The sequence below is a fragment of the Streptomyces sp. NPDC029151 genome (genome assembly GCF_055564315.1).
Map to the genome: position 1 here is coordinate 275645 of NZ_JBVHWQ010000009.1, position 57671 is coordinate 333315.

At 73.0% G+C, this 57671-nt stretch carries 47 protein-coding genes and 1 pseudogene (1 of these 48 cut by a window edge); 23 read left to right on the forward strand and 25 right to left on the reverse strand.

Features of this window, described 5'->3' with window-relative positions; translation table 11 throughout:
* Window positions 1-333: 333 nt before the first annotated feature.
* The gene (locus ACZ4VF_RS30330) at window positions 334-1398 is read right to left on the reverse strand and encodes a LacI family DNA-binding transcriptional regulator (RefSeq protein ID WP_467929965.1); all 1065 of its coding nucleotides are present in this window, start codon (window positions 1396-1398) and stop codon (window positions 334-336) included.
* 219 nt (window positions 1399-1617) lie between these two features.
* On the opposite strand from ACZ4VF_RS30330, the gene ACZ4VF_RS30335 reads away from it, so the two are divergent.
* From ACZ4VF_RS30335 to ACZ4VF_RS30345, 3 genes are read left to right on the forward strand one after another with little or no spacing between them, the layout of a single operon-like run.
* A complete protein-coding gene (locus tag ACZ4VF_RS30335; protein ID WP_467929967.1) occupies window positions 1618-2769 on the forward strand; it encodes a Gfo/Idh/MocA family protein in 1152 nt (383 codons plus the stop codon).
* Window positions 2766-3917: a dihydrodipicolinate synthase family protein gene (locus ACZ4VF_RS30340; RefSeq protein WP_467929968.1), complete on the forward strand. Its 1152-nt coding sequence runs from the start codon at window positions 2766-2768 to the stop codon at window positions 3915-3917. Before ACZ4VF_RS30335 ends, ACZ4VF_RS30340 begins: the two co-directional genes overlap by 4 nt.
* Before the next feature lie 29 nt (window positions 3918-3946).
* Window positions 3947-4747 (forward strand): sugar phosphate isomerase/epimerase family protein, encoded by an 801-nt coding sequence (locus ACZ4VF_RS30345; RefSeq protein WP_467930058.1) that lies wholly within the window; start codon window positions 3947-3949, stop codon window positions 4745-4747.
* Between the two features lie 191 nt (window positions 4748-4938).
* On the opposite strand, the gene rbsD is transcribed toward ACZ4VF_RS30345, so the two are convergent.
* The 11 genes from rbsD to ACZ4VF_RS30400 form a co-directional block, all read right to left on the reverse strand.
* Window positions 4939-5328 (reverse strand): D-ribose pyranase, encoded by a 390-nt coding sequence (gene rbsD, locus ACZ4VF_RS30350; protein ID WP_467929969.1) that lies wholly within the window; start codon window positions 5326-5328, stop codon window positions 4939-4941.
* Window positions 5325-6314, reverse strand: a complete 990-nt coding sequence (locus ACZ4VF_RS30355; protein WP_467929971.1) for a ribokinase — start codon at window positions 6312-6314, stop codon at window positions 5325-5327. Before ACZ4VF_RS30355 ends, rbsD begins: the two co-directional genes overlap by 4 nt.
* Window positions 6315-6395: 81 nt before the next feature.
* Window positions 6396-8345, reverse strand: a complete 1950-nt coding sequence (locus ACZ4VF_RS30360) for an ABC transporter permease/substrate-binding protein (protein ID WP_467929972.1) — start codon at window positions 8343-8345, stop codon at window positions 6396-6398.
* The gene (locus ACZ4VF_RS30365) at window positions 8335-9867 is read right to left on the reverse strand and encodes a sugar ABC transporter ATP-binding protein (RefSeq protein ID WP_467929973.1); all 1533 of its coding nucleotides are present in this window, start codon (window positions 9865-9867) and stop codon (window positions 8335-8337) included. The genes ACZ4VF_RS30360 and ACZ4VF_RS30365 overlap by 11 nt, the downstream gene beginning before the upstream one ends.
* On the reverse strand, window positions 9864-10913 hold the full coding sequence (locus ACZ4VF_RS30370; protein WP_467929975.1) for a LacI family DNA-binding transcriptional regulator: 1050 nt from the start codon (window positions 10911-10913) through the stop codon (window positions 9864-9866). Before ACZ4VF_RS30370 ends, ACZ4VF_RS30365 begins: the two co-directional genes overlap by 4 nt.
* A gap of 174 nt (window positions 10914-11087) precedes the next feature.
* Window positions 11088-11693, reverse strand: a complete 606-nt coding sequence (locus ACZ4VF_RS30375) for a hypothetical protein (protein WP_467929977.1) — start codon at window positions 11691-11693, stop codon at window positions 11088-11090.
* A gap of 11 nt (window positions 11694-11704) precedes the next feature.
* Window positions 11705-13540, reverse strand: coding sequence for an alpha/beta hydrolase (locus ACZ4VF_RS30380; protein ID WP_467929978.1), 1836 nt, complete (start codon window positions 13538-13540; stop codon window positions 11705-11707).
* Between the two features lie 8 nt (window positions 13541-13548).
* Entirely contained in the window at window positions 13549-13995 is a 447-nt protein-coding gene (locus ACZ4VF_RS30385; RefSeq protein ID WP_467929979.1) for a hypothetical protein, read from the reverse strand.
* Window positions 13996-14572: 577 nt separating this feature from the next.
* Window positions 14573-15001 (reverse strand): DUF5959 family protein, encoded by a 429-nt coding sequence (locus ACZ4VF_RS30390; protein ID WP_467929980.1) that lies wholly within the window; start codon window positions 14999-15001, stop codon window positions 14573-14575.
* Between the two features lie 322 nt (window positions 15002-15323).
* Window positions 15324-16208 carry an RpnC/YadD family protein gene (locus ACZ4VF_RS30395; RefSeq protein ID WP_467929982.1) on the reverse strand — a complete coding sequence of 295 codons (885 nt, stop codon included), beginning with the start codon at window positions 16206-16208 and terminating at the stop codon, window positions 15324-15326.
* Window positions 16208-16630, reverse strand: coding sequence for an ATP-binding protein (locus tag ACZ4VF_RS30400; protein ID WP_467929984.1), 423 nt, complete (start codon window positions 16628-16630; stop codon window positions 16208-16210). Before ACZ4VF_RS30400 ends, ACZ4VF_RS30395 begins: the two co-directional genes overlap by 1 nt.
* Window positions 16631-16834: 204 nt before the next feature.
* Between ACZ4VF_RS30400 and ACZ4VF_RS30405 the strand changes: the two genes are divergently transcribed.
* The 4 genes from ACZ4VF_RS30405 (at window position 16835) to ACZ4VF_RS30420 (ending at window position 21735) form a co-directional block, all read left to right on the forward strand.
* On the forward strand, window positions 16835-17668 hold the full coding sequence (locus ACZ4VF_RS30405; protein WP_467929985.1) for a helix-turn-helix domain-containing protein: 834 nt from the start codon (window positions 16835-16837) through the stop codon (window positions 17666-17668).
* 8 nt (window positions 17669-17676) lie between these two features.
* Window positions 17677-17862 (forward strand): DUF397 domain-containing protein, encoded by a 186-nt coding sequence (locus ACZ4VF_RS30410; protein WP_467929987.1) that lies wholly within the window; start codon window positions 17677-17679, stop codon window positions 17860-17862.
* 41 nt (window positions 17863-17903) lie between these two features.
* Window positions 17904-20159: an SF1B family DNA helicase RecD2 gene (recD2, locus tag ACZ4VF_RS30415; protein ID WP_467929989.1), complete on the forward strand. Its 2256-nt coding sequence runs from the start codon at window positions 17904-17906 to the stop codon at window positions 20157-20159.
* A 286-nt stretch (window positions 20160-20445) separates the two neighbouring features.
* A complete protein-coding gene (locus ACZ4VF_RS30420; protein WP_467929990.1) occupies window positions 20446-21735 on the forward strand; it encodes a citrate synthase in 1290 nt (429 codons plus the stop codon).
* 667 nt (window positions 21736-22402) lie between these two features.
* On the opposite strand, the gene ACZ4VF_RS30425 is transcribed toward ACZ4VF_RS30420, so the two are convergent.
* The 3 genes from ACZ4VF_RS30425 to ACZ4VF_RS30435 form a co-directional block, all read right to left on the reverse strand.
* The gene (locus ACZ4VF_RS30425; RefSeq protein ID WP_467929991.1) at window positions 22403-24655 is read right to left on the reverse strand and encodes a heavy metal translocating P-type ATPase; all 2253 of its coding nucleotides are present in this window, start codon (window positions 24653-24655) and stop codon (window positions 22403-22405) included.
* 268 nt (window positions 24656-24923) lie between these two features.
* Entirely contained in the window at window positions 24924-25163 is a 240-nt protein-coding gene (locus tag ACZ4VF_RS30430) for a heavy-metal-associated domain-containing protein (protein ID WP_467929992.1), read from the reverse strand.
* 96 nt (window positions 25164-25259) lie between these two features.
* A complete protein-coding gene (locus ACZ4VF_RS30435; RefSeq protein WP_467929994.1) occupies window positions 25260-25910 on the reverse strand; it encodes a TetR/AcrR family transcriptional regulator in 651 nt (216 codons plus the stop codon).
* A 165-nt stretch (window positions 25911-26075) separates the two neighbouring features.
* On the opposite strand from ACZ4VF_RS30435, the gene ACZ4VF_RS30440 reads away from it, so the two are divergent.
* On the forward strand, window positions 26076-28343 hold the full coding sequence (locus ACZ4VF_RS30440; RefSeq protein ID WP_467929995.1) for an MMPL family transporter: 2268 nt from the start codon (window positions 26076-26078) through the stop codon (window positions 28341-28343).
* Between the two features lie 40 nt (window positions 28344-28383).
* Complete coding sequence (locus ACZ4VF_RS30445; protein ID WP_467929996.1) at window positions 28384-29427, forward strand: zinc-dependent alcohol dehydrogenase family protein; 1044 nt, start codon at window positions 28384-28386, stop codon at window positions 29425-29427.
* A 209-nt stretch (window positions 29428-29636) separates the two neighbouring features.
* Here ACZ4VF_RS30445 and ACZ4VF_RS30450 read toward each other — a convergent pair whose 3' ends face one another.
* Window positions 29637-29837 carry a helix-turn-helix transcriptional regulator gene (locus ACZ4VF_RS30450; RefSeq protein ID WP_467929997.1) on the reverse strand — a complete coding sequence of 67 codons (201 nt, stop codon included), beginning with the start codon at window positions 29835-29837 and terminating at the stop codon, window positions 29637-29639.
* Window positions 29838-30177: 340 nt separating this feature from the next.
* Between ACZ4VF_RS30450 and iolC the strand changes: the two genes are divergently transcribed.
* From iolC to ACZ4VF_RS30490, 8 genes are all read left to right on the forward strand, one after another.
* Entirely contained in the window at window positions 30178-31128 is a 951-nt protein-coding gene (iolC, locus tag ACZ4VF_RS30455) for a 5-dehydro-2-deoxygluconokinase (protein WP_467929999.1), read from the forward strand.
* A gap of 59 nt (window positions 31129-31187) precedes the next feature.
* Window positions 31188-32072 carry a Cgl0159 family (beta/alpha)8-fold protein gene (locus tag ACZ4VF_RS30460; protein ID WP_467930059.1) on the forward strand — a complete coding sequence of 295 codons (885 nt, stop codon included), beginning with the start codon at window positions 31188-31190 and terminating at the stop codon, window positions 32070-32072.
* 7 nt (window positions 32073-32079) lie between these two features.
* Window positions 32080-32919, forward strand: coding sequence for a 5-deoxy-glucuronate isomerase (gene iolB / locus ACZ4VF_RS30465; RefSeq protein ID WP_467930000.1), 840 nt, complete (start codon window positions 32080-32082; stop codon window positions 32917-32919).
* Window positions 32916-34793 carry a 3D-(3,5/4)-trihydroxycyclohexane-1,2-dione acylhydrolase (decyclizing) gene (gene iolD / locus ACZ4VF_RS30470; protein ID WP_467930001.1) on the forward strand — a complete coding sequence of 626 codons (1878 nt, stop codon included), beginning with the start codon at window positions 32916-32918 and terminating at the stop codon, window positions 34791-34793. Before iolB ends, iolD begins: the two co-directional genes overlap by 4 nt.
* Before the next feature lie 15 nt (window positions 34794-34808).
* Complete coding sequence (gene mmsA / locus ACZ4VF_RS30475) at window positions 34809-36311, forward strand: CoA-acylating methylmalonate-semialdehyde dehydrogenase (protein WP_467930003.1); 1503 nt, start codon at window positions 34809-34811, stop codon at window positions 36309-36311.
* Window positions 36312-36791: 480 nt separating this feature from the next.
* Window positions 36792-38255, forward strand: a complete 1464-nt coding sequence (locus ACZ4VF_RS30480) for an APC family permease (RefSeq protein ID WP_467930004.1) — start codon at window positions 36792-36794, stop codon at window positions 38253-38255.
* Window positions 38256-38799: 544 nt separating this feature from the next.
* Window positions 38800-41454, forward strand: coding sequence for a CocE/NonD family hydrolase (locus tag ACZ4VF_RS30485; protein WP_467930005.1), 2655 nt, complete (start codon window positions 38800-38802; stop codon window positions 41452-41454).
* The gene (locus ACZ4VF_RS30490) at window positions 41451-42305 is read left to right on the forward strand and encodes an ABC transporter permease (protein ID WP_467930007.1); all 855 of its coding nucleotides are present in this window, start codon (window positions 41451-41453) and stop codon (window positions 42303-42305) included. Before ACZ4VF_RS30485 ends, ACZ4VF_RS30490 begins: the two co-directional genes overlap by 4 nt.
* Window positions 42306-42377: 72 nt before the next feature.
* On the opposite strand, the gene ACZ4VF_RS30495 is transcribed toward ACZ4VF_RS30490, so the two are convergent.
* The gene (locus tag ACZ4VF_RS30495) at window positions 42378-42776 is read right to left on the reverse strand and encodes a rodlin (protein WP_467930008.1); all 399 of its coding nucleotides are present in this window, start codon (window positions 42774-42776) and stop codon (window positions 42378-42380) included.
* 246 nt (window positions 42777-43022) lie between these two features.
* Between ACZ4VF_RS30495 and ACZ4VF_RS30500 the strand changes: the two genes are divergently transcribed.
* The 4 genes and pseudogenes from ACZ4VF_RS30500 to ACZ4VF_RS30515 form a co-directional block, all read left to right on the forward strand.
* Window positions 43023-43421 (forward strand): rodlin, encoded by a 399-nt coding sequence (locus ACZ4VF_RS30500; protein ID WP_467930009.1) that lies wholly within the window; start codon window positions 43023-43025, stop codon window positions 43419-43421.
* A 240-nt stretch (window positions 43422-43661) separates the two neighbouring features.
* On the forward strand, window positions 43662-43889 hold the full coding sequence (locus ACZ4VF_RS30505) for a chaplin (protein WP_467930011.1): 228 nt from the start codon (window positions 43662-43664) through the stop codon (window positions 43887-43889).
* Between the two features lie 114 nt (window positions 43890-44003).
* A complete protein-coding gene (locus tag ACZ4VF_RS30510) occupies window positions 44004-45041 on the forward strand; it encodes a chaplin family protein (protein ID WP_467930012.1) in 1038 nt (345 codons plus the stop codon).
* Window positions 45042-45121: 80 nt separating this feature from the next.
* A pseudogene (locus ACZ4VF_RS30515) lies at window positions 45122-46144 on the forward strand (glycoside hydrolase family 26 protein); the annotation flags it as partial.
* Here ACZ4VF_RS30515 and ACZ4VF_RS30520 read toward each other — a convergent pair.
* From ACZ4VF_RS30520 to ACZ4VF_RS30555, 8 genes are read right to left on the reverse strand one after another with little or no spacing between them, the layout of a single operon-like run.
* A complete protein-coding gene (locus ACZ4VF_RS30520) occupies window positions 46087-47292 on the reverse strand; it encodes a GNAT family N-acetyltransferase (protein ID WP_467930013.1) in 1206 nt (401 codons plus the stop codon). The pseudogene ACZ4VF_RS30515 and the gene ACZ4VF_RS30520 overlap by 58 nt on opposite strands.
* Window positions 47289-47933 (reverse strand): YveK family protein, encoded by a 645-nt coding sequence (locus ACZ4VF_RS30525; protein WP_467930015.1) that lies wholly within the window; start codon window positions 47931-47933, stop codon window positions 47289-47291. Before ACZ4VF_RS30525 ends, ACZ4VF_RS30520 begins: the two co-directional genes overlap by 4 nt.
* The gene (locus tag ACZ4VF_RS30530) at window positions 47930-49087 is read right to left on the reverse strand and encodes a glycosyltransferase (protein ID WP_467930016.1); all 1158 of its coding nucleotides are present in this window, start codon (window positions 49085-49087) and stop codon (window positions 47930-47932) included. Before ACZ4VF_RS30530 ends, ACZ4VF_RS30525 begins: the two co-directional genes overlap by 4 nt.
* A complete protein-coding gene (locus tag ACZ4VF_RS30535) occupies window positions 49084-49845 on the reverse strand; it encodes a polysaccharide deacetylase family protein (RefSeq protein ID WP_467930017.1) in 762 nt (253 codons plus the stop codon). Before ACZ4VF_RS30535 ends, ACZ4VF_RS30530 begins: the two co-directional genes overlap by 4 nt.
* Before the next feature lie 58 nt (window positions 49846-49903).
* On the reverse strand, window positions 49904-51814 hold the full coding sequence (murJ, locus tag ACZ4VF_RS30540) for a murein biosynthesis integral membrane protein MurJ (protein ID WP_467930018.1): 1911 nt from the start codon (window positions 51812-51814) through the stop codon (window positions 49904-49906).
* Window positions 51811-53163, reverse strand: coding sequence for an O-antigen ligase family protein (locus ACZ4VF_RS30545; protein ID WP_467930061.1), 1353 nt, complete (start codon window positions 53161-53163; stop codon window positions 51811-51813). The genes murJ and ACZ4VF_RS30545 overlap by 4 nt, the downstream gene beginning before the upstream one ends.
* A gap of 48 nt (window positions 53164-53211) precedes the next feature.
* On the reverse strand, window positions 53212-54681 hold the full coding sequence (locus ACZ4VF_RS30550) for an exopolysaccharide biosynthesis polyprenyl glycosylphosphotransferase (protein ID WP_467930020.1): 1470 nt from the start codon (window positions 54679-54681) through the stop codon (window positions 53212-53214).
* Window positions 54678-55979, reverse strand: coding sequence for a glycosyltransferase family 4 protein (locus ACZ4VF_RS30555; RefSeq protein WP_467930021.1), 1302 nt, complete (start codon window positions 55977-55979; stop codon window positions 54678-54680). Before ACZ4VF_RS30555 ends, ACZ4VF_RS30550 begins: the two co-directional genes overlap by 4 nt.
* A 534-nt stretch (window positions 55980-56513) precedes the next feature.
* On the opposite strand from ACZ4VF_RS30555, the gene ACZ4VF_RS30560 reads away from it, so the two are divergent.
* Together ACZ4VF_RS30560 and ACZ4VF_RS30565 are read left to right on the forward strand one after the other, a co-directional pair.
* Window positions 56514-56753 carry a chaplin gene (locus ACZ4VF_RS30560; protein WP_467930022.1) on the forward strand — a complete coding sequence of 80 codons (240 nt, stop codon included), beginning with the start codon at window positions 56514-56516 and terminating at the stop codon, window positions 56751-56753.
* Window positions 56754-56923: 170 nt separating this feature from the next.
* Window positions 56924-57671, forward strand: partial view of a hypothetical protein gene (locus ACZ4VF_RS30565; protein ID WP_467930024.1) — the 5' portion only. 191 nt of this gene lie beyond the right edge of the window; only the first 748 of its 939 coding nucleotides appear in the window; its start codon is at window positions 56924-56926; its stop codon lies off the right edge, out of view.

The window sequence follows — 57671 nt, forward strand, 5'->3', positions numbered from 1 at the left end:
CCGCGCGAGCAGCCCGGTCCCTGGCGGCGTCCCGTCGTACCCCTGCTCCGGTACGGCCCGGACCTCCCCGACGCCCAGCCCCGGGTCGGGCCGCAGCATCCGCGTCACGGCCCCCCGCGGCCGGCCGGCGGGCCCGGCCGCGGTTCCGCGCGCTCGTGCCCGGCGGGCAGCCGCTCCGGCGTCCCGTGGGGCACCTCGGTACCGCACACCACCGTCGCGGACCCGCGCCCCCGGCACACCGCGCCGGTGTCCCACCGCGGCGAGCCGTCGTCCGACGGCACCCGGGCGCCGGGCCATGCGGCCGGGGCGCCGCGGTCCGGGCAGGGAACCGCGTCACTCGGCGGCGCGGACGGACCCACGCGGCACCCCCGTGGACCCCCGCACCATCAACTCCCCCCGCACCGAGGCGATCCCCCCGGGCGGGGGCTCCTCGCGGCCCATCGCTATGCGGCCGGCGCGGGCGCCCGCCTCGGCCAGCGGCAGGCGGACCGTCGTCAGGGACGGCACCGCGTCCACGCTGAACGGCAGGTCGTCGAAGCCGGCTACCGAGACGTCCCCGGGGATGCGCAGGCCCGACTCGCGCAGGGCGGCGCAGGCGCCGAGGGCGACGGAGTCGTTCGCGGCCACGATCGCCGTCAGGGACGGATCACGGCGCAGCAGCTCCAGCGTGGCCTCGTAGCCGGACCGGCGGTCGTAGCGGCCGTGGACCGTCCAGCGCCGGTCCTCCTCGATGCCCGCCGCCGAGAGCGCGGCCCGGTGGCCCTCCAGACGGTGCCGGGTGGTCGTCCGTTCCTCGGGGCCGGCGATGTAGCCGAGCCGGCGGTGGCCGAGGCCGATCAGATGGTCGGTCAGCGCGCGTGCACCGCCCCGGTTGTCGAAGGTGAGCGCGATCGCCTGGGTGTCCGGCGCCGGCGGGCGTCCGCACAGCACCACCCGGGTCCCCGCCTCCGCGAGCTTGCGCAGCTTCGCCGCGACCGCCGTCGCGTGCGGCTCCTCCTCCACCGCCCCGCCGGTCAGCACCACGGCCGCGGCGCGCTGCCGCTGCAGCAGCGTGAGGTACGTCAGCTCGCGCTCCGGCGAGCCGCCCGTGTTGCAGACGACGGCCAGCCGCTCGCCGCCCGCGCGCCCGCCCGGCCCGCCGATCTCGGACTGGATCGCGCCGGCCATGATCCCGAAGAACGGGTCGGCGATGTCGTTGACGAGGATGCCGACCAGATCGGAGGTGGCGGCGGCGAGCGCGCTCGCCGGGCCGTTGAGGACGTAGTCGAGCTCGTCCACCGCCCGCAGCACCCGCTCGCGCGTGGACGCGGCGACCGGGTAGTTGCCGTTCAGCACGCGCGACACCGTCGCGGGGGAGACCTGGGCGCGGGCCGCCACGTCCGCCAGGGTCACGGTCATCTCGTCCTCCGGTCACGCGTCATGTCGTACGCCCTGGTAGACAACCGGGCACACGTCCTGGTTCCGAGCAGACCTTAAGGCCACGACCCCCCGTTGTTCGCCCCCTCGAACAACTCGAAGCAGACACGGTCTTGTACGGGCCACGTCCAGGGGCTAGTTTCTCCTCGTCCAGAAAGCGCTTGCTAGGGAGTGCCACACCGGCCCACGAAGGGAACACACGTGACACGCAAGACGGTGCGTATCGCTATGAACGGCGTCACCGGGCGCATGGGCTACCGCCAGCACCTCGTCCGGTCCATCCTCGCCCTGCGCGAACAGGGCGGCCTCGACCTCGGCGACGGCACCGTGCTCTGGCCCGAACCGGTCCTGCTCGGCCGCCGCGAGCACGCCCTGCGCGAGATCGCCGAGCGGCACGGCCTGGACCAGGTCTCCACCGACGTGGACGCCGTCCTCGCCGACCCGTCCGTCGACATCTACTTCGACTCCCAGGTCACCTCCGCCCGCGAGGAGGCCCTCAGGAAGGCGATCGCGGCCGGCAAGCACGTCTACACCGAGAAGCCCACCGCCACCGGCCTCGACGGCGCCCTCGCCCTCGCCCGGCTCGCCCACGACAGGGGCGTCAGGCACGGCGTCGTCCAGGACAAGATCTTCCTGCCGGGCCTGCTGAAGCTGAAGCGGCTCGTCGACGGCGGCTTCTTCGGCCGGATCCTCTCCGTGCGCGGCGAGTTCGGCTACTGGGTCTTCGAGGGCGACTGGCAGCCCGCCCAGCGCCCCTCCTGGAACTACCGCGCGGAGGACGGCGGCGGCATCGTCGTCGACATGTTCCCGCACTGGGAGTACGTCCTGCACGAGCTGTTCGGCCGCGTGAGGTCCGTCCAGGCCCTCGCCACCACCCACATCCCGCAGCGCTGGGACGAGAGCGGCAAGCCCTACGACGCCACCGCCGACGACGCCGCCTACGGCATCTTCGAGCTGGAGGGCGGCGCCGTCGCCCAGATCAACTCCTCCTGGGCCGTGCGCGTCCACCGCGACGAACTGGTCGAGTTCCAGGTCGACGGCACCGAGGGCTCCGCCGTCGCCGGCCTGCGCACCTGCCGCGCCCAGCACCGCGGCGCCACCCCCAAACCCGTCTGGAACCCGGACGTCCCCGCCACCGAGGCCTTCCGCGACCAGTGGCAGGAGGTGCCCGACAACGCCGAGTTCGACAACGGCTTCAAGGCCCAGTGGGAGCTGTTCCTCCGGCACGTCTACGCCGACGCCCCCTACCACTGGGACCTGCTGGCCGGCGCCCGCGGCGTCCAGCTCGCCGAACTGGGCCTGAGATCCTCCGCCGAGGGCCGCCGCATCGACGTACCGGAGATCTCCCTGTGACGATCCGACTCCCCGACGCCCGGGGCGGGCTGCGGGCCTACGAGCCGCGTGCCGAGCCCCTCGCCCTCACCCCGGGCGCCCCCTTCACCTCCCGTACGGTCTTCGCCGCGGCCCACGTCGTCGCCGACCCGCACGCCGACACGAGCCCCGACGCGCCCCCCGCCGTCGACTGGGACGCCACCCTCGCCTTCCGCCGCCACCTGTGGTCCCACGGCCTCGGCGTCGCCGAGGCGATGGACACCGCCCAGCGCGGGATGGGCCTGGACTGGGCGGGCGCGGCCGAGCTGATCCGGCGCAGCGCCGCCGAGGCGCGCGGCGTGGGCGGCCGGATCGCCTGCGGCGTCGGCACCGACCAGCTCACCGCGGGCACCCTCACGGAGATCCGGGCCGCGTACGAGGAACAGCTCGCCGTCGCAGAGGAGGCGGGCGCCCAGGCCGTCCTGATGGCCTCCCGCGCGCTCGCCGCGGCGGCCCGGGGACCCGAGGACTACCTGGAGACCTACGGCCACCTCCTGCGCCAGGCCGCCCAGCCGGTCGTCCTGCACTGGCTGGGCCCCGTGTTCGACCCCGCCCTGCACGGCTACTGGGGCTCGGCCGACCTGGACGTGGCCACCGGCACCCTCCTCCAGGTGATCGCCGCTCACCCCGACAAGGTCGACGGCGTCAAGGTCTCCCTCCTCGACGCCCGGCGCGAGGTCGACCTCAGGCGGCGGCTGCCGCGGGGCGTGCGCTGCTACACCGGGGACGACTTCCACTACCCGGAGCTGATCGCGGGCGACGACCAGGGCTTCAGCCACGCCCTGCTCGGGATCTTCGACCCGCTGGGCCCGCTCGCGGCGCAGGCCGTACGCGTCCTGGACACCGGTGACGTCCAGGGCTTCCGGCACCTCCTCGACCCCACCGTCGAGCTGTCCCGCCACCTCTTCCAGGCCCCCACCCGCTTCTACAAGACCGGCGTGGTGTTCCTCGCCTGGCTGGCCGGCCACCAGGACCACTTCACGATGGTCGGCGGTCTCCAGTCGGCCCGCTCCCTGCCGCACCTCACCCGCGCCTACGAACTCGCCGACCGCCTGGGGCTGTTCCCGGACCCCCGGCTCGCCGAGGAACGCATGCGGACCCTGCTGTCCCTGTACGGGGTGGACCAGTGACCGGCCTCGCGCGTCTGTCGATCAACCAGATGACGGTCAGGCAGCTGTCGCTGCCCGAACTGGCCGACGCCTGCGAGCGGTCGGGCATCACCCACGTCGGCCTGTGGCGGGAGCCCGTCCAGGCGTACGGCCTGGAGGCGACGGCGCAACTGGTCCGCGACGCGGGCCTCACCGTCACCACGCTCTGCCGGGGCGGCTTCCTCACCGCCGCCGACCCCGCGGAACGGGCCGAGGCGCTCGGCGACAACCACGCGGCCATCGAGGAGGCGGCCACGCTCGGCACGGACACCCTGGTCCTGGTCTCCGGCGGGCTCCCCCGCGGCAGCAAGGACCTGCACGGAGCCCGGGAGCGCGTCGCCGACGCCCTCGCCGTCCTCGCCCCCCACGCGGCCGACCGCGGGGTCCGCCTCGCCGTCGAGCCCCTGCACCCCATGTACGCCGCCGACCGCTGCGTGGTCTCCACCCTGGCCCAGGCTCTCGACCTCGCCGAACGCTTCCCCGCCGAGCAGGTCGGGGTGGCCGTGGACACGTACCACGTCTGGTGGGACGACCAGGCCCCCGCCCAGATCGCCCGTGCCGGCGCGGGCGGCCGCATCCACTCCTTCCAGCTGGCCGACTGGACCACCCCCCTGCCCGCGGGCGTCCTTGACGGCCGCGGCCAGATCGGCGACGGTTCGATCGACATGCGGGAGTGGAAGGGCCACGTGGAGGCCGCCGGCTACACCGGCCCCATCGAGGTCGAGCTGTTCAACGAGGCCCTGTGGGCCCGGGACGGACGGGAGGTGCTGGCGGAGACGGCGGAACGGTTCGTGGAGTACGTGATCCGCTAGCCGGGACGTCCGCCGGCGCGGAAAAAAACCGGAACGGGCGCAACCGATCGCCCGCCCCCGGTGTCGTAACTGTCGTCGGAACCACGGGGGACCCGGGGGGATCGGGGTTCCGGCAGGGGAGGGAAGCAGGGGGGCGTACCCAGGCCGTCGGGCCGGGAACGCCCCCCGAAGCGTCCCGGGTGCCGGGCCCGCTAGAAGAACACCCCGCACCGCAGCAGCACGTTCGCGTACGGCCGGGCCTCCCCGGTCCGCACGACCAGCCGGGCCTCCGCCGACAGCTCCTTCAGCCGCTCGTGCGGGACGAGGGCCAGCTCCGGGAACCGGTCCGCCAACAGCCCGGCCGCCACCGGATTGGCCGCCCGCACCTCCTCCGCCGCCGTCGCGCCCTCCACCACCAGTTCGGCCAGCAGCCCGTCCAGCACCTCGGCGAAGGACGGCACCCCGGCGCGGAACGCCAGGTCCACGACCCGCGGACCGTCGGGTACCGGCATGCCCGCGTCGCACACCAGCACCCCGTGCCCGTGCCCCAGTTCGGCCAGCGCACCGGACAACCCGCGGTGGAGGATCCCCGCCTTCTTCACCGTGCGTCCCCCCGCCCGTCGGTTCCGGGTGCCGTGTCCGGCCCCCGGCCGGGGGTCCGGGGGCCGTCCCCCGGGTGGGCCCGGCACAGCGCCTCGACCTCCGCCGCCGTCGGGTACGACTCCTGCGCGCCCCGCTTCGTCACGGCCGCCGCGCCGACCCGGGCCGCGTACGCCGCCGCGTCCGCCGGATCCGCTCCCGCGCCCAGCCGCCAGGCCAGGGCCGCCGTGAACGCGTCCCCGGCGCCCGTGGTGTCCACCGCGTCCACCCGCACCGACGGCACCCGGGTCACACCCGAGCCGTCGGCCACGAGCGCGCCCTCCGCGCCCAGCGTCACCACCACCGACCGCGGTCCCTTGGCCAGCAGCAACCGGGCCCAGTCCGCCGGCTCCTCGCTCACGCACGCGTCACCGAGGACCACCCGCGCCTCGTGCTCGTTCACGATCAGCGGGTCACAGGCCGCCAGCACCTCGGCGGGCAGCTCCCGCGGCGGGGACGGGTTCAGCACGAACCGGCTGCCCGGCGCCAGGTTCCGTACGACCTCCACCACCGTCTCCAACGGGATCTCCAGCTGCGCCGACACCACCCGGGAGGCGTGGAACAGGCTCACCGCCGCCCGCACGTCCCGCGGCAGCAGACGGGAGTTGGCGCCCGGCGACACCACGATGCTGTTGTCGCCGGAGGGGTCCACGGTGATCAGCGCCACGCCCGTCGGCGCCCCGCCCACCAGCACACCCACCGTGTCGACCCCGGCCGCGCGCAGGGAGTCCAGCAGCAGCCGGCCGTGGCCGTCGTCACCGACCCGCGCCAGCAGAGCCGTACCGGCGCCCAGCCGGGCGGCGGCGACCGCCTGGTTGGCGCCCTTGCCGCCCGGGTGCACGGCCAGGTCGCCGCCGAGCACCGTCTCGCCGGCGGCCGGCCGCCGCTCCACACCGATCACCAGGTCGGCGTTGGCCGATCCCACGACCAGGAGGTCGTAGTCGTACATCAGTTGACTCCCCTGAGAGATGACGTCAGGCGGGCCGGCCCCGGAAGTGCTCCCGGGGCCGCCCGCCCGACTCGCCCGTCGTCAGCCGCTGAAGCCGGCCACGTTGTCCTTCGTGACCACCTTCACCGGCACCTTCACCATCGGCTCCACCTTCTCGCCGCGGACCGCCTTCAGGGCGTTGTCCACGGCGATCCGCCCCAGCCGGCTCGGCTGCTGGGCGACGGACGCGTACAGCGTGCCGTCCTTCACCGCCGTCAGCCCGTCCGGGGTGCCGTCGAAGCCGACGACCTGCACCGACTTGCCGGCCCTGGAACCGAGTGCCTTGATCGCGCCCAGGGCCATCTCGTCGTTGGCGGCGATGACGCCCTGCACGTCGGGGTGGGCCTGGAGCAGGTTCGACATCACGTCGAGGCCCTTGGTGCGGTCGAAGTCGGCGGGCTGCTGGGCCAGCACCCGGATCCCCGGGTAGGCCTTCAGACCCTTGGCGAACCCGGCCGCCCGCTCCCGCGCCGCCGACGTGCCCGCCTGCCCCTGCAGGATGACGATCCGGCCCTTGCCGCCCAGCTTCTCGGCGACGGTCTTCGCGGCCAGCTCCCCGCCGGCGACGTTGTCCGAGGCCACCAGCGTGTCCACGGACGCGTGGTTGACACCCCGGTCGACGGCGACGACCGGGATCCCCGCCTTGCCGGCGGCCTTCACGGAGTTGCCCGCCGCGTCCGAGTCCACCGGGTTGACGATGACCGCGCCCAGGCCGGAACCGGTGAAGTTCTGCAACTGGTTGGCCTGCTGGGAGGCGTCGTTCTGCGCGTCGGTCACCGTCAGGTCCACCCCCAGCTTCTCCGCCTCCGCCTGGGCACCGGCCCGGATCTGCACGAAGAAGGGGTTGTTGAGGGTGGACAGGGACAGACCCATCCGCGGGGTCGTGGACGACGGGGAGCCGCTGTGCAGGAAGGAGGTCGCGCCGACGATCGCCACGGTGACCACGGCGGCCAGCGCGTACGTCGCCGCCTGCCGCCCCTTCGGCCCGCCCGCACCGGCGGCCACCGGGGTCGCCCCGGCCTTGCGGCGCACGGTGTCCAGCAGCACCGCCAGCGCGATCACGACACCGATCACGACCTGCTGCCAGAACGCCGAGACGGACAGGAGGTTGAGGCCGTTCCTGAGCACCGCCAGGATCAGCGCGCCGATCAGCGTGCCGGACGCCTTGCCGGTGCCGCCCGCCAGCGAGGCACCGCCGATGACGACCGCGGCGATCGCGTCCAGCTCGTAGCCGTCGGCCGCCTGCGGCTGCGCCGAGGACAGCCGGGCGGCGAGCACGATGCCCGCGACGGCGGCGAACAGACCGGACAGGGCGTAGACCGCGAGCTTCTGCTGCGGCACGCGCAGGCCCGACAGCCGCGCCGCCTCCTCGTTGCCGCCGATCGCGTACATGGACCGGCCGATGTACGTCCGCCCCAGCACCAGCGCCGCGACCAGCCCCATCACCACCATGACCAGCACCGGCACCGGCAGCCAGCCGCCCAGGGTGTCCCCGAGCCGGGAGACCGGGTCCGGGAAGGCGATGGGGGAGCCCTGCGAGATCACCAGGGCGAGGCCGCGGCCCACCGACAGCATGGCCAGCGTCGCGATGAACGGCGGCAGCTTGCCGTAGGCGACGAGGAAACCGTTCACCAGACCGGCGACGACACCCGTGGCCATCGCCAGCAGAACCGCGAGCACCACCGGCACCCCGTGCCGCGTGGCGCTCCAGGCCAGCATCGTCGCCGACAGCGCGGCCACCGAGCCGACCGACAGATCGATGCCCGCGGAGACGATCACGAACGTCACACCGAAGGCGAGGATCGCCGTCACGGCCGCCTGGACACCGATGTTCAGCAGGTTGTCGGTCGTCAGGAAGTCCCCGGACAGCGCCGACAGGGCGATGACCAGGACGATCAGCGCGGTGAGCGCGCCGTTGTCGAGGAGCAGGCGGCGGACGGCCCCCGGGGCGCCACTCGCGCCCGCCCGGCTCTTGAGCGTGTCAGTGGCCACGGACGGCCTCCTTCTCGGTGTCCTTCTCGGTGGTGGGGAGGGAGACGGCGAGGGACATCACCGCGTCCTGCGTGGCCTCGTCGGCGGAGAGTTCACCGGCGATCCGGCCCTGGGCCATCACCAGCACCCGGTCGCTCATGCCGAGCACTTCCGGCAGATCGCTGGAGATCATCAGGACGGCGGCACCGGCGGCCGTCAGCTCGTTGATCAGCTGGTAGATCTCGACCTTCGCGCCGACGTCGATACCGCGCGTCGGCTCGTCCAGGATCAGCACCTTGGTGTCGGCCAGCAGCCACTTGCCGATGACGACCTTCTGCTGGTTGCCGCCCGACAGGGTCCGCACCTGCTGCCCGAGGCCCGTCATGCGCACCCCCAGCTGCCCGGCGATCCGCTCGGCGGCCGCGTACTGCCCCCTGCGGTCGACGAGCCCCGCCCGGGTGGCCGCGCGCAGGGTCACCAGCCCCAGGTTCTCCGCGACGGAGGCGTCCAGCACCAGCCCCTGGCCCTTGCGGTCCTCCGGTACGAGTCCGATCCCGGCCGCCAGCGCGGCGTTCACGTCGTGCCGCCGGACCGCCTCCCCCGAGACCCGCACGACCCCGCGGTCGTACGGGTCGGCCCCGAACACGGCCCGCGCGACCTCCGTCCGACCGGCTCCGACGAGGCCCGCGACACCGACGACCTCACCGGCGTGCACCTCAAAGGTGACGTCGTGGAAGACCCCGTCCCGTCCGAGCCCCTCGACGGACAGCAGGGCGGGCCCCTTCTCCGGCCGCTCCCGCGGGTACTGCTGCTCGACGGGCCGCCCGACCATCAGCCGGACCAGCTCGTCCTCGTCGGTGGAGGCAGGCACCTGCCCGACGCTCCGCCCGTCCCGGATGACGGTGACCCGGTCCCCGAGGGCGGCGATCTCCTCCAGGTGATGGGTGATGAAGACGATCCCCACCCCGTCCCGGCGCAGCGCCCGCACGATGGAGAAGAGCTTCTCCACCTCCTCCGAGGTGAGCACGGCGGTCGGCTCGTCCATGATGAGCACGCGCGCGTCCAGGCTGAGCGCCTTGGCGATCTCGACCATCTGCAGCCGCGCGATCCCGAGCTCCCGCACGCGCGCGCGTGGCGACACGTCGACCCCGACCCGCCGCAGCAGCGCCCCGGCCTCCGCCTCCATCCGCTTCCGGTCGATCAGGCCGAACCGGCGCGGCTGCCGCCCCAGGAAGATGTTCTCGGCGACCGTCAGATCGGGAACGAGGTTGAACTCCTGGTAGATGGTGGCGATCCCCAGGCGCTCGGAGTCCTGCGCCCCGTGGATGCGCACCTCCTCACCGCCTACGAGGATCCGGCCGGCGTCGGGGGTGTAGGCCCCGGAGAGCATCTTGATGAGCGTGCTCTTGCCGGCGCCGTTCTCACCGAGCAGCACATGGACCTCACCCCGGCGCAGATCGAAGTCGACGCCGTCGAGCGCGACCACGCCGGGGAAGGTCTTGCGTATGCCCTCGATGCGCAGCAACTCGGCCGGGTTGCTCACGACGTGCTCCTTTGCACTGGGGAGGGGGACTGCGTGGGGGAGGGGGTTCCGGGTGCGGCTTCTCCGCAGGAGCGGCGTACGACGAGCCGGGCGGGCAGGGTGACGGAGCGCGGGGTACGCCCCTCGATCCGGTCGACCAGGGCCCGTACGGCGGCCCGCCCCAGCTCACCGGTCGGCTGGGCGATCGCGGTGACCGGCGGGTCGGTGTGCACGAACCAGCGGATGTCGTCGAACGCGGCCAGCGCGAGGTCGTCCGGCACCCGCAGCCCACGCGCGCGTACGGCGTCCAGCGCGCCCAGCGCCATCAGGTTGTCGGCCGCGAAGACCACCTCGGGCGGCTCCGGCAGATCGAGGAACCCCTCGGTGACCCGCCGCCCGCTCTCGGCCTGGAAGTCACCCTGCCCGATATAGGCGTCCGGCAGCGGAAGCCCGTACTCGGCGAGCGCGGCCCGGAAGGCCTCGACCCGCTCGCTGCCGGTGGTGGTGGCGGCGGGCCCGGCGATGATGGCGAGCCGCCGGTGCCCGAGCCGGTGCAGATGACCGACGAGGTCCCGCACGGCACCCCGCCCGTCGGCCCGCACGACAGGCACCTCCACCCCGGGGATCCACCGGTCGACGAACACCATGGGAGTCCCGGCCCGGACCGCGTCGAGCATGAGGGGCGACCCGCCGTCGGTGGGCGAGACGAGCAAGCCGTCGATCCGCCGGTCGAGCAGATTCCGCACGTGGTGGTCCTGCAGCTCGGGCCGCTCGTCGGCGTTCCCGATGATCACGCTGTACCCGAGCGCCCGGGCCTCCTCCTCGACGGAACGGGCCAGCTCGGTGAAGTAGGGGTTCAGCACGTCGCTGATCACGAGCCCGAGCGTGTGGGTCTGATCGGTCCGCAGCGACCGGGCGACGGCGTTGGGCCGGTACCCCAGCTCCGCCACGGCCCCCCGCACCCGCTCCCGCGCCTCGGCGCTGACGGACGGATGCCCGTTCAGCACCCGCGACACGGTGGCCACGGACACCCCCGCCGCAGCGGCGACATCCTTGATGCTCGCCATCGCCGGCGCCACCTCCTCGTGACTCGTGGAATCGATTACATCCCTCGGCTAGGAAGGATTGGAATCGATTACACGGGGTGCGGCAAGAGGCGGCGGGTGGCCGAGACCCAATCGTGACCGGCGCGCCGGCCACCACCAGGGGGCGCCCGGTGCGGGGTCCCCCCCGCCGCCGGGCTACGCGGAGGGGGAGGAGGACGGAACCGGCGCCTTGCGCGACCAGAAGTCGGAGTGGACGTACGGAAGCCCCTCGGACTTGAACGCCTCCGGGTCGACGGGCTTGCGCGAGGGCTCGGTGACCTTGGATTCGGTGACGCACGGAGAAACTACGACGAAGTTGGCTTGACCCGCGTACCCGAATTCGAGGGCGACTCGAAAACCGTTCGGGGCGGTGGCGTAGATCGCCGGCATCTCCTTGTTGTCCACCACAGAGGTGATCTTGTAGCCGTGCTGCTTCCAGTAGCGTTCCACGACACCGAGGAAATTGCCCCGCCGCTCGCTCGAGATGATCGTCACCACGGCACGCCGGCGGGTCACCGATCCGGTGCCGGTGCTGTCGTTCTTGAAGTCGGAACACATGGATGCGCTGGACGCTCCGGGGATCACCTCCACGGACGGATGGACCGCACCAAGGAACGCGTCCAGCATGTCCTCTGCCCGGTCACCGGCCTCCTGCATGTTCATGTGGTTCTCCTTCGCTGTCTCCCCCTGCCGCCCTTCGTCGGCGCCGTCGCCGACGAAACCACAACCGGAAACGAGAAGTGCTGCGGCCAGCAGGGTCACGACGCGCTTCTTCATCGGTGTTCGTCCCACTTCACGAGCTCGGGCCGGTTGGCAACCAGTGCCGCGATGTTGGCGGCGGACCTCGGATCCTCCTCCGGGTTGAAGTAGTTGGAGTGGGCTGGTGTCGGGCCCTGCCCGTCGATCAGCGGCCTGGGCCCGTCGGCGACCTCGAAGCGCCTGGCCCCGAACGCCTCGCTGGCCGGATCTTTCCCGAACCAGAGGTCGTCGTCCCCCTGGTCCGCTATGTCGCCGAAGAGGTACGCGCCCAGCGGACCGCCGCCGAAGAAACCCATGGTTCCCGCGACGGCCTCCTTCTTCGACGGCAGGTGGCTGACCGGGTCGTTCTCGGCGGCGCCCACGAATACGTGGTCCCTACCGACTCCGAGATCCTCTGCCTTGTCCACACCCGTTCCCGGGCTGCCCAGAAGAATGATGTCGTCCGCCCCCGGAATGCCTCCTGGTTCCTGCGTGGCCGCGCCGACCAGGCGGGAACCGTACGAGTGTCCGATGGCCACGAGGTGAGGATCCTCGTGGTCGTTGGTCGCGGCGAGCCCGGCCATGAACGAGTTGTAGGCCGGTGCGCCCTCCGTCGCCTTGTCAGCCGACATGACGTCCGTGTCGGAAGCCAGTGTAGGGAGATCGCCCGGCATGGAAAGCTGCGGGGCGTCGTAGCCCAGCCACACGATGGACGCAGAGGAAGGGTCCTTGCTCCGCGCACCGGCCGCTGTGTCGTACGCACGCCTCAGGTCGCTCGTGGCGAAATGCGTGTCCAGGGCTGTGCTGAGACCGGGCACGTACGCGGACACATTCTTGGACGTGTCGGGGTTGCCGTACGAGACGATGGCCCGTCCCAGACCCTCATCGCCGATTCCGAGCAAGTACATGGGTGGAACCTTCGGAGTCGTCAGCCGGCTCGCAGCGTTTTCCTGGAGCTGCTGCCGAATGCTTGTGAGCGCGTCCAGCTGCGTTTTCGCCTTCTCCCCGTCCTCACCCGAGAGCTTGCCGATGAGGATGTCGAGGTTCTCCCGGTTCACCTCGTCGCGCACGGTGGACGGGATACCGTCCAGGTTGCCGATGAACTCGGGGAACGCCCTCTTGTACTCGTCGCGTTCCTCCTCGCTGAGGCCGTCCCACCACTCCTTGCGCTCGGCGGGCGACTTGTCCAAGGGGATGTGGTCCTGGATGTAGTCCAGCGCGGCCGTGCCTACGGTGTCCGCGTCCGCGGCCACATCCGTCCATGTCTTGGCGTCGACCGTCAGCCCCGGAGCCGCCTTCAGCTTCCCCAGCGCGGTGCTGTACCGCTCGTCGATCCCCGCTGCGTCGCGCAGGGCACGGGCGATCCTGTTGGCGATGTCCTGGGCCTTGGCCTGGTGCGGATTGGGATGGATGAAACGGGAGGTGTCCGGCCCCAGTCCGGGTCCGTGGTACATGCCGTCATTCCCGATGGCCGTTCCGCCGGGGATGTCCTCGCCGGTCAGCTCGTTCTTCCCGTCGGCGGGGAACGAGACGCTGCCATCTGAATGGACGGTGTACGACAGTGCCTTGGCGTCGTCCAGTGCCTGCAGCAGTTGACGTCGTGGGGCGGTGATCTCGGCGAAAAAACCGTTGAGGGCACCGCTGATCAGCCCGCATTCGAGCTGCGCGTAGTGGAAGTTGTCGGAGAGTTGACGCAGCTTCTGCTGCGCGGCGTCCGCCGCTTCTCCTTCGTTGGCTTCGCGGATGGCCTTGGTGATCTCCTTGTCGACACGCTCTCTGGCGGCATCGGCTGTGTCACTGATCGCACGGTAACCGTCCGCTGCTTCCGCGTACTCCGACGGCTTGATCGACTGCAGGGTCTTGAGGTCCACGCTCGCTGTCACCGACCCTTGCCCGTGCCGTCGCCGGCGCTTTCGGAGCGGACCTTGAGCGCCGAGATTTCGGCTCTGATGGCCTCATCGGTCCTCAACTGGTCGTGCCCTGTCTTGTTCAGCACCTCAGCCAGCCCCCGGCACAGCTCGCTGACGTCGGTGACGCGGCGCTCCCAGGACTCGTACACACCCTTCTGGGTAGCCGCGGTGAGACACACGGACTCTTTGTCGAGGCCGGTCTGCCCCTGCTGCAACTTCGTCAGCGCCTTGCCAAGAGCGTCCCCCAGCGAGCCGACCCCCTCGCCCGCCGCGGACCACGCCGCCTTGTCGGACCGGAGCCGGCCCTGGGCCCCGCCCCCACCGCCCGGGCCCATGGGTAATTGGTTGAGCTGCATGCGCGCGCAATGTCGATCGGCAGCGGCGGCCTTGAGCTGCTCCCACTCGTCCCACGCCACGTGCAGACCCCCCAGGTCGTCAAGAGAGACGCCGTGCCCATGGGCTCGACGGCGGTGATCCACTCCCCAAAGGAGGCTACTTCGCCGGTGGGCGGAGCCCATCCGTAACGAGCACCAGCAGTCCCTGAGTACCTGTACTCAGACGGTATCCAGCCACCCGTCTCACCCTCACCCCCGAACCGGTCGGGATCCTAGGCCGCTGATTGGTCATCAGCTACGGAGATCGCCACGGTGCCAGTCGACCACGACCACCTTCCACCAATCACCGCCGGGAACCCCGGCTGCGGCTCCCTTTTGGCCCCTCACGTCGCACTCCAGCGGCGATGGCGCATTCGGGCCACCTCGGCCGGCCGGCCCACCCCCGATACCCAGTTCACCTCGGCCGCGCTCTTGGCCCAAGTCCGCCTTCCCTCCGGGTGCGAGCCGGGGGAGGCAGCCCCATCAGCGGTGCGGGGTAGGTGCAGGGCGCACGGCCGATGACCGGCGCGCCGCGAGCCGCCCGTGACCCAGCCGGCCGGATCCTCCGAGGCGGTTGGATCGGGGCCGCGCGTCCGTCTGCCGGCGGCGGCTTGCCTCCCTACCCCGACAGCTTCGGAAGCCAGTGATCCCTCACTTGGCGGAGGCGGTGCCGGTGGTCGGCGATCCAGTCGTCCGGCGGGACGAGCGGCACCCGCACGGTGACCATGGACCCGGACTCGTCCTCCACGACCACCTCCGGGCAGCCGCGCTCGCCGCTAAGCCGGACGAAGAGGGAAGGCCCTCTGTCCATCTCCATCCAGGCCATGTCCTCGCCGGCGTCGAGCCTGTCCAACGCGGTGGCCCAGCTTTCCAGCTTCGAGGCCGACAGAGCCAGGTCGATACGACCGGACACGAACGGCGTCTTGACGACGATCTCGGCGGCGAGCCCGGCGCTCCATCCGGGGGCGAGCCCCAGAACGTCGACGGTGACGCTGTTCCCCTCGTCGTCGGCCAGGGAGACGAGTTCCCTCGAAGCGGTACCGCCCATAACTGCCCCTTCATCGGCGAGTGCCGGGAGATCGTCCCCCCGCCGGCGGTACGACCGCCACTCCATTCCGCCAGGGGGGTCTGCGGCTTGCGGCTCGCGACCCGTCGGGGGCGGGGGCGGGAGATCCGGGGCGAGAGCCACCCGTCCGGCGCTCCGTGCCGGCGAGGTGCTCCCGGACCCGCCCACCACCCGCAGCCGCCGACGCGCGCGACGCGCCCGGCGCGCCCGCGAGATGAGAGTGCGCCCCCGCCCACGCCACGAACGCGGGCGGCCTCGGTGCCCGAGGCCGCCCGGGGCCACCGCCTTGCTCACTCGCCCTTGTTCACTCGTCGGTGAACAACTCCGTCGCCTCGGTGGCGTGGACGGCTCGCTGGGCCCAGGTCTCCAGCCGGTCCAGGTCCGCGCAGCCTTCGACGCGCTCGCGGACATCCTCCGGGACGGGGACACCGCGCCACTCCAGGATGCGGAGGATCATCTCGGCCTTGGCCTCCGCCCGGCCTTGCTCCCGGCCCTCCTCGCGCACCTGCTCGGCCAGCGGGTGTCGCCAGAAGTACTGGATGGCCGTCATCGAGTCCCTCCACATCTGCTCCGCCTGGGGATCGGCCAGGCACGAGTCGACGAACTGCACGAAGACCGCGGCACTGTCGGGGTCGATGGTCCGCAGGGCGGATGCCGGGGATTCCCGTATGGCCGGAGCCTGCGGCCCACGCCCGTGTGTCATCGCCGACAGCACCGCAAGGGGGACGTCCCGCTCGGCCTGCCGCTCGTCCGCGATCACCGGCACGTTGTCCGGGCTCAGCACCAGCGGACGTACCGTCAGCGAGTCCCAGCCCGGGAGGCCGAGCCGGATCGGACGCGAGGCCCACTTCGCCGTGGCACTGCTCTGCGTGATCACGATCAGCACCGGCTCGCACCGGTACTTCTCGTACAGGTACGACAGGTAGTGCGGCCGACTGCCCCGCTTGCGGTCGTCCACCTTCCCCTGCGACTCCACCACCAGCAGGTACGTGCCCTCGTCCGTCTCAGCCCGCAACAACGTGTCCACCCGGCGCTCGACCGGCTCGATCTCGGTGAGGTCCACGTTCAGCGCCGCGATCTCCCTGGGCTCCGGGAACGGCACGCGCAGCACCTTCTGGAACGCCTTCGTCAGCAGCGTCGGATCCTTCTGGAAGATCCGGTGCAGCGCCTCGTGCGACGAGCCCACCATCACGCCACTCCCAGCTCACACCACACGTACTTCCCCCGGTCCCCGAACCGGGCCGACGGCTGCCACCCCCAGTACTCCGCGCAGGCCGTCACCAGTCCCAGCCCCCGTCCCTCCTCCGACTCCAGCACCTGCTCCAACGGCACGGGCGGCTCGGGCGGCGCCGGGTCCGTGTCCCACGCCCCGATCCACACCAGCCCCTCCTCCGACCTGCGCACCCGCAACGCCGCCGGCCCCTTGGTGTGCCGCACCGCGTTCGACACCAGCTCCGTCGCCAGCAGCTCCGCCGTGTCCGCCAGCCCCGTCAACCCGTGCAGGGCCAGAATCGCGCGCAGGGTCTGGCGGCAGACCGTCACCGCTCTCGGGTCGTTGGGGACGTAGAGCGTGTAGTCCCAGGTGTCCCCGGTTTCAGGGTTTTCGGGCATGCCTCGTCAACTCCGGTCAGTGAGGGAGGGAATGGGGCGTGCGGTGGCATTGCCGCGGCCGTCATGGCAGGACGACGCGGTGCGCTTCCGCTGCGTGTGCGTTGCGTCACCGACCGTAGGGCTAACTGTTTAACCGTCGCAAGCCGATCCCGTAGGGTGACGCCCGAACGAGTAACGCGGGCCGACGCGTTGGAAGGACCGCCGATGGCGTTGAGAAGCGAGCCGACAGCGCGTCAGCTGCGTCTGGCGGTCGAATTGCGGAGACTCCGCGACGCGGCAGGGCTCACCGCCCGGCAGGCGGCTGCCCTGTTGGGGGTGACCGCCCCGGTCATCAGTCAGATCGAGTCCGGCATCGCAGGTGTCAGCGAGAATCGGTTGCGTCGCCTCGCCTCCCACTACGCCTGCACGGACGACGAGTTCATCGATGCGCTGGTCGCCATGGCCACCGATCGCACGCCTGGCTGGTGGGAGAAGTACCGGGGCCGGTTGCCCACGCCCTTCCTGGACCTCTCGGAGCTGGAGCACCACGCCCGTTTTCTGCACCACGTGGCGATCCTGTACGTGCCGGGCCTGCTGCAGACGGAGGACTATGCCCGTGCCGTCTTCTCGTCCCGACTTCCGGAACTCGCGCCTGAAGAGCTTGAGTTGCGCATTCAGCACCGAAAGGAGCGCCAGCGGATCAGCATCCCGTACGAAGCGTTGATCCACGAGGCGGCCCTCCGGATCAGGGTCGGTGACCGCGCCACCTCGAAGGCCCAACTCGCCAGGCTTCTGGAGCTTTCCGAAGCAGATCACGTCACCTTGCGCGTCATTCCCTTCGATCTGGACGGCTTCGCCGCTTCCAGCACGATGACGTACGCGGGAGGCCCCCTGCCCAAGCTGGACACCGTCGTACGGGACGCGCCGCACGGCACCGTCCTTATCGACTCCGAGGCCCAGCTCAGCATTTATCGAACCCGCTTCCGTATGGTGGAGGCCGTGTCACTCGAACCGGTCGAGTCCCGTGACTTCATCCACAGACTGGCGAAAGAGCTGTGAGGCACCCCATGGACAACTGGCGGAAGTCGTCCTACTCGGGCGAAGGCGACGGCAACGAGTGCGTGGAGATCGCCACCACCCCCACCCACACCTCCATCCGCGACTCGAAAACCCCCGCCCGCGCCACCCTCACCTTCCCCACCCCCGCCTTCACCACCTTCCTCCGGGCCCTCAAGGCGCACCCCCGTCCCTGACCCGGTGACCCGTTGTCACACCCCACGGGTACCGTCGGATCATGGCGCAACAGGCGGGGACCCAGACCGGTGAGCGGCGGCTTGCCGTGGTCGAAGGTGTGCTGGAGCGGATCACGTACGCCAATGAGGAGAACGGGTACACGGTGGCCCGGGTCGACACCGGCAGAGGTGCCGCGGATCTCCTCACCGTGGTCGGCGCGCTGCTCGGTGCGCAGGTCGGGGAGTCCCTGCGCATGGAGGGCCGCTGGGGGTCGCATCCGCAGTACGGCAAGCAGTTCCATGTCGAGAACTACACGACCGTGCTGCCGGCCACCGTCCAGGGCATCCGGCGTTATCTGGGGTCCGGGCTGGTCAAGGGGATCGGGCCGGTGTTCGCCGACCGGATCACCCAGCACTTCGGGGTGGACACGCTCAGGATCATCGAGGAGGAGCCCAAGCGGCTGGTCGAGGTCCCCGGTCTCGGTCCCAAGCGCACCAGGAAGATCGCCGAGGCCTGGGAGGAGCAGAAGGCGATCAAGGAGGTGATGCTCTTCCTCCAGACCGTCGAGGTGTCCACGTCCGTCGCCGTGCGGATCTACAAGAAGTACGGGGACGAGTCCATCTCCGTCGTCAAGGAGCAGCCGTACCGGCTCGCCGCCGACGTCTGGGGTATCGGCTTCCTGACCGCCGACAAGATCGCCCAGTCCGTCGGCATCCCCCATGACAGCCCCGAGCGGGTCAAGGCCGGTCTGCAGTACGCGCTGTCGCAGTCCGCCGACCAGGGGCACTGCTTCCTGCCGGAGGAGCGGCTGATCGCCGATGCCGTGAAGCTGCTCCAGGTCGACACCGGGCTGGTCATCGAGTGTCTCGCCGAGCTGGGGAAGGAGCCGGAGGAGGGGGCCGATCCGGGGGTCGTACGCGAGAGGGTGCCGGGGCCCGACGGCGGGGGTGACGAGCCCGTCAGCGCCGTCTACCTCGTGCCGTTCCACCGCGCCGAGCTGTCACTGTCCGCCCAGCTGCAGCGGCTGCTGCGCACGGACCAGGACCGGATGCCGGGCTTCCGGGAGGTGGACTGGGAGAAGGCGCTCGGGTGGCTCAAGACGCGCACCGGCGCGGAGCTCGCGCCCGAGCAGGAGGCGGCGGTCAGGCTGGCGCTGACGGAGAAGGTCGCCGTCCTCACCGGCGGGCCGGGATGCGGAAAGTCGTTCACCGTCCGGTCCGTCGTGGAGCTGGCCCGGGCCCGGCGCGCCAAGGTGCTGCTGGCCGCCCCGACCGGGCGGGCCGCCAAACGGCTGGCCGAGCTGACCGGGGCCGAGGCCTCCACCGTCCACCGGCTGCTGGAGCTGAGGCCGGGCGGGGACGCGGCCTACGACCGGGACCGTCCGCTCGACGCCGACCTGGTGGTCGTGGACGAGGCCTCCATGCTGGACCTGCTGCTCGCCAACAAGCTCGTGAAGGCCGTACCGCCGGGCGCGCACCTGCTCTTCGTGGGGGACGTGGACCAGCTGCCCAGCGTGGGGGCGGGGGAGGTGCTCCGGGATCTGCTCGCCGACGGGAGCCCGGTCCCGGCCGTCCGGCTCACCCGGGTCTTCCGGCAGGCGCAGCAGTCCGGGGTCGTCACCAACGCGCACCGGATCAACGCGGGGCAGCATCCGCTCACCGACGGGATGAAGGACTTCTTCCTCTTCGTGGAGGACGACACGGAGGCCGCGGGCCGGCTGACCGTGGACGTGGCCGCACGGCGGATTCCGGCCAAGTTCGGGCTGGACCCGCGCCGGGATGTGCAGGTGCTCGCGCCGATGCACCGGGGGCCGGCCGGTGCGGGCGCGCTGAACGGGCTGCTCCAGCAGGCCATCACGCCCGGGCGGCCCGATCTGCCGGAGAAGCGGTTCGGCGGCCGGGTCTTCCGCGTCGGCGACAAGGTCACCCAGATTCGCAACAATTACGAGAAAGGGAAGAACGGTGTCTTCAACGGCACCGTGGGCGTCGTCACCTCGCTCGATCCGGTCGACCAGCGCCTGACCGTGCTGACGGACGAGGATGAGGAGGTTCCGTACGAATTCGACGAACTGGACGAACTGGCACACGCGTACGCGGTGACCATCCACCGCTCGCAGGGCAGCGAATATCCCGCCGTGGTGATTCCGGTCACCACCGGGGCGTGGATGATGCTCCAGCGGAACCTGCTCTACACGGCGGTCACCCGGGCCCGGCAGCTGGTCGTCCTCGTCGGTTCGCGCAAGGCGATCGGACAGGCGGTGCGCACGGTGTCCGCCGGGCGCCGGTTCACGGCCCTGGACTTCCGGCTGCGGGCCTGAACCCCGGGTCCGGCTCCGGGGAACTCGGACCCCGGGGCCGTCGGATGCCGGGCGCGGGCCCGTCAACCGCGGGTCTGTACAAAAAATGATCGATCAAATGAGTCACGAAGGTCACAGAGCACTTCCAGTTGCCCCTCCGAGGGGGCAGGATGAGCAGGTTGACGGCACTGAGTGCCGCCAATAGGCCCAATGGTCGACCCCGAGTGCACTCTGCTGAGCCAAATGGGGGATGGTAGAGACAGTCAGGGCACCTCGAAGATGAGGCACTACGTCGGTGAGGGAAGACGTGAGCGACAACTCTGTAGTACTGCGGTACGGCGACGGCGAGTACACCTACCCGGTGGTCGACAGCACCGTCGGTGACAAGGGCTTCGACATCGGGAAGCTCCGCGCCCAGACCGGTCTGGTGACCCTGGACAGTGGGTACGGCAACACGGCCGCCTACAAATCCGCGGTCACCTACCTCGACGGCGAGGCGGGCATCCTCCGCTACCGCGGCTACCCCATCGAGCAGCTGGCCGAGCGTTCCACCTTCCTTGAGGTGGCGTACCTGCTGATCAACGGCGAGCTGCCGACCGTCGACCAGCTGACGGCGTTCAAGACCGACATCACGCGGCACACGCTGCTGCACGAGGACGTCAAGAACTTCTACCGGGGCTTCCCGCGCGACGCCCACCCGATGGCGATGCTGTCCTCGGTCGTCTCGGCGCTGTCCACCTTCTACCAGGACAGCCACAACCCGTTCGACGAGAGGCAGCGCGACCTCTCCACGATCCGGCTGCTCGCGAAGCTCCCGACGATCGCCGCGTACGCGTACAAGAAGTCGATCGGCCACCCGTTCGTCTACCCGCGCAACGACCTCGGCTACGTCGAGAACTTCCTGCGGATGACCTTCTCGGTGCCGGCGCAGGAGTTCGAGCTGGACCCGGTCGTCGTCGCCGCGCTGGACAAGCTGCTGATCCTGCACGCCGACCACGAGCAGAACTGTTCGACCTCGACGGTCCGCCTGGTCGGCTCCTCGCAGGCCAACATGTTCGCGTCGATCTCGGCCGGCATCAGCGCGCTGTGGGGTCCGCTGCACGGCGGCGCCAACCAGTCCGTCCTGGAGATGCTGGAGGGCATCCGCGACTCGGGCTCCGACGTCGACACCTTCATCCGCAAGGTGAAGAACAAGGAGGACGGCGTCCGCCTGATGGGCTTCGGCCACCGGGTCTACAAGAACTTCGACCCGCGCGCCAAGATCATCAAGGCCGCCGCGCACGACGTGCTCTCCGCGCTGGGCAAGGAGGACGAGCTCCTCGACATCGCCCTGAAGCTGGAGGAGCACGCGCTGTCCGACGACTACTTCGTCGAGCGCAAGCTGTACCCGAACGTGGACTTCTACACCGGTCTGATCTACCGGGCCATGGGCTTCCCGACCGAGATGTTCACGGTCCTGTTCGCCCTCGGCCGTCTGCCGGGCTGGATCGCCCAGTGGACCGAGATGATCAAGGAGCCGGGTTCCCGCATCGGCCGCCCGCGCCAGATCTACACGGGCGTCGTCGAGCGCGACTTCGTTCCGGTCGAGGAGCGCTGAGCGGACCGGACGCAAGGGCCTGCCTGTCCGGGCAGGTCCTGAAGCGGTGATCCGGCGCCCCCTGGCGCCGTGATCCGCGGCAGCCCCGCGCCGCGATCCGCACGGTGAACAGCAGAAGGCGCCCTGAGTCGCCGGTCCCCCCACGGGCCGACGACCAGGGCGCCTTCCCATGTCCCGGTGCGGATTCCCCCCACGGGATCCGGCCGGGCGCTCGGAGAGGACAGCGCCTGAATCGCTGTCGGTGAGCACAACGAGCAAAACTCGCCGTACTCCAGTGATGTGGTGCGATCTGCCGGGACAGCGCACGCTGGGAGGGCCGCTCAAAGCTTCCCGGTGTACGTGCCCCGGCAACGCATCTCTGAGGAAGTCCCCCAAGACATCCCCAGATGCCAGTCAGCGCCCCCCAAGACGCTGGTCTGACACCGCCAACTTAGACCTTCGAAGCCCTTCGATGGTTACGTTCACATCACTGTGATCTGCGTCTCTTGCATATGTCCTTTAAGTGCGCAAGAGCCCCGATACGGCAATCGGGACTCAAGCGTAAGGATGATGCGCGAGCCTTGTGAAGAGCTTATGTGAGGTCCGCGTCGGACTCCAGGGGGGCTCCGACATCGGTCACGGCGATCGCCGCCGGCCGCCGCGGCTTCGCCGCAGGCTCACCACCGGCTCACCGGAAGGCGCGCAGCCGCAGGCTGTTGGTCACCACGAACACCGAGGAGAAGGCCATGGCCGCCCCCGCGATCATCGGGTTGAGCAGCCCGGCCGCGGCCAGCGGCAGCGCGGCGACGTTGTAGCCGAAGGCCCACACGAGATTGCCCTTGATGGTGGCGAGCGTCCGGCGGGACAGCCGGATCGCGTCCGCGGCCACCCGCAGGTCCCCGCGGACCAGCGTCAGGTCGCCGGCCTCGATCGCCGCGTCCGTGCCGGTGCCCATGGCCAGGCCCAGATCGGCGGTGGCGAGCGCGGCCGCGTCGTTCACACCGTCGCCGACCATGGCCACGGAGCGCCCCTCGCGCTGCAGCCCTCGTACGACGTCCACCTTGTCCTCGGGCAGCACCTCGGCGTGGACGTGCGCGGAGTCGATGCCGACGGACCGCGCGACCGCCTCGGCGACGGTCCGGTTGTCGCCGGTGAGCAGCACCGGTGTCAGCCCCAGCGCGCGCAGCTCGCGGACCGCCTCGGCGCTGGTCTCCTTGACCGCGTCGGCGACGGCGAGGACCCCGCGCGCCCGCCCGTCCCAGCCCGCCACGACGGCCGTACGGCCCTCCCGCTCGGCCTCGCGGGCCGCGCGGGCCAACTCCTGCGGCAGTACGTCGTACAGGCGCCCCACGGCCACCTCACGGCCTTCGACGCGCCCGCGTACGCCCCGTCCGGGCACGTTCTCGAAGTGCTCCACCGGCGGCAGCGCCCCGACGTGTTCCTCCGCTCCGGCGGCGATCGCACGGGCCACCGGGTGCTCGGAGGCGTGCTCCAGGGCGCCCGCGAGCCGCAGCAGCTCCTTCTCGTCCTCGCCCTCGGCGGCGAACACCGCCTGCAGGCTCATCCGGCCGGTGGTGACCGTGCCGGTCTTGTCGAGGACCACCGTGTCGACGCGGCGCGTGGACTCCAGTACCTCCGGGCCCTTGATCAGGATGCCGAGCTGGGCGCCGCGGCCGGTGCCGACCATCAGCGCGGTCGGGGTGGCGAGGCCCAGCGCGCAGGGGCAGGCGATGATCAGTACGGCGACGGCGGCCGTGAACGCGGCGGCCGTGTCGCCGGTGACGCCCAGCCAGACCCCGAAGGTGCCGAGCGCGATGAGGATGACCACGGGGACGAAGACGGCGGAGATCCGGTCGGCGAGCCGCTGCACCTCGGCCTTGCCGTTCTGCGCGTCCTCCACCAGCCGCGCCATCCGGGCGAGCTGGGTGTCGGCGCCGACCCGGGTGGCCTCCACGACGAGCCGGCCGCCCGCGTTGACCGTGGCGCCGGTGACCCGGTCGCCCGGGCCCACGTCGACCGGTACGGACTCGCCGGTCAGCATGGAGGCGTCCACGGCGGAGACGCCCTCGGCGACGGTGCCGTCGGTGGCGATCTTCTCACCGGGCCGTACGACGAACCGGTCGCCGACGGCCAGGGACGACACCGGCACCCGCACCTCGCGGCCGTCCCGCAGCACTGCCACGTCCTTGGCGCCCAGCTCCAGCAGCGCCTTCAGCGCGGCACCCGCGCGGCGCTTGGAGCGGGCCTCCAGGTAGCGGCCGAGCAGGATCAGCGCGACGACCCCGGAGGCGACCTCCAGGTAGATCGTGGAGGCGCCGTCCGTGCGGGAGACGGTGAGGCGGAACGCGTCGTGCATGCCGGCCATGCCCGCGTCGCCGAAGAACAGTGCCCACAGGGACCAGCCGAAGGCGGCCAGCGTGCCGACCGAGACGAGGGTGTCCATGGTCGCGGCGCCGTGCCGCAGGTTGGTCCAGGCGGCCCGGTGGAAGGCCGCGCCGCCCCAGACGACGACCGGTGCGGCGAGGGTGAGCGAGAGCCACTGCCAGTTGTCGAACTGGAGCGCCGGGATCATCGCGAGCAGCACCACGGGGGCGGCGAGCAGCGCGGAGACGAGCAGGCGGTGGCGGAGGGCGCCGAGTTCGGCGTCCGGTGCGGGGGTTTCCGGTCCCGCTGCGGGCGCGGGGTCGGGCGGCGGGGGTTCCTCGGCGGTGTAGCCGGTCTTCTCCACGGTGGCGATCAGGTCGGCGACCTGGACGCCGCCGGCGTAGGCGACCTTGGCCTTCTCGGTGGCGAAGTTGACCGTGGCGCTGACGCCGTCCATCCGGTTGAGCTTCTTCTCCACGCGGGCGGCACAGGAGGCGCAGGTCATCCCGCCGATGAGCAGCTCGACCTCGCTGGTCGTACCCGCGTCGGCGGCCGTCTCTGCGGTGGTGCTGGTCATGTCCGGACTCCAGACATCGGACCGGGCCGTACGGATCCAGTATCAGCTGGTCGGCACGGCCCGGTCGGGGGATCGGAGGGTGTTCCCGGGTTCTTCCCGGGGTTCCCCGGGTTCGTCCCGGGTCTTCCGGGTTTCGTCGTCCCCGGGGTCCCCGGGTTCTTCCCGGGCGTCGCGGGCTGCGTTCCCGGGTTCCCGGCTTCGTTCGGGGTCTTCCGGGCTTCGTCCCCGGGTTCCCGGGCTTCTTCCCGGTTCTGTCCCGGCTTCTTCGTCAGGCCCGGCCGGCCAGCTCGAAGCCGGCCTCGTCCACGGCGGCGCGCACGGCCTCCTCGTCCAGCGGGGCCGCGGAGACGACGGTCACCTCGCCGGTCGACGCGACGGCCTTCACCGAGCTGACACCCGGGATCTGCGAGATCTCGCCGGAGACGGACCCCTCGCAGTGGCCACAGCTCATGCCGGTCACCTTGTAGACGGTGGTGACGGGGCCCGTGGTGTCGGTCTGAGCGGTCATGTCGTTACTCCTCGTCGAGGCGTGTGGGGCCAGTGGGGTCCCGCGGAGCGCCGCGGGGGGGTTCCCATGCTCTCCACACTATACCCCTAGGGGGTATTAATCCACCGCAGGGGCGCCGGCCCGGCCGCGGGCCAGCGGCTCCAGGTAGCGGACCAGGACGTCCTTGGTCTCCTGGACGTACGCCGCGCGCTCGGCGCCCTCGTGGGCCAGGACCAGTTCCAGGCCGGCCTTGTAGATGCCGAGGCAGACGTGGGCGGTGCGGGTGACCTCGGCCGCGGTGGCGTCCGGCATGAGCGAGTCGAGCAGCACCTCTATCCGGCCGATCACGGTCGTGTGCAGCTGGTCGTGCGCCTCCGCCATCCGGCCCGGGATGTCGGGGCCGTGCATGAGCGCGAAGAAGACCGGGTGGTCGGTGTTGAAGGCCATGAACCGGTCGACGGCCGAGCCGATCGCCTCCTCCAGCGGGGTGGCGGGGTCGACCGGTGCCAGCGCCTCGCCGTAGGCCTCCCGCATCTCGTGCATCAGGCGGTCGCCCAGCTCGATCGCGATCGCCTCCTTGTTCGGGAAGAACTGGTAGAGCGTCCCGGGTGAGACGCCGGCCTCGCGGGCGATGGCGTTGGTGCTGGCGGCGGTGTAGCCGGAGGTGCAGAAGACCTGGGCGGCGGCCTGGAGCAGCTGTGCGATGCGGCGCTCCCCGCGGGCCTGGCGGCGGCGCGGCTGCGGCTCCTTCTCCGTGGTGTCGGACACGCGTTATCCCCAGCTCTCCGAACGCGATTGACAAACGCGAGCGGTCACTCGCATTCTGATGAAACGCGAGCGATCTCTCGTGTTTTTCAGTCTATGGCTATGACTGATCCATGCTGCCGTGCCCGCGCGCGGCCGCGCTGGTCAGGGTGAAGGGGACACCGCACGATGACCGAAGTCAACAAGGCGCCGCGGCCCGCGGACGCACCACCCCGGATAGGCGGCTGGACGCGGTTCGTCACCGCCCGGCCCCGCCTGTCGCTGCTGGTGGCACTCGTGCTCACCGCCCTCGCCGTGCTGGCCGGCAGCGGAGTGGCGGACCGGCTCGGCAGCGGCGGCTGGGAGGACCCGGCCGCCGAGTCGACGTACGCGACGAAGGCTCTGGAGCGCGAGTTCCCCGGCTCGCAGCCGAACATGCTGCTCCTGGTGGACGCGGGCCGAGCCTCGGTGGACGACCCGGCGGTGGCCGCGCAGGCCCGCGCGCTGGCCCGGCGGCTGGCCGGGGAGCCCGGCGTGACCGGCGTCGGCTCCTACTGGCAGGCCGCCCCCGCCCAGGCCCCGGCCCTGCGTGCCGAGGACGGCCACGAGGCCCTGATCGCCGCCCGCATCACCGGCGACGAGAACGCGATGGGCCGGACCCTGGACCGCATAGCGCCCCACTACCGGGGCACCCACGGCCCGGTCCAGGTGAAGATCGGCGGCATCGTCGCGGTGCGGCACGAGATGCAGACGATCATCAAGGAGGACCTCACCCGCGCCGAGCTGATCGCCCTGCCGATCACCCTGGTGCTGCTGGTCATGGTCTTCGGCAGCGCGGTGGCGGCCCTGCTCCCGCTGGGCATCGGCGTCGTCGCCATCCTGGGCACGAACGCGGTGCTGCGCGGCCTGACCACCTTCACCGACGTCTCCGTCTTCGCGCTGAACCTCACCACGGCCCTCGGCCTCGGCCTCGCCATCGACTACGCCCTCTTCATCGTCCGCCGCTACCGCGAGGAGCTCTCCTCCGGCGCCGACCCGCTGACCGCGGTGGGCACGACCCTGCGCACGGCCGGCCGCACCGTGCTCTTCTCCGCCCTGACGGTCGCGGTCTCGCTGGCCGCGATGATGCTCTTCCCGCAGTACTTCCTGCGGTCCTTCGCCTACGCCGGCATCGCCGTGGTCCTCCTCGCGGCGGCCGCCGCCCTGATCCTGCTCCCGGCCGCGCTGGTCCTGCTCGGCCACCGGGTCAACTCCCTCGACCTGCGCCGCCTGTTCCGCCGGGGCCGCGAGCCGGAACCGGTCGCGGGCACCGCCTGGGGGCGCGCGGCCGGCCTGGTGATGCGCCGCGCCCCGCTCTTCGCCCTCGGCACCACGGCCCTGCTGATGCTGCTCGGACTGCCCTTCCTGGGCGTGACGTTCGGTACGGCCGACGACCGGCAGCTGCCCTCGGCCGCCGAGTCCCACGTGGTGCAGCAGCACATCCGCGAGGGCTTCCCCGGCAGCCCCGGCGGCGGCCTCGAAGTCCTCGCCGAGGGCCGGGCCACCCCCGCCCAGTACGCCGCCTACAAGCAGCGGGTGGCCGCCCTGCCCCAGGTGGTCCGCGTCGACGGCCCCCTGATCGAGGGCGACACCGCCTACTTCACGGTCCAGCCCAGGGGCGAGGCGGTGGACGACCCCGCGCAGCGCCTGGTCGGCGACCTGCGCGCGCTGCACGCCCCCTTCGACACCGAGGTGACCGGCACGGCCGCCGTCCTCGTGGACACCAAGCACGCGATAGCCGAGCGCCTGCCCTGGGCGGCGGCCTTCATAGCCGGTGTCACGCTCCTGCTGGTCTTCCTGCTCACCGGCAGCGTGCTGATACCCCTTCAGGCCGTGGTGCTCAACGCGCTCAGCCTGACGGCGATGTTCGGCGCGGTCGTCTGGGTCTTCCAGGACGGCCACCTGTCCGGCCCGCTCGGCTTCACCAGCCCCGGGTCCATCGAGACCACCCTGCCCGTCCTGATGTTCTGCGTGGCCTTCGGCCTCTCCATGGACTACGGCGTGTTCCTGCTCTCCCGCATCAAGGAGGAGTACGACCGCACGGGCGACCACGAGCGAGCGGTCCGTCTCGGCCTCCAGCGCACAGGCGGCCTCATCACGGCCGCGGCGGTCATCCTCGCGGTGGTGATGGTGGCGATCGGCACCTCCCGGGTGACCAACACCAAGATGCTGGGCCTCGGCATCGCCCTCGCGGTGCTGATGGACGCGATGGTGGTCCGCAGCCTCCTGGTCCCGGCCGTCATGCGGCTGACCGGGAGGGCGACCTGGTGGGCGCCGGGGTGGCTCAGGCGCTTCCACGAACGGTTCGGCCTGAGCGAGGGCGAGCGGGAGGAGCCCCGAAGCGGCCCGGGGGCGGGCGCGAGCGGTCACGAGGAACCGGCACTGGCCGCACCCCCGGGCGGCGCCCGGAGCGTCTAGCCTGCCCGCAGGGTTCCGCGGGTTTCCGAAGGGAGCGGGCATGCGAGCCGTGGTGTTCGAGGAGTACGGAGAACCGGCCGAGGTGCGGGACGTACCCGACCCGGAGCCCGCGGAGCACGGCGTGGTCGTCCGCGTCGAGGCCACCGGTCTCTGCCGCAGCGACTGGCACGGCTGGATGGGGCACGACCCGGACATCACGCTGCCGCACGTGCCGGGGCACGAACTCGCCGGTGTGGTGGAGGCGGTGGGCGCGCGTGTGACCGGCCGGCGGCCCGGCGACCGGGTCACCGTGCCGTTCGTCTGCGCCTGCGGTGGCTGCCCGTCCTGCGCGGCGGGCGACCAGCAGGTGTGCGAACGCCAGACCCAGCCCGGCTTCCACCACTGGGGCTCCTTCGCCGAGTACGTCGCGCTCGACCACGCCGACGTCAATCTCGTCGCGCTCCCCGACGACATGGCGTACACCACCGCCGCGGCCCTCGGCTGCCGCTTCGCCACCGCGTTCCGCGCCGTGGTGCAGCAGGGCCGGGTGGCGGCGGGGGAGTGGGTCGCGGTGCACGGCTGCGGCGGGGTCGGCCTGTCGGCGGTGATGATCGCGGCGGCCTCGGGGGCCCGGGTGGTCGCCGTCGACGTGGCACCGGGAGCGCTGGAGCTGGCGCGGACCTTCGGTGCCGCCGTGTGCCTGGACGCGGCCGGCGTGCCCGATACGGCCGCAGCGGTCCGGGAGCTGACCGGCGGCGGCGCCCATCTCTCCCTGGACGCCCTGGGCTCGCCGGCCACCTGCGCGGCTTCGGTGAACGGCCTGCGCCGCCGCGGCCGGCACGTCCAGGTCGGCCTGCTGCCCTCGGCCGACGGCACCACCCCGGTGCCGCTGGCCCGTGCCACCGCCCTGGAGCTGGAACTGCTCGGCAGCCACGGCATGGCCGCCCATGCCTACCCCGGCATGCTGGACCTGGTCCGCTCCGGCGTGCTGCGCCCCGATCTCCTGGTGACCCGGACGCTCACGCTCGACGCGGCCCCGGCGGCGCTCGCGGCGATGGACACGGCACCGGGCGCCGGCGTCACGGTCATCGAACCCTGGGGCTGACACCCCTCCGCCGACAGCCGCACCCCGCCCCGCGGGCCGACAGCGTCACCCAGCCGAGAACCGCGCCCCGCCGACACGCGCCCCGCCGACAACCGCGCCCCGGGGGCCACCGCCCGGTCGCCGCCTCCCGGGGACCCGCCCGACCGGCCCGCGCCGGCGGCGGCTCCCCGGGGGCGACCGCCCGGCCGCCGCTTCCTGCGGGGCGGAGGTCAGCCGTCTCCGCGGCCGCGGTTGCGCGGGCGGGAGGCGACCCAGGCGCGGACCGTGTCGGCGTACCAGTAGGGCTTGCCGCCCTCGACGTGGTCGGGCGGGGGCAGCAGCCCGTGCTTGCGGTAGGACCGTACGGTGTCCGGCTGCACCCGGATGTGCGCCGCGATCTCCTTGTAGGACCAGAGCCTTCGGTCGGCCATGCGTTGCACCTCCCTGCGCGCACCGCGGCGACGAGCCGGGAACGGCCGCCGGGGGGACCGGGCGCTGCGCTGATCACCCACCCTGTGCCCGGTGAACGACGCTCCGTGACCAGGGGCCCACTCCTGTCGATCAGGTGTGACGGAGCGTCCTCGGACATGCAACATGTGTGACAGGAAGGGGTTTTTTGTGACGAAGGGGTCACGGTCGGCGATGCCCGGCGCCGCGGCGGGGCCCCCGCCCACCCTGGGGCGCAACTGGTCCGAATGTCCGGACAAAACATTGACAGGGCTCGCCGTGCGGGACTAGAAAGCCGGGGAGAGCCGTGACGAAGGGAAGCCGATGGCCTACGACCTGATCACCATGGGGCGGATCGGAGTGGACCTCTACCCGCTGCAGACCGGCGTCCCGCTCGCCCAGGTGTCGTCCTTCGGCAAGTTCCTCGGCGGGTCGGCGACGAACGTCGCGGTCGCCGCCGCCCGGCTCGGCCGGCGTACGGCCGTGATCACCCGCACCGGCGACGACCCGTTCGGCGCCTATCTCCACGAGGCGCTGCGCGGCTTCGGCGTCGACGACCGCTGGGTCACGCCCGTCCCCGGCCTGCCCACCCCGGTCACCTTCTGCGAGGTCTTCCCGCCGGACGACTTCCCGCTCTACTTCTACCGGCAGCCCAAGGCCCCCGACCTGGAGATCGACGCCCACCAGCTGGACCTGGACGCCATCCGCGAGGCCGGGATCTTCTGGGTCACCGGCACCGGACTGAGCGAGGAGCCGAGCCGTACGGCGACCCTCGCGGCCCTCGCCCACCGGGCCAAGGCGGGCATCACCGTCTTCGACCTCGACTGGCGCCCCATGTTCTGGGCCGACCCCGGCACCGCCCGCCCCTTCTACGCCGAGGCCCTGCGCCACACCACCGTCGCCGTCGGCAACCTGGACGAGGTGGAGGTCGCGACCGGGGTGCGCGACCCGTATGCCGCCGCCCGCGCCCTGCTGGACGCCGGTGCCGAGCTGGCCGTGGTCAAACAGGGGCCCAAGGGAGTCCTCGCCGTCAGCCGGCGGGGCGAGACAGCCGAGGTGCCGCCGCTGCCCGTCACCGTCCTCAACGGACTCGGCGCCGGAGACGCCTTCGGCGGCTCCCTCTGCCACGGCCTGCTGGCCGGCTGGGACCTGGAGGCGGTCATGCGGCACGCCAACGCGGCCGGTGCCATCGTCGCCTCCCGTCTGGAGTGCTCCTCCGCGATGCCCACCCCGGACGAGGTGGCCGCCGCGCTCGACGCCGGAGCGGTGCTGTGAGGGCCGGCCGGGTCGCGGGCACGCACCAGGAAGGCGGCTCGGGCGGCCGGACGTCCCGCGTGGACGTCGCCGAACTCGTCCGCCTCCGCACCCGCCACCCCGAGGCGATCGCCGAGGCCGCCGCGCGCCGGGCGCGCAGGCCGCTGCTCAACGAGACCGGCCGGCTGATGATCGTCGCCGCCGACCACCCGGCGCGCGGCGCGCTCGGCGTCGGTGACCGCAAGCTCGCCATGGCCAACCGTGCCGACCTGCTCGAACGGCTCTGCCTCGCGCTGTCCCGGCCCGGCGTCGACGGCGTCCTCGCCACCGCCGACATCCTGGACGACCTGCTCCTGCTCGGCGTCCTGGACCACAAGGTGGTCATGGGCTCGATGAACCGCGGCGGGCTGCAGGGCGCCAGTTTCGAGCTGGACGACCGGTTCACCGGCCACCGCCCGGAGGACATCGAGCGCCTCGGCTTCGACGCGGGCAAGCTGCTGCTGCGCGTCGACTACGCCGACCCGGGCTCCCTGACCACCCTGGAGTCCACCGCCCGGGCCATCGACGCCATGGCCGAGCGCCGGCTGCCGGTGTTCGTGGAGCCGTTCATCAGCCGCCGCACCCCGGAGGGGAAGGTGGCGAACGACCTGTCCGCCGAGGCGGTCACCCGGTCCATCGCCATCGCCTCCGGCCTCGGCGGCTCCTCCGCCTACACCTGGCTGAAGGTGCCGGTCACGGCGGACCCGGACGACATGGCCCGGGTCATGGAGACCTCCACGCTGCCCGCCGTGCTGCTCGGCGGGGACATCGGCGACTCGCCCGCGGACCAGGTCGCCGCCTACGAGAAGTGGCGCGGCGCGCTCCGACTCCCCACCGTGCGCGGCCTGGTGGTCGGCCGCTCGCTGCTGTACCCGGCGGACGGCGACGTGGCCGCCGCCGTGGACACCGCCGTAGGACTGCTGTGAGGGCCGTATGACCAGCACCGATCTGCATCTGCCCAGGGGCGCCGCCGCGAACGCCCCGTACGCCGTCGACATCGGTCCCGAGCTGGCCGGCTGGACACACAGCAGCCTGCGGGTGGTCGAGGTGGCGCCCGGTGGCCGCCATGAGTTCACCGCCGGGGACAGTGAGTGGATCGTGCTTCCGCTGGAAGGCGGATGTACCGTACAAATTGAAACTGCGTCAAGCGAGCCGAGCGAGTTCCAACTCCTGGGCCGGGAGAGCGTGTTCGCGAACGTCTCCGACTTCGCGTACGTTCCCCGGGACGCCCGGGTCCTGATCGCCTCCGGCGCGGGAGGCCGCTTCGCCCTGGCAGGAGCGAAGTGCGAGCGACGACTCCCCGCCCGCTACGGCCCCGCGCCGGAGGTCCCCGTCGAGGAACGCGGCAGCGGCACCTGCGCCCGCCGGGTGCGCAACTTCGCCTCCGCGGACTCCTTCGACTGCGACAAGCTGATCGCCGTGGAGGTGATCACCCCGGGCGGCAACTGGTCCTCGTACCCGCCGCACAAGCACGACGAGCACCGGCCGGGCGAGGAGTCCGAGCTGGAGGAGATCTACTACTTCGAGATCGACGGGCCGAACGGGCTGGGGTACCAGCGGGTGTTCCCCTCGCGCGAGGGCGGGGCGGACGTCCTCGCCGAGGTCCGCTCCGGCGACGCGGTCCTCGTGCCCGACGGCTGGCACGGCCCGTCCATCGCCCAGCCCGGGCACGACATGTACTACCTGAACGTCATGGCGGGCCCCGGCCAGACCCGGGAGTGGCGGATCTGCTTCCACCCCGGCCACACCGACACCACAGGGGGGTACCGATGACGATCCGGCTCACCGTCGCCCAGGCGCTCGTCCGCTTCCTCGCCGCCCAGTACACCGAACGGGACGGCGAACGGCGGCGGCTGATCGGCGCCACCTGGGGCATCTTCGGGCACGGCAACGTCGCCGGCATCGGCCAGGCGCTGATCGAGCACGGCGACGTCATGCCGTATCACCAGGGCCGCAACGAGCAGTCCATGGTGCACGCGGCGGTCGGCTACGCCCGCCAGTCCAACCGCCTGTCCACGCACGCGGTGACGACGTCGATCGGACCCGGCGCGACCAACCTGGTCACCGGCGCCGCCCTCGCCACCGTCAACCACCTGCCGGTGCTGCTCCTGCCCGGCGACGTCTTCGCCACCCGCCCCGCCGACCCGGTCCTGCAGCAGCTGGAGGTGCCGTACGCGGGCGATGTGTCGGTCAACGACACGCTGCGCCCGGTGTCGAGGTACTTCGACCGCATCACCCGGCCGGAGGCGCTGATTCCGTCAGCTCTGCAGGCCATGCGGGTCCTCACCGACCCCGTGGAGACCGGCGCGGTCACCCTCGCCCTGCCGCAGGACGTGCAGGCGGAGGCGTACGACTGGCCGGAGGAGTTCTTCTCGGCGCGCGTGTGGACCGTACGGCGGCCGGGCGCGGATCCGACCGAGCTGGCGGAGGCGGTCCGGGCGATCCGCTCCGCCGCCAGGCCGCTGGTGATCGCGGGCGGCGGGGTCCACCACAGCCGCGCCGAGGAGGCCCTCGCGGAGTTCGCGGCGGCGACCCGCATCCCGGTCGCCTCCACCCAGGCCGGCAAGGGCTCGCTGCGACACGACCATCCGCAGGACGTCGGCGGGATCGGCCACACCGGCACCGCGACCGCCGACGAGCTGGCCCGCACCGCGGACCTGGTGATCGGCGTCGGCACCCGCTACACCGACTTCACCACGGCCTCCGGCACCCTCTTCGAGAACCCGGACGTCCGCTTCCTGAACCTCAACATCGCGCCCTTCGACGGCCACAAACTGGCCGGCCTCCCGCTGGTCGCCGACGCCCGCAGCGGCCTGGGCGAACTGACCGAGGCGCTGGTCATGCACGGCCACACCGTCGCCGACGCCTACGTCGGCCGGTACAGCGAGGACAAGGAACGCTGGGAGGAGCGCGTCGACGCCTGCTTCGCGGCCGGGGAGCCGGACGTACGGCCGTCCCAGCCGCAGGTCGTCGGTGCCCTGGACGCGCTGGTGGACGAGTCGGACATCATCGTCAACGCGGCCGGTTCCCTCCCCGGCGACCTGCACAAGCTGTGGCGGGCGCGGTCCCGTGACCAGTACCACCTGGAGTACGGCTACTCCTGCATGGGCTACGAGATCCCGGCCGCCCTCGGCGTGAAGCTCGCCGCACCCGAGCGGAACGTGTGGGCGCTGGTCGGGGACGGTACGTATCTGATGATGCCGACGGAGATCGTGACCGCGGTCCAGGAGGGCATCGCGATCAAGATCCTGCTGGTGCAGAACCACGGGTACGCCTCGATCGGCGGGCTCTCGGAGTCGGTGGGGGGCGAGCGGTTCGGCACCGCCTACCGCTTCCCGACCGAGGAGGGGACGTACACCGGCGCCCCGCTCCCCGTGGACCTCGCCGCCAACGCGGCCAGCCTGGGCATGCGGGTGCTGCGCGCGACGACCGTACGGGAGCTGCGCGCGGCGCTCGCGGAGGCGCGTGCCGCCGACACTCCCACATGTGTCTACGTGGAGACCGAAACGTCCGACACTGTGTCGGGCGCGCCTCCCGCGCAGGCCTGGTGGGATGTTCCTGTGGCCGAGACCGCGACCCGACCGTCCGCGGTGAAGGCACGTGAGCTGTACGAACGGCACGTCTCGACCCGACGCCGCCATCTGTAGAAGGAGTCTTAGGGCATGACGAAGATCGTCAACCACTGGATCGGCGGCAAGACCGTCGAAGGGGCGTCGGGTACGTACGGGCCGGTCACCGACCCGGCCACCGGCGCGGTCACCACGAAGGTCGCGTTCGCGTCGGTCGAGGAGGTGGACGCGGCGGTCGCGGCGGCCAAGGACGCCTACCTGACCTGGGGCCAGTCCTCGCTGGCCCAGCGGACCTCGATCCTCTTCCGGTTCCGGGCGCTGCTCGACGCCCACCGCGACGAGATCGCCGAGCTGATCACCGCCGAGCACGGCAAGGTGCACTCGGACGCGCTCGGCGAGGTCGCGCGCGGCCTGGAGATCGTGGACCTGGCCTGCGGGATCAACGTCCAGCTGAAGGGCGAGCTGTCCACGCAGGTCGCGAACCGGGTCGACGTCTCCTCGATCCGGCAGCCGCTCGGTGTCGTCGCCGGCATCACGCCGTTCAACTTCCCGGCGATGGTCCCGATGTGGATGTTCCCGATCGCCATCGCCTGCGGCAACACCTTCGTGCTGAAGCCGTCCGAGAAGGACCCGTCGGCGTCCGTCAGGATCGCCGAGCTGCTGGCGGAAGCAGGCCTGCCGGACGGTGTCTTCAACGTCGTGCACGGTGACAAGGTGGCCGTCGACCGGCTGCTGGAGCACCCGGACGTCAAGGCCGTCTCGTTCGTCGGCTCGACGCCGATCGCCCGCCACATCCACACCACCGCCTCCGCCAACGGCAAGCGGGTGCAGGCCCTGGGCGGCGCCAAGAACCACATGCTGGTCCTGCCGGACGCCGACCTGGACGCGGCGGCCGACGCGGCCGTCTCCGCCGCCTACGGCTCCGCGGGCGAGCGCTGCATGGCCATCTCGGCGGTCGTCGCCGTGGGCGCCATCGGCGACACGCTGGTGGAGAAGATCCGCGAGCGGGCCGAGAAGATCAAGATCGGCCCGGGCAACGACCCGACGTCCGAGATGGGCCCGCTGATCACCGCCGCCCACCGCGACAAGGTGGCCTCGTACGTCTCCGGTGCCGCCGCCGAGGGCGCCGAGGTCGTCCTGGACGGCACCGGTTACACCGTCGAGGGCTTCGAGGACGGCCACTGGATCGGCATCTCGCTGCTGGACAAGGTGCCGACCAGCGCGAAGGCGTACCAGGACGAGATCTTCGGCCCGGTGCTGTGCGTGCTGCGCGCCGACACCTACGAGGAGGGCGTGGCCCTCATCAACGCCTCGCCGTTCGGCAACGGCACCGCGATCTTCACCCGGGACGGCGGCGCCGCCCGCCGCTTCCAGCTGGAGATCGAGGCCGGCATGGTCGGCGTGAACGTGCCGATCCCGGTGCCGGTGGGCTACCACTCCTTCGGCGGCTGGAAGGACTCGCTCTTCGGCGACCACCACATCTACGGCAACGACGGCACGCACTTCTACACCCGCGGCAAGGTCGTCACCACCCGCTGGCCGGACCCGGCCGACGGCCCGGCGGGCGTGGACCTGGGCTTCCCGCGCAACCACTGACGGCCGGACGGCACGGTGCCCCGCCCTCCTCGCACGAGGAGGGCGGGGCACCGCCGCGTTCACCCCCGGAGTCCTGGCGCGGTGGGCGCTCCGTCGGCCGGTACTGGCATGGACGCGACCGGTTTGCCCGTCCGGATAGCGGACGGTTGACATTTTTTTGAAACGTCGACTGCGGTTCCCGTTTCCGGTGGACGAAACGGGTGACGAAGGAGCTGAGTCTAGTTGGCCTTTGAAACCAAGGTCACTATCGCGATGGGCTTGATGAATGCGCCTATAGGGCGTCGCAACCTGGGAAAGTGATGCTCCGGCCGATCATCCGGAGCTGCGGATTCCGAAGGTAAACGGCCATTGACGTGGCGGTTTTCGTCGGGGTTCTCTATGCAACGCCGGGAGCGGACGAAACGAACGTACGACGATCCGCCGGAGGCGATAGCGCTCCCGTCCCCCACCTCAGTCGCACGAGTCGATCGGAACCGCCGTATGACCGACACGCTCCAGAAGTCCGTGGCAGACACCGCTTCGGCCCCCGCACCGGGACTCAAGCGTTCCATCGGTGTCGTCGGCGGTACCCTGCTGACGCTGTCCTGCGTCACCCCCGCCTCCACGCTCTTCGTGGTCGTCCCCGATCTGTTCGGCTCGCTCGGCACCGCCACCGCCCTGACGATCGCCATCGGCTCCCTCCTCTGTATCGCCGTCGCGTTCTGCTACTCCGAGCTGGGCACCCTCATCCCCAGCGCGGGCGGCGAGTACGCCATGGTGTCGACGATGGCCGGACGGCTCGCGGGCTGGCTCGTCTTCGTGCTCTCCCTGCTGGTCGTGATGATCGTGCCGCCGGTGATCGCGATGGGCACCGCGGACTACCTCGCCCCGATCGTCCACCTCGATCCGTCCATGACCGGTGCCGGCGTGATGCTGCTGGCCACCCTCGCCGGCCTGCTCGACCTGCGCGCCAACGCCTGGATCACCGGCATCTTCCTGGTCCTGGAGGTCATCGCGGCCGGCGTCGTCGCCCTGCTGGGCTTCTCGCACGGCCACCGCGGGGTCGGCAGTCTGGTCTCGATGCAGGTGGCCGGCGCCCACGGCCACACGGACACCGTGACGGCCATGCTGGTGGTCTCCGGCCTCGCCATCGCCCTCTTCGTCACCCAGGGCTTCTCCACCGCCGTCTACCTCTCCGAGGAACTGGAGAACCCGCGCCGCAACGTCGCCCGCACGGTCCTCGCCACCCTCGCCATCTCCACCGTGGTCATCCTGGTGCCGGTCGCCGCGATCACCATGGGCGCCTCCGACCTGAAGGAACTGACCGGCGGCGACATCAGCTCCATGGTCACCGCCTGGTCCAACTCCGCGGTCGGCACCTTCGTCAGCCTCTGCGTAGCCCTCGCGATCATCAACGCGGGCATCGTCATGGTCATCCAGAACTCCCGCGTCCTGTTCGCCTCCGCCCGCGACAAGGCCTGGCCCGGACCGGTCAACACCGTCTTCTCCAAGCTGGGCCGCTTCGGCTCCCCCTGGGTGGCCACCCTCGCGGTCGGCGTCCCCGGCGCGATCCTGTGCTTCGTCAACCTGGACACCCTGTACGGCGTCACCGGCGTCTCGGTGACCGGCATGTACCTGCTGGTCGCGGTCGCCGCCCTGCTCGGGCGCCGCGGCTCCCACAAGCACACGGCCGCCTGGCGGATGCCGCTGTGGCCCGCCGTGCCGGTCCTGCTCATCGCCGTCCTGGCGTACGTCCTGACCCAGCAGGAGACCACCTACCTGCTGTGGACCGGCGGCATCACCGCCGCGGCCACCCTCTACTGGGCCCTGTACCTCCGCCCGCGCCGCGAGACGCACTGGCTGGTGTCGATCCCGGAGGACGCGCAGGTTCCGGAGGTCACCGCGCGCATCCCCGCCCAGGGCGGCCCGGCGCCCGCCCCGGTCGCCGGCGAGGCCCGGGACTGAGCCGCGGCCGGGGGTGCGTCCCCCGACACCCCCGGCCCGCAGCCGCCGCCCCCGTCACCCACTGCCAGGTGGGGTGCCGGGGGCGGCGGCGTCGCCACGGTCCGTGCCGGCCCGGTCCCGCAACTCCCACGCACCACGGTGCACGTGCCGTCGTCCGGCCGCCCGCACTGCGACAGGCGGCAAGGGCGGCGTCGTCCCCGGCGTCGACACCGGCCCGCATGCCGTAGCAGCCCCGCCCCCCGTGCCGGCGCGGCCAGCCGCCGGACCAGGGCCCGGCCGGCGCCCCGGCGGCGGTACGGCCCCGCGACGGCCGGCTCGTACAGGAACATCTCGGCGCCCTTGTGCGGGGGTGCACGCTCTCGCCCCGCTGGCGAACCCGCTGACGGCCTCCTCCGCGCACGCCGGCAGCGGATGTGCCCGGGAACGGTGAGGTCTTCGTACCGCGGCCGAAGTACGCCCGGACAGGCCCGTACACCCCAGGGAGGGCGCACGGCTCCGCCCCACGGCAGCAGCGCTTGTCAGCGGCGGCCCGTACCGTTGACCCATGGATCTTCCACTTCCCGCCCTGCGCGGCCTGCTGCGGCGGCCCCGGCGGCTCCTGGCCGCCGGGGCCGCCGTCGTGGTGCTCGCCGGCGCCGGGACGTGGACGGCGGCCGTCGCCTCAAACGACACGCGGTCCGTGCGCCGCAGCGACCAGGTCATGGCGGTCGACGGGGTGCGCCTGGACACCTCGTACTTCACCCCGGCCGACGCCGACCGCCACCCCGCCGTCCTCCTCGCGCACGGCTTCGGCGGCAGCAAGGACGACATGCGGCGGCAGGCCGAGGACCTCGCCCGGGACGGGTACGCGGTCCTGACCTGGTCCGCGCGCGGCTTCGGCGGCTCCACCGGGAAGATCGGCCTCAACGACCCCAAGGGCGAGGTCGCCGACGTCTCCCGGCTCATCGACTGGCTGGCCCGGCAGCCCCAGGTGCGGCTCGACAGGCCCGGCGACCCGCGCGTGGGCGTGGCCGGCGGCTCCTACGGCGGCGCGGTCTCCCTGCTCGCCGCGGGCCACGACCGGCGGGTCGACGCCATCGCCCCGGCCATCACCTACTGGAACCTCGCGGACGCCCTGTTCCCGAACGGCGTGTTCAAGAAGCTGTGGACCGGCGTCTTCTTCAACACCGGCGGCGGCTGCGCCAGGTTCGAGCCCGCGCTGTGCCGGATGTACGACCGGGTCGCCGAGTCCGGCACCCCCGACCAGGCCGCCCGGAAGCTGCTCCAGGAGCGCTCGCCGTCCGCCGTCGGCGACCGCGTCAAGGTGCCCACCCTGCTGGTGCAGGGGCAGACGGACTCCCTGTTCACCCTGGACCAGGCCGACGCGGCCCAGAAGGCGATCCGTGCGAACGGCGCGCCCGTCGACGTCGACTGGATCGCCGGCGGGCACGACGGCGGCGACATGGAGACGAGCCGCGTCGAGGCACGCGTGCGTGCCTGGTTCGACCGGTACCTGAAGGGCGACAAGGGCACCGACACCGGCCCGGCGTTCCGGATCACCCGCACCGGGGGCATCGACTCCACCGACGGCAGCGCCCAGCTCCGCGGCGCGAGCGCCGCTGCCTACCCGGGCCTCGTCGGCCACCGGCGCGCCGTCGCCCTCACCGGCGGCACCCAGCACGTCACCAACCCGCCCGGCGCCAGCCCGCCCGGTGTCTCCGCGCTGCCCGGACTCGGCGGCTCCGGCGGCCTCGCCCAGCTGTCCGCGCTGGGCGTCGGCGTCTCCCTGGACTTCCCCGGCCAGTTCGCGAGCTTCGACTCGGCACCGCTCACCCGGGACCTGCGCATCACCGGCACCCCGACCGCCACCGTCCACATCACGTCCACCCGCGACGACGCCGTCCTGTTCGGCAAGGTCTACGACGTCGGCCCCGACGGCACCCGGCAGGTGCTGCCCGCCCAGCTCGTCGCCCCCTTCCGGGTGACCGGCGCCAAGGCCGGCAAGGACGTCACCGTCACCCTCCCGGCGATCGACCACGAGGTGCAGAAGGGCCACCGGCTCCGCCTGGTCCTCGCCTCCACCGACCTCGGCTACGCCTCACCCGCCGCCCCGGCCGACTACACCGTCTCCCTGAGGGGCGACCTGAGCGTGCCGACGGCGCCCGCCGTCACCACCGCCGCCGCGCCCCTGCCCGCCTGGGTGTGGTGGCTGCCCGCGGCCGGCGCGGCCGTCGCCCTCGCCCTGCTGCTGACCGCCCGCCGCCGCACGGCCGCCCCCGCACCCGACCCCGAGCTGGCCGAGGTCCCGCTGGTGATCGAGGGCCTGAGCAAGCGGTACGCCCGCTCCACCGACCGGTACGCCGTCCGGGACCTCTCCTTCCGGGTGCGGAAGGGCCAGGTCCTCGGCCTCCTGGGACCGAACGGCGCGGGCAAGACGACCACCCTGCGCATGCTGATGGGCCTGATCCGGCCGGACGACGGCGAGATCCGCGTCTTCGGCCACGCGGTCCGGCCCGGCGCGTCGGTGCTGTCCCGGGTCGGGGCCTTCGTCGAGGGCGCCGGATTCCTGCCCCACCTGTCCGGCCGCGAGAACCTGGAGCTGTACTGGCGGGCCACCGGCCGTCCGCCCGAAGACGCCCACCTGGACGAGGCACTGGAGATCGCCGGCCTCGGCGACGACGCGCTCGCCCGCGCGGTGCGCACCTACTCCCAGGGCATGCGCCAGCGTCTGGCCATCGCCCAGGCCATGCTCGGCCTGCCCGACCTGCTCATCCTGGACGAGCCCACCAACGGCCTGGACCCGCCCCAGATCCGCGAGATGCGCGAGGTGATGATCCGCTACGCGGCCGACGGCCGTACGGTGATCGTCTCCAGCCACCTCCTCGCCGAGGTCGAGCAGTCCTGCACCCACCTGGTGGTCATGGACCGCGGCCGGCTGGTGCAGGCGGGACCGGTCCGGGACATCATCGGCTCCGGCGACACCCTGCTCGTCGGCACCGCCGTACCCGTGGACGAGCCGGTGGCGGGAAAGGTGGCCGCACTGGCCGGCGTCGCCTCCGCCGTGCGCACCGACGACGGGCTGCTGGTCCGGCTGGAACCCGGCGGCACGGCCGAGCGACTGGTCGTGGAGCTGGTGCGACTGGAGGTGCCGGTCGTCTCGGTCGGCCCGCACCGCCGCCTGGAAGACGCCTTCCTCACCCTGATCGGAGGTTCCGCATGAGCACGCTCACCGAGACGGCCTCCGGCTACCGGGCGGGGCGCACCCTGCCGCTGCGGGTGGAGCTGGCCCGCCAGCTCAAGCGGCGCCGCACCCTGGTGATGGGCGCCGTCCTGGCCGTCCTGCCGTTCGTTCTGCTGATCGCCTTCGCGGTCGGCGGCGACCCGGGCGGCCGGAACAACCAGGTCACGCTGATGGACACGGCCACCGCCTCCGGCGCCAACTTCGCCGCCGTGAACCTCTTCGTCTCCGCGGGTTTCCTGCTGGTCATCCCGGTCGCCCTGTTCTGCGGGGACACGGTCGCCTCCGAGGCGAGCTGGTCCTCGCTGCGCTACCTGCTGGCCGCGCCGGTACCCCGGGCCCGGCTGCTGTGGTCCAAGCTGGTCGTGGCGCTCGGCCTGAGCCTCGCCGCGATGGTGCTGCTGCCGCTGGTGGCGCTCGCCGCCGGCACGGCCGCCTACGGCTGGGGCCCGCTGGAGATCCCCACCGGCGGCGCGCTGGACACCGGTACGGCGGCCCAGCGGCTCCTGGTGGCCGTGGCGTACGTCTTCGTGTCCCAGCTGGTCACCGCCGGGCTGGCGTTCTGGCTGTCGACGAGGACGGACGCCCCGCTCGGCGCGGTCGGCGGCGCCGTCGGCCTGACCATCGTCGGGAACGTCCTGGACGCCGTCACCGCCCTCGGCCACTGGCGGGACTTCCTGCCCGCGCACTGGCAGTTCGCCTGGGCCGACGCCGTCCAGCCCCGCCCCGAGTGGTCCGGCATGATCCAGGGCACCGCTCTGTCCCTCACGTACGCCCTGGTGCTGTTCGCGCTGGCCTTCCGGGGTTTCTCCCGCAAGGACGTCGTCTCCTAGGGCGTTCCCCACCGCCGCCGACACGCCGAAGCGGGCCGCCGGACCACCCGGCGACCCGCTTCGGACGGAAGGTCAGCTCTCGCTGTTCTGGGACAGGATCGACACGTCCTCCAGCAGGTGCGCCAGCGCGCCGTCGCGCTTGACGTTCGAGGAGTTCTCGGTGCACTGCTGCTGCATGTGGTCCGACAGGATCGGAATGTCCTGGACATTGACACCGATCAGGGCGCCGACACCGATCGGAATGTCGTTCAGGGCGATGCACGGCTTGTTGAAAGAGCCCTGGATCAAAGCGATCTGCGGGCTCATGTTCCCGTACGTGGCCGAGTTGCCGTAGCTCTGCCAAGCGCCGTTGCCGTTGGCGGCGGTCGGCCCGCTGTCGTTTCCGATCGCCAGCGCCTGCGGTGCCGCGGCAGCGGAGGCGCCCATGGCCGAAGCGGCGACGGCCGCAGTGGCAACAATCTTCTTGATCACTGGCCAGTCCTTTCTGAGAAACCCCGTCCACCGGAGCGCTTTGGTCAACTCCCCGGGCCCCTCTTGGTTTCTGCCGTTCACCCCGTCGGCCGATCCGGTGGACTGGTGGTGTGTTTGTCCGATTGATGCTTTCTCGTCACCTCTCAGGCGTTTGGGCTCCAACCGAGTGAATCGGCGGAACCATTCCCGGTGCACCGGGTTGATGAGGCCGTAGGGCATGCGTCGCTACGAGGAAAGGAACGCGAAGTGCTCAAGAAGGCAATGGTCGCCGCCGCGACCGCCGCTTCTGTCGTGGGAATGGCGGTGGCGGCCGCGCCGCAGGCGCTTGCCATCGGCAACGACGACGGACCGACCGTCGCGAATGGCAACGGCGCCGCGTCGTCGTGGGGCAACTCGGCGACGAAGGGCAACATGAGCCCGCAGCTCTCGCTGGTGCAGGGGTCGCTCAACAAGCCGTGTGTCGGTATCCAGGACGTCGATGTCGCCGTCGACGTGCTCATCGGCATCACGGCCCAGGACATCCCGATCCTGTCGGACCACCTGCAGCAGCAGTGCAACGACAACTCCACCAACGCCAAGCGCGACGGTGCGATCTCGCACGTCCTGGAGGACCTGTCGGTTCTTTCGGCCAACGGCGAAGGCTGAGCCGACCCGGCGTGGCCCGGGCCGTCCGCTGCACCGTCTGCGGGCCGCCCGGGCCTTTTTCCACGGAATTCAGGCGAGGGAAAAACGCGCGAGGAAGCGGTGCGATCGAGTGATTATCACGCGATTCGTGTTCCGCGGTCTCCTGTTGTGTCAATCCCTCGTTCCGTGCCACGACCGTTCACGTCGTGCTCGCACGGTTCTGGCCGTCATCGGGGCATGACCCCAGAGAAGGGAACACTCATGAAGAAGACCGTCGCTGCCGTCACGGGCGCCATCCTGGCCCTGGGCCTGGGCGGAACCGCCTTCGCCGACGCCGGTGCGGGCGCTGTCGCCGCCAACTCGCCGGGCGTCCTGTCCGGCAACGTCATCCAAATCCCGATCCACGTGCCGATCAACGTGTGCGGCAACACGATCGACATCATCGGGCTGCTGAACCCCGCGTTCGGCAACGTCTGCGTCAACAACTGAGGTTCGCCCGCGCACTCCACCAGCTTCCCCGGCTGAGTACAGGCCGGCCCCGGACCGTCGATTCTTCGTTCCGGGGCCGGCCTTCCCACTTCTTCGAGCAGGAAGACCACGAGATTGCGACAGACTCTCAGCAAGGGCATGGCCGTGGCCGCCGCCGCGACCGGCATGCTGTCCTTGTACGGCGGCGCCGCCCTCGCCGACTCGCGTGCGGAAGGTACCGCCCAGGGTTCCCCCGGGGTTCTGTCCGGGAACAACGTCCAGGCCCCGGTCAGCGTCCCGGTCAACGTCTGCGGCAATTCCGTGGACGCGGCCGCGGCGCTGAACCCGGCGTTCGGCAACTCCTGCGTCACCGCCGGACACGGACCGAACGGCCGGACCGGCAGCGAGTCCCACGAGGAGTACGGCACCCCCGGGGAGCACCCCGGCTACGGCGCCCCCGCCGGCCACTCCGGCTACGGCACCCCGTCCGGCCACTCCGGTTACGGCACCCCGGGCGACACCGCCGACCTGCCTGGTCCCGGTGACTCCACCGGCCGGCCCGGCCCCGGCGCCGACCACTCCACCCCACCGGCCGGCGGCGGCAGGACGACCGCACCCCCGTACGGCGGGAAGGAGACGACCCCGCCCCCGCACGGCGGCGGCAGGACGACCCCGCCCCCGTACGGCGGGGAGGAGACGACCCCGCCCCCGCACGGCGGCGGCAGGACGACCCCGCCCCCGTACGGCGGGGAGGAGACGACTCCGCCCCCGCACGGCGGCGGCAGGACGACCCCGCCCCCCTACGGCGGGGAGGAGACGACTCCGCCCCCCTACGGCGGTGGTGAGACGACCTCGCCCCCCTACGGCGGTGGTGAGACGACCCCGCCGGGCGGAGGGCACAGCACACCCCCCGGTGGCGGTCACAGCACCCCTCCCGGCGGCGGTCACACCACACCCCCGTACGGCGGTGGCGAGAGCACACCCCCGGGCACGGGCCACACCCCGCCTCCCGGCGGCGGTGGCGGTGGTGAGGAACACCCCGGGCAGCCGCCCGTGCTCGCGCACACCGGTGGTGACGGCCCCGCGATGATGGCGACCTCGGCCGCCAGTGCCGCGCTGATCGCGGCCGGAGCGATCCTGTACCGGCGAGGCCGGGCCACCGCCCGCCGATGACGCGCCGGGTGCCGGACCGGGCGTCCGGCACCCCGCCGCACCCTGCGCGCAGGGATGCGTCCGGGAGGAAGGGAGCGGGTATGGCTGCACGCCGGCGCAGGGGGCGGTCCGGGCGGCTGGCCCTCATCGCGGGGTCCCTCGTCGCGTCGGTCGCCCTGGCGGTCGGTCCCGGTTCCGACGCGCGACCCGCGACGGTGCCGGCCCCCGCCCCGCCGCCCTTCGGCGCGTTCATCGACTCAGGGCCCCCCGGGGTCGCGCGGCTGGCCGAGCTGAGCGAGTGGCTCGGCGGGACCGAGGTGAAGGTCGCGCACACCTATCTGCCCGGCGGCACCTGGCAGGACATCGAGGGCCCGCCCGGCTTCCTGGACGTGTGGGCGCAGTGGCGGCGCCAGAAGGCGGACCGGACGCTCGTCCTCAACGTGCCGATGCAGGAACGCAACGAGGAGGACCTCCCCGACCCGGAGGTGCGGTCGCTGCTGGCGCGGGCCGCGGCCGGCGCGTTCGACGGCCACTTCCGGTCCCTGGCGGAACAGCTGGTGCGGCTGGGGGTGCCGGACACGGTGATCGTGCTCGGCTGGGAGATGAACGGCACCACCTACACCCACCGCTGCGGACCCGACCCGGAGGCCTGGAAGACGTACTGGAACAGGATCGTCGCCGCCATGCGCTCGGTGCCGGGCCAGGCGTTCCGGTTCGACTTCACACCGAGCCGCGGCCGGGACGCGGTGCCCTGGACCGAGTGCTACCCCGGGGACGACACGGTCGACATCGTCGGCATGGACGCCTACGACCAGCCGAGCGGAGTGCCGTTCGAGGAACAGGTCACCGAGCCCTACGGTCTCCAGCAGCACGTGGACTTCGCGAAGGCCCACGGCAAGCCCCTGTCCTATCCGGAATGGGGGCTGTTCAGCAACGGGGACGACACCGTGTACATGGCGGGGATGCTCGCCTGGATCGAAGCGCACAGACCGCTGTACAACACGGTGACCGACTACTGCCCGCACGGCGTCTGGCAGTGCTCGGACAACCCCCGCTCCTCGTGGATCTACCGGGCCGCCCTCTTCGGCCGTACCTCCGCCTCCCCGGCCGGCTGCCCGTCGCCGCGCTCCCGCCACCGGTGCAGCAGCTCCCTGCCCCGCTGCCGGGCGGTGACGTCGCACAGCGCGGCCGTCAGCAGCGGGGAGGTGCGCCGCCGGGCCATGAGCAGCCGCCGGTTGACGACCCGTTCGGGCCGCCAGTGGTGCTTGTACGGCTCGTCGCCGCGCAGCAGGCTCAGCGTGCCCCGCTGCCCGTCACCGCTGTGTTCGGCGCACGCCTCCAGCAGCATCACCGCCACGTCCGCCCTGCGCTCGCGCAGCACCGGGTGGGCGCCGTAGAGGTAGCCGCCGGCCAGGCTGCCCGACAGCAGCGTCAGGTCGACTGCCAGCACCTCGCCGTCGACCAGGAACTCGGTGACCACCGCGTCCCCCGAACGCACCATCCGCCCCGCCGCGCGCACCAGGTGCTCACGGAACCGCGGCCGCAGATGCTCGCCCGTCACCTTCCGCCCCTGCCACTGCAGCCGGTGCAGCTCCAGCAGCCGGCCGAGCGCCGCCTCCACCTCCTCCGGGCCCACCGCCCGCCGCCGCACCCCCAGCGCGGCCAGCCGGCGCAGCTTGGCCCGCACCCGCTGCCCGGACTTGCCCGACGGCAGCCGGGCGATCAGCTCCTCCATCGGCAGGGCCGGCAGCTCCAGGCACAGCGAGTCGCGGACCGTGCGACGCGGCCCGGGCCAGCGGTCGTAGACCCGTTCCACCGCGCCGCCCGGGCGCACCTCGCGGAAGTCGACCAGCGCGGTGCGCGCCGCGTCCGCGAGCGCCTCGGTGAGCGCGGCGGCCGCCGGCCCGTCGTCGGTGTCGTCCAGCAGGACGTCCGTGTAGTCGGAGATCGGCCCGCCGAGCGGCACCAGCGCGGGCCACGGCCGGCGGACCAGCATCAGCGGCGCGGCGGCCACCAGTTCGGGCCCGGCCCGCACGACCAGCAGCCGGAGCCGGCCGCGCCGGCCGTACGACAGCCACCACGAGTGCAGCCAGGCGTGGCTCTGGAACGGGGTGGCGGCGGCGCATCGCCGGAACAGCCGCCCCCAGGCGGGCGCCAGCGCCGCGAAGGCCTCCTCGTCCGTGATGACGTCCGTGGTGAGGGCGGGGCCGGTGCCGGGGCCGGTGGGCTCTGTCGCGGGGCGCGCGGTGCCCGCCGGGTAGAGGGCGGTCACCGCCGGCCGTGCGCGTCGGCGGGGACGGCCGGTCCGGGCACCGAGCGCGACAGGAAGGTCTCCCGCTCCGGGCGGCGTCTCGGCCGTACCAGCAGGGCGAGGGCCCCGAGCAGGCCGCCGGCGCTCGCGCCGACCAGTCCGGTCACCCCCGGCGACGGCGAGGACGGCTCGTCCGGCCGCGCCGCGCGGGAGAACTGCCGCAGCTCGACGTGCGTGCCGGCCTTCGCGGCGGCGGCGTGCCGGGTCAGCGCGCGGGCGACCGCGTCGGCCATGGCGGCGGCCTCGGCCGGGTGCTCGGAGGTGGCGGAGACGGCGACCATCGGGGCGTCCGGCGAGGTCGCGGTGCGCACTCCGGCGCGCAGGGTGCTCACCGGCACCCCGGCCTGCTCCTGGGCGTCGCCGAGCACCGCGATCTGGGTGGCGACCCGGCCGTAGACCTGTGCGAAGCCGAGCGCGGTGGCGGTGTCGGCCCCTGCGCTGGGGACGGCCACGACATAGCTGGTCGCCGTGTACTCGGGCGGCTTCAGCACGCCGTACCCGCCGCCCAGCAGCCCGCCGGTGAGGACACCGGCCGCCACCAGCGACCAGGGCGGGAGCGTGCGGAGCCGGGAGGGGCGGGAGCGGTGGTGGTTCTCGGTCATGACGGGGTGACTCCCTGCGGGGATCGGGACGGGGGGACCGGGTGGGCGAGCGCCGCCGTGTAGACGTCCATCAGCCGGGCGGCGCTGCGGGTGATGCTGTAGTGGCGGGCCGCCTCGGGGGCGGTGCGCGGGCCGGGCACGGCGGCGCGGACCTCGGCGAGCGCGCGGGTGTAGGCACCGGCGTCGCTCGACACCCGGACCGCGTCGGGGGCGGCCCCGGACGGCAGGTCCTCCAGGGCCGGGCAGGAGCTGTAGCGCACGGGAAGCCCGGCCGCGAGCGCCTCCACGACCGCCAGGCCGAACGCCTCCTCGGGGGAGGGCGAGGCCAGCACGTCCATCGCCGAGGCCAGCGAGGGCAGGTCCGGGCCGGCCGAACCGTCGGGCAGGTACGGCCGCTCCCCGGCGAACAGCACCCGGCCGGCCACCCCCGCCTCGCGCGCGGCCCGCCGCAGCGCGGGCTCCTCCGGGCCGCCGCCGACCAGCAGCAGCCTGCAGTCGGCGGGCAGCCCGGCCAGGGCGCGGATCAGGACGTCGAAGCGTTTGCCGGGGGCGAGCCGGCCGATGCCGCCGATGACGAACGCGCCGTCGGGCAGCCCGAGGCGGGCGCGGGTACGCAGCCGGGCCGCGGGGTCGTGGGCGAACCGCGCCAGGTCGATGCCGTTGGGTACGACCGCGATGCGCGGCTCGGGCACCCCCCAGCGGGCGAGCCGGCCGGCGACCGTGGGGGAGACCGCGACGGTGCGCCGGCCCAGCCGTTCGCCCAGCAGGTACAGCGCGCGCACCCCGGCGGTGAGCGGCCGGCCCTCCATCTGCGAGTCCCCCAGGGAGTGTTCGGTGGCGACGACCGTGCGCACCCCGGCCAGGCGGGCGGCGATCCGGCCGTACAGGCAGGCCCGGTACAGGTGGGTGTGGACGAGGTCGTACCGGCCGCGCCGGACGATCCCGGCCAGCCGGGGCAGCGCGGCCAGGTCGCGGTTCCCTGCCATCCCGAGGTGGGTCACCCGCACCCCGTCGGCCGCCAGTCCGTCCGCCACCGCACCGGGGTTGGTCAGCGTCACCACCTCGGACTCGACCGGCAGATGCCGCAGCAGCAGCCGGAGCTGCTGCTCGGCACCGCCCACCCCGAGCCCGGTGATGATGTGCAGGACCCTCACCGCAGCCCCTCCACGGGCCGCCGCCGCAGCCGGTGCAGCCGGTGCTTCAGGAACAGGCGTACGGCGGTGTCCCGCTCCCCGACGTACACGCGCGGCAGCACGTGCGGGCCGCTGAGCCGGCCGGGGTCGATCGCGCAGGCATAGCCGTAACCGGCCTCCCGTACGGCCGCCACGGCGCGCGGGTCGACCGTGCCGTACGGGTAGCAGAAGCCGGTCACCGGGGCGCCGGTCAGTTCCTCCAGCGCCGCCCGGCTGCCGGCGGTCTCGGCCCTCAGCGCGGTGTCGTCGGCCCGTGTCAGATCGACGTGGGTGAGGCCGTGCGAGCCGATCTCCACGCCCGCGGCGGCGGCCCGCCGGATGCCGTCGGCGGTCAGCAGCGGCTTGCGCGGGCCCAGCGGGTCCCAGACGTTGTCGCCGCCGAGCCGGCCCGGCAGCACGAACAGGGTGGCCGTGCACTCCCAGCGGGCCAGCAGCGGCAGGGCGTTGCCGAGGAAGTCGGCGTACCCGTCGTCGAAGGTGAGCCCGACCAGGCCGCGTCCCCCGCCCCGGGCGCGGGCGGCGAGCAGCTCGGCCACCGACACCCCGCGCAGGCCCCGCCGGCGCAGCCAGCACAGCTGCCGGTCCAGCCGGCCGGGGCTGACCGTGACGCGGTACGGGTCGTCGGAACAGTCGCCGACCGAGTGGTACATGGCGATCCACGGGACGGGACCCGGGGCGGAGGCCCGGACGCGGGCCGGGGACTCGACGGAGGACGGCATGGGCGAGCCTTCGGGAGAGGGGGTACGGAACGGGGTGCGGGGGCGGGGTGCTGTCGTCTCACTCCCGTCGTCCGCGCGGCGGGCGGGCTCGGCGTCCGGTGCGTGCGGCCGCGAGGCGCCGGAGCGTCCCCGTGACGGAGCCGCGCGGGCGCTCCGGCGACGCGGCCGGGGGTCCGCCCGCCGGAGGAGCGCCCGCCAGGCGTCGCCGAGCGGACGGGAAGGGCACGACACGGCCCGGCCCCCGGGCGCCCAGGGGCCGGCCGAGCAGCACGAAGACGACGGTCACCGTGGCGCCGCCCGCGGCCAGCCCGGCGAGCGGCGCCGACGGCAGGCCCGCCACCTGCCCGCCGGCCACGGCGGCCGCCACCGCCGCCCACAGCGGCCGGCTCAGCCCGTGCAGCACCGGCCCGGTCCGGATGGGCACGCCGCGCCCGCGCATCCCCGCGAGCAGCAGGGCGGCGGTGAGGGTGATGCCGGTGGCGTTGGCCGCGGCGATCCCGGTCACCCCCCGGGAGCCGACCGTCCCGGCACCGATCCAGCAGGTCACGGCGATGCCCACGGCCATCGCGGCCACCGGGTACCAGCTGGCGCGGCCCGCCGAGAAGTAGGAGCGGACCAGGACACCGGTCAGGGTCTGACCGAGCAGGCCCAGCGCGTAGACCCGCATCACACCCGCGGTCGCCGCGGTGTCCCCGGCGGTGAACGCGCCACGCTGGAACAGCAGCGCGATCAGCTGCGGGGCGCAGGCCACGATCGCGGCCGTACCGAGCAGCACCACACAGCCGGCCACCGCCAGGTCCCGCTCGACCCGGTCCCGGGCCCGCTCGGTGTCGCCGTCGGCCAGGGCCCGCGCGACCGCCGGGAAGGTGACCGTGCACAGCATCGTCGACAGCGTCATCGGGATCTGGGCGACCTTCTGCGCGTAGTTCAGGTGCGAGATGGCCCCGGCGGGCAGCCCGGCGGCGAGGAACCGCTCGATCAGCACCTGCGACTGCCGGCACAGCGCGAACAGCAGCACGGTGGACAGCAGCGGCACGTCCAACGGCTGCCCCTCGGCGACGGCCCCGCTCACCCCCCCGCCCGCCCGCCGCAACCGCCGCACCAGCGACGGGACCTGCACCGCCACCATGAGGCAGCCGCCCACCGCGACCCCGAACGCGGCCGACCGCACGCCCCAACGGCCGCCGAGCGCGTACATCGCCGTGATGATGCCGACGTTGTACGCCAGGTAGATCGCGGCCGGCGCCAGGAAGCGGCGGTGGGCCCGCAGGGCCGCGCTGCAGTACCCGGCGAGGCCGAAGCTCAGCACACAGGTCGCGGTCAGCCGCGTGCAGTCCACGGCGAGCGTCCGGTCGGGCAGCCCCGGCGCCAGCGCGGCCACGAACTGCGGCGCGGCCAGCGCCAGCAGCGCCCCGACCGCCGTGAACGCCAGCGCCAGCCGGGGCAGGGTCCCGGCGACCAGCGCCCGCACCGGGTCCCCCGGCGCCCCCTGCGCCCGGCGGGCCAGAGCCAGGCTGAACGCCGGGACCAACGCGAAGGCCAGCCCGTCCTCGATCAGCAGCGTCGCCGCGAACTCCGGCACCGTCCAGGCGACCAGGAAGGCGTCGGTGTCCCTTCCGGCCCCGAACAACCGGGCCAGCGACTGGTCCCGCACCAGCCCGAGCAGCGCCGCCGCGACGGAGAGGGAGGCGGTGAGGAGGGTGGCACGGGCGAGGAAACGGGAGGTGAGGAGGGCGGGTCCGGGAGCTGGGGCCGGGGTGGTGGGGGGTGCCGGGGCGATCCGGGCGGCGGCGGTGGCGGGGGGTGCCGGGTACCGGGCCGGTTCCGTGGGCGGCCGGGCAGCGGTGCACGCCGGGCTGCCGGGGCCCGCGAGGGCCGGCGGGGGTACGGCGGGCCGGGCGCCCGGAAGGGGGAACCCGCCGGGGCCGGCCTCCGGTCCCGGCGCCTCGCCTGCCCTGGGGTGCGTCATCCCGCCGGCCTCCGGCTCGGGCGGGACGCCGGCGCGGCGGACAGCTGGTCGGCGCCGGCCAGGGCCCACCAGGTGATCAGGCCGAAGGAGACCGCCGTCAGGACGGTCGCGGGGCCGCCGATGTCGGCGTAGGCGAAGTCCACGAGCTGCCAGACCAGCAGCCCGCAGGCGACCAGCGCGCAGTCCAGGCCCCGGCCGCCGGCCGCACGGGTCCGCCACAGCCCGCGTAACCCGCACACCAGCAGGGCGAGCCAGCCGCCCGCCAGGCAGAGCAGCCCGATCAGGCCCTGTTCGGCGAGGACCAGCAGGTACATGTTGTGCGGGGAGAGCAGCGGCTGCCGGCGGAACGCGGCGCCCGCTCCCTCGGTGTCGCTGCCCGAGGACAGCGCGAGCGAGGCGTGCCCGTCGCGGTACTCCGGGAAGCCCTTCAGTCCGACGCCGGTCAGCGGGCGGTCGCGCCACATGTCGGTGGCCGCCGCCCACATCGTGTACCGGTCGGTGACCGACTGGTCGGGCGCGTCGGTGACCCGGGTGATGCTGTCGATCCGCTCCTGCAGCATCGCCGTACCCACCCCCAGCCCGCCCACCAGCACCACCCCCGCGGCCACCGCGGCCGCCCCGATCCCCAGCGCGCGGCGCGGACCGGCCAGCACCAGCTGGACGGTGAGGGTGACCACGGTGGCGATCCAGGCGCCCCGGCTGAAGGACAGGGCGAGGGGGACCAGCAGGGCGAGTGCGCAGCAGACGGCGAGCGTCCGCTCCCGCACCGAGGTCCGGCCGAGTGCCAGGCCCACCGCGCACACCAGCCCGAAGGACACGACCGTGGCCATGCCCATCACGTCCGACACCCCGAAGGTGCCGACCGCGCGGACGTCCTGGCCCTCGTACGAGGCCCCGGTCCCGGTGACGTACTGGTGCACGCCGACCGCCCCCTGCCACCCGGCGAGGGCCACCAACGACCAGGCCAGCAGCCGGAAGTCGGCCCGGTCGCGGACGAGGAGCAGCACGGCGGCGGGGACCAGCACGAACACCTGGAGGTAGCGGCCGAGGCCGGTGATCCCGGCGCCCGGCGAGACCGCGTGCAGCGCGGCGAGCGTCAGCCCGGTCACCGGCAGGCCGAGGAGCAGGGCGGCGGTCCGGGTGAGGGGACGGCGGCGCGCGCGCAGCAGTCGTACCGCGCAGAACACGACGACCAGCGCGGACAGCGCGTCGGCGGGACCCGCGCCACCGTCGCCGCCGGGGGCGACCGGCAGCGCGAGCAGCGCGACCACGGCCAGCACCGGCAGCACCGGCGACAGTCGCGGCGAGGACAGGCGTACCGGGGACGGTCGCGGCGGGGACGGTCTCATCGGGGACGGCCGGGCTGGGCGGCGCGGCGGCAGGGCGAAGGCCATCGGTCAGCTCCCCGTGGACCGCACGAGCGCGGCGGCCGTGCGCAGCAGGATGCAGACGTCCTGCCACAGCGACCAGTTGTCGATGTAGGCGTTGTCGAAGCGGGCCCGGTCCTCGATGGAGGTGTCGCCGCGCAGGCCGTGGATCTGGGCCAGCCCGGTGATGCCGGTCTGCATGCGGTGGCGGGCCGCGTAGCCCGGATAGGTGTGGCTGAACCTGCTGACGAAGTACGGCCGTTCGGGGCGCGGGCCGACCAGGCTCATGTCCCCCCGGAAGACGTTCCACAGCTGGAGCAGCTCGTCCAGCGAGGTCTGCCGCAGCAGCCGGCAGAAGGGGCTCATCCGCGACTCGCCGGCCACGCTCCACCGGGTCGCCGCCTCCTGCGGGTCGGCCGGGCGGTGGGTGCGGAACTTCAGCAGCGTGAAGGGGCGGCCGTCCTTGCCGATGCGCTCCTGCCGGAACACCACCCCGGGCCCCTCGGTGAGCCGCAGGGCGACCGCGCACCCGAGCAGTACCGGACTGGCCAGCACCAGCAGCGCCCCGGACACCGAGACGTCCAGCAGCCGCTTGGCGACGCCCGTGCGCCGCGGCAGCCCCGGGTCCAGCCGGCGTACGGCGAACCCGGCGAGCTGGTCGCGCATCTCGTACGCCGGGCTGTCCGCGTCCACCTCCCACAACGCGCAGCCGGACGCGGCGAGCGCCCGCAGCAGCGGCCCGTGCGCGGTGCGCACGGCCGGGTCGACGGTGAGGACGACCCGCACCCCGTTCTGGATGAGCGCCCGCTCCACCTCCTCGCCGGTGGTGAGCACCGGCAGCCCGCCGGGGCCGTCCGGGCGCTGCGCGACCACGCCCACCGGCCGTACCCCGCAGCGCGGGTGCCGCAGCAGCGCGGCGGCCACCCGCTGCGCGGTCGCCGCGGGCCCGATCACCAGGGCGGTGCGCGGGTGGCGTCGCAACAGCACCCGGCTCCGCCAGTGCACCGCGCCGCGGGCCGCGCCGGCCGCCGCGGTGTGCAGCGCGCAGCCCAGCAGCAGGGTCCGGGCGGTGAGGGCGCGCCCGGGGTCGTACGCGGCGAGCAGCGCGGCCAGGCCCAGCCAGACCACCACGATCCGCCCGCACACCACGGGCAGTTCGTCGAGCACACCCGGCACCGGACGCGTGGAGCGCGGGCGCAGCAGCAGCGCGCCGGTCAGCAGCGCGGCGACCAGCACCGGGCGGCGGGCGGCCGTGTCCAGCGCGGCCGCGCCCGCCAGCGCGGCGAGCAGGTCGGCGGCGAGCAGGGGGAGCGGTGGTGAGGCGCGCCGCGCGGGCGGCCGCCGCAGCGGGAACCGGAAGCTGCCGGCGGTACGGGCCGGCAGGACGGAGACGGCCGGGAGCGGCGAGACCGGATGGAGTGGTGAACCCGGCGGGACGGGCGGGACTTCGTGGTCCCGTGGCTGCGCGCCGGGGGAGGGGACGGTGCTTTCCGCGGTCACGAGGGGATGGACTCCCTGTACTCGGAGGGCACGAGCCGGGCTGTTCCGCCGGCGTCGTCCGCCGCCGGGGCGCCCCGGTCCGGGCCGGTGCGGCCGAGGAGTTCGCGGTAGAGGTCCGCGACGCGTTCGGCGGTGTGCCGCACGTCGTGCGTGTCCAGGACGTGCCGGCGCCCTCGGTCGGCGAGCGCCGCGCGCAGCGGCGGATCGGTCAGCAGCCCGGTCACCGCCCGGGCCAGCGCCACGGGGTCGTCGGGAGGCACCAGGCAGTGCGCGGCGAGCGAGGGCGGCAGGCTCTCCCGGGCGCCGTCGACGTCGGTGAGGACGACGGGTGTCCCGCAGGCCAGCGCCTCCAGCGGGGCGAGCGCCATGCCCTCCCAGCGCGAGGGCAGCACCACCAGGTCGGCGGCCCGGTACCAGGGCGCGGCGTCGGGGACGGCGCCGGTGAACCGCACGGAGGGGGGCGCCTGTCGCCGTAAGACCTCGCGGTCGGGGCCGTCGCCGACCAGCACGAGCCGTGCCCGCGGCAGCCTCGCGCGGATGTCCGGCCAGGCGGCGAGGAGGACGTCCTGGGCCTTCTGACGGCAGAGGCGGCCTACGCAGACGACGAGGGGGCTCCCGTCGTCGGCTGCCGGTGCGCCCTGTTCGCCCTGTGCGCCTTCCGCGTCGTGCGAGGTGCCGTCCGGGGCCTGCGGAGCGTGCGGGTCTTGCGGGTCCTGCGGGCCTTGCGGGCCTTGCGGGCCTTGCGGGCCTTGCGGGGCGAAGTGGGTGGTGTCGATGCCGTTCGGGACGACCGTGTACGCGGCGCGCACTCCGGCGCGCAGGCCCGTCGTGCGCTCGGCCTCGCTGACGCACACCACCCGGTCCGCCCAGCGCGCCCCCCACCGCTCCCAGCGCAGGGCGAGCGCCGCGGTGGGGCCGCCGACCGCCTCGAACGACCAGGCGTGCGGCTGGAACACGGTCGGGACGCGCCCGCGGACGGCGAGCCGCGCGGCCAGGCCGGCCTTCGCGCTGTGCGCGTGCACCAGTTCGGGCCGCACCTCGCCGATCAGGCGTGCGAGCCGTCGTACCTCGCCCGGCAACCCGGGCCCCGGGGACCTGCCCGCGCGCCAGTCCCGGACGTCGGCGCCCAGCTCCCGCAGGCCCGTGGCCAGCGGGCCGCCGGGGCAGGCCGCCGCGACGTGCAGGCCCGCCGCGAGCTGGGCCCGGGCCAGGTCGAGCACGACCCGGGCGACACCGCCGTCGACGGGTTGTGCGAGGTGCAGGACCCGGGGTCGACGGGCGGGTGCTGACTGGTGCATTCGCGGGTTACCTCGCTCACGGGGGCGCTCGGGCTGCGGTCGTGAACGCGCCTTCCGGTTCCGGGCGTCCACGGCGGCGAGGAGCACGCCGGCCCACGCCGCGTCCGCGTGGGGAACGAGCCGGAGGCCGGGTGGTCACCGCCGCTCCGCGGAGCCGAGCCGTGATCGCCCAGGTCGGAGACGTGGCCGGGTGTGTCGGCGTAGGAAGGAATCCGTCGGATCGGTACACCACCCGGTGCACTGTGCGTGGACTTCCGTACGTCGTCCGCAGGACGGGCGGGAGCCGCTTGGTGCGGCGGGCGTACGCCGGGGCGGGAGGAGAGTGTGCCGGAGAGCGCGGAGGAAGGCGCGGAGGAGAGGGGGAGGAAAGCGTGGGCGTGGCGCCCGGGACGGGGAGGGGCGCGGGTGAGAACGCGCCGCGTCCTCTGCCCGGATCACTCCTTTGGCGGCACAACCCCCGGGTGTGCCGCGCGTTGACACAGCGCCGGGCATCCCGCCCGGATGTTTGTGTCGATCCCCAAGGAGCACCTCTCCATGTCGCGTATCGCGAAGGGCCTGGTCCTGACCTCCGCCGCCGTCGCGGCCGTCGCCGGCGGTGCCGGCGTGGCCTCCGCCGACGCCGGTGCGGGCGCCGTCGCCGCCAACTCGCCGGGCGTGCTGTCGGGCAACGCCATCCAGGTTCCGATCCACATCCCGATCAACGTGTGCGGCAACACTGTCGACATCATCGCGCTGCTGAACCCGGCGTTCGGCAACACCTGCGTCAACGACTGACATCGCGACGCAGCCCTTCGGCCGGCCGTCCGCCCCGTACGCATCCGTCGCGGGGCGGACGGCCGGTTTTCTGCCTCGGACGGATCACGAACAGTGGGTGAGCGGTTGCGCAGGGCGACCGGTGAACTGACGGTGGGCTCAGGTCCCACTGTTCACCGAAAGGAACACCCATGCGTGATCTGCCTGCCCGGCGTCTCGCGTCCACCGTCCTCTGCGCGGCCGTCCTGGTCGGCATCACCGGTCCGGTCGCCGTGGCCACGGCCCGGGAGCACGACCGCGCCGCCTCCCGGGCGCCCGTTCCGGCGGCGGAGAAGGAGAGGCTGCTCGCCCAGGTCAGAGCCCTGAGCACCACCGACTCCGCGCTCAACCCGGTCATCGACCTGCTCAACCAGTCGCTGGAGAAGGGCAGGCTGCCCGCCGGGGAGGCAAAGAAGCTCGGCGAGGCGGCCAAGGCGGCCATCGCCAAGGCCGCCACCGCCCCCGTCCAGCCGGCGGCGCCCGCACGCCCGGCGTCCCTCACCACGCCCACGGCGCCCGCGACACCCACGACGCCTGCGACACCCACGACGCCTGCGAAGCCCGGGGTTTCCGCGTCGCCCGCGGCGACGAAGCCGACGGCGTCCGCGTCGCCCACGGCCCCTGCGACGTCCTCGGCGTCCTCGGCGTCCGCCAAGCCTGCGGCGCCCGCCGCCGCCACCCCCACCGCGCCCGCGACCGCACCGGCACCGGCGAAGCCGGCCACACCCACGGCGCCCGCGTCACCGGCGACCCCCACCGCCCCCGCGGCCTCCGCCGTCCCCGCGGGTCTCACCGCGCAGGCGGCGATGCGGCATGCGGGCATCGCCCACCGGCCCTCGGCCCGCGATGCCACCAGTGACCTGCTCTCCTCGCTGCAGACCGCGATCGACAATCTGGTGA

Bases quoted from the DNA above. Each gene is read 5' to 3' on its own strand.
- ACZ4VF_RS30555 (WP_467930021.1), bottom strand. From the start codon at position 55,979: ATGCACCAGTCAGCACCCGCCCGTCGACCCCGGGTCCTGCACCTCGCA.
- ACZ4VF_RS30330 (WP_467929965.1), bottom strand. From the start codon at position 1,398: ATGACCGTGACCCTGGCGGACGTGGCGGCCCGCGCCCAGGTCTCCCCC.
- ACZ4VF_RS30545 (WP_467930061.1), bottom strand. From the start codon at position 53,163: ATGAGACCGTCCCCGCCGCGACCGTCCCCGGTACGCCTGTCCTCGCCG.
- ACZ4VF_RS30410 (WP_467929987.1), top strand. From the start codon at position 17,677: ATGGACAACTGGCGGAAGTCGTCCTACTCGGGCGAAGGCGACGGCAAC.
- ACZ4VF_RS30535 (WP_467930017.1), bottom strand. From the start codon at position 49,845: ATGCCGTCCTCCGTCGAGTCCCCGGCCCGCGTCCGGGCCTCCGCCCCG.
- ACZ4VF_RS30395 (WP_467929982.1), bottom strand. From the start codon at position 16,208: ATGGTGGGCTCGTCGCACGAGGCGCTGCACCGGATCTTCCAGAAGGAT.
- recD2 (WP_467929989.1), top strand. From the start codon at position 17,904: ATGGCGCAACAGGCGGGGACCCAGACCGGTGAGCGGCGGCTTGCCGTG.
- iolB (WP_467930000.1), top strand. From the start codon at position 32,080: ATGACCAGCACCGATCTGCATCTGCCCAGGGGCGCCGCCGCGAACGCC.
- ACZ4VF_RS30560 (WP_467930022.1), top strand. From the start codon at position 56,514: ATGTCGCGTATCGCGAAGGGCCTGGTCCTGACCTCCGCCGCCGTCGCG.
- ACZ4VF_RS30485 (WP_467930005.1), top strand. From the start codon at position 38,800: ATGGATCTTCCACTTCCCGCCCTGCGCGGCCTGCTGCGGCGGCCCCGG.
- mmsA (WP_467930003.1), top strand. From the start codon at position 34,809: ATGACGAAGATCGTCAACCACTGGATCGGCGGCAAGACCGTCGAAGGG.
- ACZ4VF_RS30480 (WP_467930004.1), top strand. From the start codon at position 36,792: ATGACCGACACGCTCCAGAAGTCCGTGGCAGACACCGCTTCGGCCCCC.
- ACZ4VF_RS30390 (WP_467929980.1), bottom strand. From the start codon at position 15,001: ATGGGCGGTACCGCTTCGAGGGAACTCGTCTCCCTGGCCGACGACGAG.
- ACZ4VF_RS30505 (WP_467930011.1), top strand. From the start codon at position 43,662: ATGAAGAAGACCGTCGCTGCCGTCACGGGCGCCATCCTGGCCCTGGGC.
- murJ (WP_467930018.1), bottom strand. From the start codon at position 51,814: ATGACGCACCCCAGGGCAGGCGAGGCGCCGGGACCGGAGGCCGGCCCC.
- ACZ4VF_RS30450 (WP_467929997.1), bottom strand. From the start codon at position 29,837: ATGGCCGACCGAAGGCTCTGGTCCTACAAGGAGATCGCGGCGCACATC.
- iolC (WP_467929999.1), top strand. From the start codon at position 30,178: ATGGCCTACGACCTGATCACCATGGGGCGGATCGGAGTGGACCTCTAC.
- ACZ4VF_RS30355 (WP_467929971.1), bottom strand. From the start codon at position 6,314: ATGTACGACTACGACCTCCTGGTCGTGGGATCGGCCAACGCCGACCTG.
- ACZ4VF_RS30425 (WP_467929991.1), bottom strand. From the start codon at position 24,655: ATGACCAGCACCACCGCAGAGACGGCCGCCGACGCGGGTACGACCAGC.
- ACZ4VF_RS30400 (WP_467929984.1), bottom strand. From the start codon at position 16,630: ATGCCCGAAAACCCTGAAACCGGGGACACCTGGGACTACACGCTCTAC.
- ACZ4VF_RS30405 (WP_467929985.1), top strand. From the start codon at position 16,835: ATGGCGTTGAGAAGCGAGCCGACAGCGCGTCAGCTGCGTCTGGCGGTC.
- ACZ4VF_RS30490 (WP_467930007.1), top strand. From the start codon at position 41,451: ATGAGCACGCTCACCGAGACGGCCTCCGGCTACCGGGCGGGGCGCACC.
- ACZ4VF_RS30345 (WP_467930058.1), top strand. From the start codon at position 3,947: ATGACGGTCAGGCAGCTGTCGCTGCCCGAACTGGCCGACGCCTGCGAG.
- ACZ4VF_RS30430 (WP_467929992.1), bottom strand. From the start codon at position 25,163: ATGACCGCTCAGACCGACACCACGGGCCCCGTCACCACCGTCTACAAG.
- ACZ4VF_RS30370 (WP_467929975.1), bottom strand. From the start codon at position 10,913: ATGGCGAGCATCAAGGATGTCGCCGCTGCGGCGGGGGTGTCCGTGGCC.
- ACZ4VF_RS30440 (WP_467929995.1), top strand. From the start codon at position 26,076: ATGACCGAAGTCAACAAGGCGCCGCGGCCCGCGGACGCACCACCCCGG.
- ACZ4VF_RS30445 (WP_467929996.1), top strand. From the start codon at position 28,384: ATGCGAGCCGTGGTGTTCGAGGAGTACGGAGAACCGGCCGAGGTGCGG.
- ACZ4VF_RS30525 (WP_467930015.1), bottom strand. From the start codon at position 47,933: ATGACCGAGAACCACCACCGCTCCCGCCCCTCCCGGCTCCGCACGCTC.
- iolD (WP_467930001.1), top strand. From the start codon at position 32,916: ATGACGATCCGGCTCACCGTCGCCCAGGCGCTCGTCCGCTTCCTCGCC.